Genomic DNA, 57671 nt, shown 5'->3' with positions numbered 1-57671 from the left:
GCGACCCGCGCGATCGAACTCCGCCGCGGTCTCACTCCGGCGCCCGCGAGCCAGGCGGCCATCGCGGCCCTGCGTGCGGCGGGCGTGGACGGACCCGGGCCGGATCGTTTCCTCGCCCCGGACCTGGCAGCCGCCGAGGCGTTCGTCCGGGACGGGCGGCTGATCGGGGCCGTGGAGTCGGTGACCGGTCCACTGGCCTAGGCGATCTGTCCCGGGAGGCTGTGGACGGGTGAGCCAGGTCTCGGCCGGGGGATCCTGAACGGGTGAGGGCCTTCTGGTTCGGTGTGGACCGCGACATCTGCACCGACCATCGGAAGGCCCTCAAGCCCCACCGCAATCCGCGCCCCTGACCGAGACCGGACGACTGCGCCTGGCCCGCTGCGTGGTCGAGGACGGCAGGCCACTGCGGCGGGCCGCCGAGCGTTTCCAGGTCTCGCCGACCAGGGCCCAGCCGTGGGCCGACCGCTATCGCGTTCACGGGGAGGCCGACCTTGCCGACCGCTCCTCCCGTCCGCGCCGGACCCCGACCCGCCGTGGCGGGTCAGACCAGCCGGCCGCCGCTCCTGCGTGCGGCATAGCTCACGAACCCGGCACCGACCCCGAGGAAGAGCGTGCCCCCGACGAGATACGGCGTCGTGTCCACGCTTCCGGTGTCCGCCAGCGACAGCCCCTGCGCGCCGCCCTGCGGGTCCTCGGCGCCCGCCGTGACACCGTCCGAGGCCCCGGCGCCCCCGGCGCCGACCGTGCCCGGCGTCGGGGCCGTGTCCCGGCTGCCGTAGGCGACGGCAGAAGCGGAATCCCCGGACCGGCCCCGGTCCGGGGACCCCTGCTCACCGTCCGCCGTGGCGTTCGCCGAGGGCACGAACCACAGCGCGCAGAGCAGGGAACCGGCCGCGGCGGCGGTCAGCAGCGGACGACGAGCGACGGGCACGGGAAACGATCCCCCTTGTGACAGCGGCGAATTGACCGCGTGAGGTGATGCTCCAGCGATGCTAATGAAAGCAGCGGGTCGCAGGAAAGTCGGGAGGCCCCGCGCTCTAGTCTCCGTCGTATGACCTCTTCTGAGACATCACGCTATGTGCGGCTACACGTCGAATTGGTGCTGGAGGTGGCCGAACCGGAAGAGCTCGCCGGGGCGGCCCTCGACCGCATCGAGGCGGACGAACTCATGCCGGACGAGGAGCGTGCGCACGCCTCCTCGTCCGTGAGCGAGGACTCCGCGGAGGCCCTCGCGTACCTCGTCGACCCGTTCGACCTGATCGGCGACGTTCCCGGCGTCGAACTCGCCCAGGCGTCGTGGAGCTGTGAGCAGATCGACTACGACCCCGACGCCGACGGCTGGGATATCGACGAGGAAGATGGGGAGACGGACGGGGACGGGCAGGACGACGGGGCGGACCGCGCGGGGCGCCCGTGACATGACGGGAGCCGGACGGACCGACCGGGCCCCGGGCGCCGCGGGCGGCGAACCGGGGCCCGTCCCCGCCGTGCGGGTCCACAGGAAAGTCGTGAAGGATCGCCGGAACCCGAAACAGGAGGGCGCGCAACCGCAACCGGCGCGCCCTCGGGTGCGTCGATAAGTGGTGTTGCCCACAAAATCCGCCAGGACTGGAACCGGGCGCGGCGTTTTGGGTCTTCTTGATAGAGATCGCAGGTAAATCGGTGACGATGGAGAAGCGTGTGATGACGGACAGCAAGCGGCGCGGACGTCTGGCCGTGTCCGCCCTGCTCGGCGGCGTACTGGTACTCACGGGCTGCAGCAGCGCCGATGCCGACGGCCCCGGTGCCGAGAGCTCGAAGAAGTCGCAGGAGCAGGTGGACGAGGCGGCCGCCAAGGACGCCTCGGACGCCCGAATAGTCATCTCGCCCAAGAACGGCGCGACCAACGCGAGCATCAACAACGACGCCAAGGTCACCGTCAGCGAGGGCACGCTCACCGAGGTCACCATGACCACGGGCGAGGGCAAGGCCGTCGAGGGCACGCTCAGCAGCGACCGCAAGAGCTGGAAGCCCAACGGGCAGCTGGAGCGCGCCACCGTCTACAAGATCACGGCGTCCGCCAAGGACGGGAAGGGCCGCGAGGCGCACGAGAACTCCTCGTTCACCACGGTCTCGCCCGACAACAGCTTCATCGGCAACTTCACGCCCGAGGACGGCTCCACCGTAGGCGTCGGCATGCCGGTCTCGATCAACTTCAACAAGGCGATCACGGACCGCAAGGCCGTGCAGTCCGGCATCACCGTCTCCTCCAGCAGTGGCCAGGAGGTCGTCGGCCACTGGTTCAACTCCCAGCGGCTGGACTTCCGCCCGGACGACTACTGGCAGGAGGGTTCCACCGTCACGCTGAAGCTGAACCTGGACGGCGTGGAGGGCGCCGACGGCGTCTTCGGCGTCCAGCAGAAGACAGTGACTTTCACCATCGGGCGCAACCAGGTCTCCACCGTGGACGCTTCCGCCAAGACCATGACGGTCACCCAGGACGGCAAGACCATCAAGACCATCCCGATCTCCGCCGGCTCGCCCGAGAACCCGACCTACAACGGCCAGATGGTCATCTCGGAGAAGTTCAAGGAGACCCGGATGAACGGGGCCACGGTCGGCTTCACGGACGACGACGGCAAGGGCGAGTACGACATCAAGGACGTTCCGCACGCCATGCGACTGTCCACCTCCGGCACGTTCATCCACGGCAACTACTGGGGCGCCGACTCGATCTTCGGCAGCGCCAACACCAGCCACGGCTGCGTGGGCCTGAACGACGTCAAGGGTGCCGGCGACCCGAAGCAGCCCGCGGCCTGGTTCTACGACAACTCGATCGTCGGTGACGTCGTGGTCGTCAAGAACTCCAAGGACAAGACGATCCAGCCCGACAACGGCCTCAACGGCTGGAACATGAGCTGGGCGGACTGGAAGGCCGGCTCGGCGGTCTGATCCCGCGACGGGCCCGTCGGCCCGCCCGGGCGGACCAGCCGCTCGTCCACCGAACCTGCCGCACGAAGGCGGTGGCACCCGGATCGCACCGGGGCCACCGCCTTCGTCGTACTCGTGCTCGTGCTCGTACGCGTCGGGCAGTACCTGCCGGTCGTACGTGTCACGACGTCGGACGCCGCACCGCTCCTACGCGTATCCGTGTGTTCCGGCCGGCGCGTCCGACCGCGCCACGCCCCCCGCGGGCGGCCGTACCGCAGCCGTGCCGGCCCGGCGGGTTCGACGGCCGTGCGAGGGCCGTGCGAGGGCCGTTCCGCGGACGGGCGCCACGGCCGGAACCAACGGCCTGAACCACGGCTGCTCAGCGGCCGCCGTACGTCCCGCGCTCGGCGGTCGCCGGAGAAGCCTTTCGAGGCCCTCGCAGGCACCCTCGACCTGATCGTCAACACCGTCTCCGCGCCGCTGCCCCTGGACGGGTTCCTGGGCATGCTGAAGACGGACGGCGCGATGGTGAACGTGGGTGCCCCCGAGGAGCCCGTGTCGCTGAAGCTCTTCTCCCTGATCGGCGGCCGCAGGGCCCTCGCCGGTTCCGCGATCGGCGCCATCCCGGAGACCCAGGAGATGCTCGACTTCTGCGCCGAGCACGGCCTCGGCGCCGAGACCGAGCTGATCCGCGCGGACCAGATCAACGAGGCGTACGAGCGGGTGCTGCGCAGCGACGTGCGCTACCGGTTCGTGATCGACGCCGCCACGATCTGAGGCACGAACCCGGGGGGTCCCCGTGCGTGGGGCGTACGGCTCGGCGCCGCGTGGGCTCGTGGGCGGCGGCGCGCCCCGGGAAGGCGCCAGCCCGCCCCCGGGGGCCGGTGCGTCCCCTCGGCCACTTGCCGTGAAGCCGGTCGCCCCCGTATGACCCCGCAGCCGCCCCCGGTCACATGACCCCGGAGGTAATCGACCGGGCCGCCGGTCCGGGGCACGATCGGGACATGAGCGCCTACGCGATCGGCAACCTCTTCCCCGCAGCCCGTCTCGACGACGAGGTCCTGACCTACATGGAGCGCATCCAGTCCACCCTCGACCCCTTCGACGGCCGCTTCCTCGTACACGGCGCCCCGGAACGCGACGTCCTCGAAGGCGAGTGGCCCGGAGCGCTCGTCATCATCGCCTTCCCCACCCTGCAGGCCGCTCGGGAGTGGTACGCCTCCCCGGACTACCGGGCCCTGCTCCCGCTGCGCACCCGCCACGTCCCCGGCGACGTCCTGCTCGTCGAAGGCGTACCGGACGGATACGAGGCGGCGGCCACCGCGGCGGAGCTGCGCCAAGCGCAGGAGGCTGCGGGACAGCGCCGTCCGGTGTGACGGAACTGCTCAGCCGGGCGTCGGCACGGGCGGCCCGCCCCGAGTTCCCGTCGCGGGCACGGGAGGCCGCCCTCGTCAGCGGGCCGGGGCCGGAGAACGGCGGCCTGCCACCGGCCCCGGACGGGGCTGTCCCACCCCGCTCACCCGCGCGGCTCACCGCCCGCCATGGTACGAATCGGACAGTGGTCCCACGGGGCATGGCGAGCGGAGCACGCGTGATCCGGGTAATGGTGGTCGACGACGAAGCCCTGATCCGCACGGGCTTCCAGCACATCCTCGACGCGGCCGACGACATCGAGGTCGTGGCCGCGGTCCCCGGCGCCGAAGCGGTCCGGACCGCCGAGGAGTCCCGCCCCGACGTCGTACTGCTGGACATCCGGATGCCGGACGTGGACGGACTCACCGTCCTCGGCGGCCTCCGCCGCCTGCCGCACCCTCCGGTCGTCGCCATGCTCACGACGTTCGACATGGACGAGTACGTGGCGACGGCACTGCGGGCGGGTGCCGCCGGCTTCCTGCTCAAGGACACCGACCCCGAGGGACTGCCGTTCCTGGTGCGGACCCTCGCCGACGGCGGAACCGTCCTGTCGTCCAAGGTCACCAGGACCGTCGTGGAGGGCTATCTCGACGCGGGCCCCGAGGAGGCGGCCGTACGCGGCATCGGCCGGCTGAGCGACCGGGAGCGCGCCGTACTCGTGCTGATCGCCGAGGGGCTCTCCAACGCCGACATCGCCGCCCGGATGCACCTGGGCACCGGCACGGTGAAGGACCACGTCAGCGCCATCCTCACCAAACTCGAAGTGGCCGGCCGGGTCCAGGCCGCCCTTCTCGCGGAGCGGGCCGGTCTGCTCAGGCCGCCCCGGGACCAGGAAGCGCCATGACCTCCCGCCGCGTGCCTCCTCCCGTGATGGACGCCGTGCTGGTCGGGGTGGCACTGCTCGACGTCTGGGTCAACGTCACCGCCGCCGAGCCGCTGCGCCTGGGCTTCGCCCTGGTCGCCGCTCTCGCCCTCGCGCTGCGGCGCCGGGTGCCGCTGCTCGTCTTCCTGATCACGCTGCCCGCCGTCGCCCTGAACGACGCGATCTTCGCCGGGCTGGCCGCCCTCTACACCCTCGCCTCGCTGTCCCGCCGACGGATCCTGCTCGTCGGCTGCGCGCTGGCCTTCACGGTCAGCGACATGACCTCGCTGCCGTCACCGGATCTCGACCTAACGAAGACCGCCACCCTGATCACCCTCGGCTACACCGCCGCCACGGCTGCCGCGCCCGTCTTCCTGGGCCAGCTCGTCCAGACCCGGCGCGATCTCTCGCTGCGGCTGGCGGAGATCTCCGAGGCGCGGGACCACGAGCGGCTGCTGACCACCCAGACCGTCCTGGCCAAGGAGCGCGCCCAGCTCGCCCGCGAGATGCACGACGTGGTCTCCCACCAGGTCAGCCTGATCGCCGTACGGGCCGGAGCGCTCCAGGTCGGCACCCGCGACCCCGAGGTCAGGGACGCGGCGGCGACGATCAGGCGACTGAGCGTGCAGACCCTGGACGAACTGCGCCACATGGTCGGCGTCCTGCGGGCCTCCGGCGGGCGACCCGCCGAACTCACCCCCCAGCCGTCCATGGCGGACCTCCAGCGGCTCGTGGACGGCAGCGGCATCCAGGCCGAACTGCACACCGGCCCTCGGGCAGCCGAGAGCGGACCCGACGGGCTGCCGCCGACCGTCCAGCGCGCCGTCTACCGCACCGTCCAGGAGGCCCTGACCAACGTCCGCAAGCACGCGCCCGGCGCCTCGGCCACGGTCTGCGTGCGGCGCGACGGCGGCGCGGTCCGCGTCACGGTCACCAACACGGCCCCGACCCGACCCGCCCTGCCCCTCCCAAGCGCCCACTACGGCCTCGTCAGCCTGCGCCAGCGCGCCGAGCTGCTGGGCGGCACGGTCGATTCCGGCCCGACGGCGGACGGCGGCTACGAACTCCGCCTGGAGCTACCGGCGCAGGGCCACGTCTGACGGCGCCGGACCCGACTGCCGCCCAGCCCCGTGCACCTCGGCGACGCCGTGAGACGGCGCACCCGAGTCCGGCGGCCGTGACGAGGCGATCGTTTCCGGGACCGCGTCCACCAGGCGGTGGCGCTCCCGACTGCTCCAGAACCTCCGCCCGCTCACCGAGCCGGGAGACCGACAGCCGTGTGGGCGTCGTCCGGGAGCCGCCCGATCCCGGCGGCCGCCCGTCGCACCTGAGCCGCGTCGCCCGTCTCGGCCATGTCCTCCCACCGGCGGAGGTCTGCGGCGAGGCCGGGCCGGCGCCGGATGCGGACGTAGACGGCCCACTGGGTGATGAACCGCTGGAGCGGGGCCCTTCCTCGCCGTCGCCCGCGCCCGCGAGCACCGCGACCACCCCGTCCCCGACGGGCTGATCGCACTCACCTGCAACGAGATCCAGCGACTGTTCGCCACCCCACAGCGCCGCCCGACAACCAACGCGAACATCGTCTGCACGGGTCCCTATGGCGCCGTCGGCACGAAGCCGGGCCCGCACATGCCACTACCGCGCCGCACGGCCACACCATGAAAGATCCACAACTATGGCTGGGTACTAGCTGATCCAGGTCTCCCAGCGCGTTTGGGGAGCCGGGCACTGCCCGTCGGCAACCGCGTCGTCGTAGGAGTAGTCCGGCCCACCGAAGTACACGCAGTCCGTGTGGACAGGCTGTGCGGCGTACCAGCCGACGGTTGTCAGGATCACGGCTGCCAGGGAGCAGATGAGGTGCCGTGCCGAGGGTGCCCCGGAGACTGGTCGGATCACGGCCGTGATCGTACGGCCGCCTTGGCTCGTTGCTCCTTGCTGGTCAGGTCATTCGTCAGCTGGAGGCGCCGAGGCGAGGCCAGTCGGGCATGACCGTCCCCGGTTCGCCTCGAAGGGGTCACCCAGCTCGACACCCGTCCCTCCGATACCGCAGTAGCCCGCCGGGTTCCTGTCGAGGTACTGCTGGTGGTATCCCTCGGCCGGGTAGAAGGCCCGGCCCTCCGCGGGCAGGATCTCCGTCGTGATCGTGCCGTGGCCCGCGCCCGTCAGCACCTTCTGGTACGCGACGCGGGATGCCTCCGCGGCCTCGGTCTGGGCCGGTGTGTGGGTGTGGATCGCCGAGCGGTACTGGGTGCCCACGTCGTTGCCCTGGCGGAAGCCCTGGGTCGGGTCGTGGGCCTCCCAGAAGATCTTCAGCAGCTGCTCGTAGGAGACGACCGACGGGTCGTACACGACGCGGACGGCCTCGGTGTGGCCGGTGAGGCCCGAACAGACCTCTTCGTACGTCGGGTTCGGGGTGTAGCCGCCCTGGTAGCCGACGAGTGTGGTCCACACGCCCCCGGTCCGCCAGAACGTGCGCTCGGCGCCCCAGAAGCAGCCCAGACCGAAGTCGGCGACCGCCAGGTCCTCGGGGTAGGGGCCGAGGAGCGGGTTGCCGAGGACGGTGTGGCGGGCGGGGACGTCGAACTCGGGGGTTTCGCGACCGCGCAGGGCCTGGGCCGGGTTGGGCAGCTCAGGGACGCGGCGGTTCAGGAACATGCGAATCTCCTCCGGGAGTGGTTGCACCCGTCAGAACGCACTCCGGGCCCGCGGGATTCCCCCGCGGGCCCGGAGTGGGCGGCCGTGTGGCAGCTCCGTGCCGTCAGTGCGGCAGCGTCGCGGGGCTGCCGCCGTTCGCCTCGTAGCCCGCGACCGCGAGTGCCCGGTAGACCGTGTACTCACCGGCCGGGTCGCTGCCGTGGGTCCAGGGCAGCGCGCCGACGTGGCCGTCGACGTGGACCAGCTGGTGCATGGCCTCGGCCCAGCGCTCGGACCTGACCAGGAAGAAGATCAGCAGATGGCGGACGTGCGGGAGGACCGGGTCGTTCGCCGGCGCGTGGTGCGCGGCGTGCAGAGCGCCTTCCACGGCCTTGGTGACGACCGCGCTCTGGTAGAAGCCGGAGACCAGGTTGACCTCGGGCAGGTGCTCGAACACGGCGAACAGCGGCAGGGCGGACAGCAGCGAGCCCTGGGGGGCGCGGGCGGCCGCGGTGGTCGCGAAGTGGTCGGCCTCCTCCCGTGAGCCGTGCCACTTCTCGCACCAGTAGTGCAGGGCGGCGAGGTGGGCACCCATGTGCGCGGGCGCGCGGTCGATCACCTTGGCCCACACCTGGTCGAACTGCTCGTGGGAGTAGCCGAGCCCTCGGGCCACGGCCAGCTCGGTGATGTACGGGACGGGGTCGCCCGGCGCGAGCAGGGCGGCCTCCCCGCACACCGAGCGGGCCTCCTCCAGGATGATCCGGAAGTCGTCGCTACCGGCTCCGCCGGAGGACCGCCAGGCCTGCTGCACCAGGAACTCCGCGTGAACGGCGGCGCCGCCCGCGTCCTTCGGCGACTCCGCGCGCCAGGCGCGCAGCCACGATCCGCCGGTCCCGGGCTGGTGCCGGAGCTCCAGCGAAGCGGCGCCCGCGAACGCCTGCACCCGCTGCCAGCGCCGCTCGCCCTCCTTCTCGGTGCCCGCGAGGAGCTGGGACGCGGCCCGCCAGTCCTGGGTGCGCTGCACCAGGTCGAGTACGTCGAGGAGATCCTGGTCGGGCCCGGGCAGCCGCAGGTCGAGTTCCTCCTGGCGCACGAATCCGTAGGCGGCGGGGTCGGCGGCGTCCGGTGAACCGGGGGCGACCTGTCGTACGGCGTGGCGGCGGCGCATCACGAACGGGCCGATCGCGGCGGCCAGCAGACCCAGCGCGATCAGGAACCAGAGAATCTCCATGGGGCCATTGTCCCGGACGGCCGAGCGATGGGAACCGGCCGGGGAGCCCTCGGGGACCCGACGGGGGACTACCCTCGGGTCGCATGAGCGACCACCACAGTTTCGAGACCCTCGCCATCCACGCGGGCAACACCGCCGACCCGCTGACCGGCGCGGTCGTCCCGCCGATCTACCAGGTGTCCACCTACAAGCAGGACGGTGTGGGCGGGCTGCGGGGCGGTTACGAGTACAGCCGCAGCGCCAACCCGACCCGTACCGCGCTGGAGGAGAACCTCGCGGCTCTGGAGGGCGGCAGCCGTGGCCTGGCGTTCGCCTCCGGGCTCGCCGCCGAGGACTGCCTGCTGCGCACGCTGCTGGTGCCCGGCGACCACGTGGTGATCCCGAACGACGCCTACGGCGGAACGTTCCGGCTGTTCGCCAAGGTGGTGCAGCGCTGGGGCGTGGAGTACTCGGTGGCGGACACCTCCGACCTCGCGTCGGTGCGGGCCGCCCTCACCGACCGTACGAAGGTGATCTGGGTCGAGACCCCGTCCAACCCGCTGCTCGGCATCACCGACATCGCCGCCGTCGCGGACATCGCCCGCACGGCCGGGGCGAAGCTCGTCGTGGACAACACCTTCGCCAGCCCGTACCTGCAGCAGCCCCTCGCGCTCGGTGCGGACGTGGTCGTGCACTCGCTCACCAAGTACATGGGCGGTCACTCGGACGTGGTCGGCGGGGCGCTGGTCACGGCCGACGCCGGTCTCGCCGAGGAACTGGCGTACCACCAGAACGCGATGGGCGCGGTGGCCGGGCCCTTCGACTCGTGGATCGTGCTGCGGGGCATCAAGACGCTCGCGGTGCGCATGGACCGCCACAGCGAGAACGCGGCGCGGGTCGCGGAGATGCTCAGCGGCCACCCGAGGGTGACGCGGGTGCTGTACCCGGGGCTGGAGGAGCACCCGGGGCACGAGGTCGCGGCGAAGCAGATGAAGAACTTCGGCGGGATGGTCTCGTTCCAGGTCCAGGGCGGCGAGGAGGCGGCCGTCGAGGTCTGCAACCGTGCCCGGCTGTTCACCCTGGGTGAGTCCCTGGGCGGTGTCGAGTCGCTGATCGAGCACCCGGGCAGGATGACGCACGCCAGCGTCGCCGGCTCCGCGCTGGAGGTCCCGGCGGACCTGGTGCGGTTGTCGGTGGGCATCGAGTCGGCGGACGATCTGCTGGCCGACCTCCAGCAGGCACTGGGCCGGTGACGGACGGGCCGCGGGTCCGGCCGGGGCGTCCTGGAGACATGTGCTCCCCGCGCTTCCGGGCACGCGGCTCGCCGCGCGGCCGGCGGTGAACGTCCCGACTCGTGCGCCCGGCAGGGCCCGTGTGCCCGGTCGGCCTTTCGTGTGCGTGATCCGGCCCGCGGCGCGAGCGATCTGACTGCGGGTCAGGCGCTGACCTTCTCGTCCTCGAGCATTCCGCGTATCTGCTCGCGGAGTTCGGGCGACTCGGTGTGACCGTGGACGGAGACGGCGTGATCGGTGGCGGCTCGCAGGACCTCGTCCTCCTCGCCCGAGATGGTGAGCGTGCATTCCGTCTCGCTCGGGAACTTGCGGCAGTCGGCAACTTTCCTGGTCATGGCGACCTCCTGGTGCTGAGGCGTTGCGCCGCTGGTTCCAGGATAGATCCGGACGGCGCGGTCCTCACCACCCGTCGATCTCCGGGGTCGTCGCCGAGGGCGGTACGCCCCACGGCTCGACGGCCACCGCCCACATCGTGAAGGCGATCGCCGCCACCAGCAGCAGCACGCACCCCACGTGGTGGAGCGTGCGGCGCCGGCGGCGCAGCCGGGCGCCGCGGCGTGCCGCGCGGACGTGCAGATCGGCCGGTACGCGCGGGTGCGGCGCGTCCAGCATCCGCCGTACCTCCTCCTCCTTGCGTCCCGGGCGGCTCATCGGGCGTCCGCCCGGTCGCCGGCCCAGCTCGGTGCGCGCAGCCGCGGCGGGCGGCTGCTGCGCAGCAGGGACACCGCGCGGGTGCCGATCGTCCTGACCCGCTCCACCGGCAGTCCCAGCAGCGCGGCCGTCTGTTCCTCGGGCACTCCCTCGTGCAGCCGCAGCACCACGACGAGTCGCTCCTGCGGACCGAGCCGGGCGAGCACCCCGCGCTCCGCGCCGGTGTCCCAGACGCGGGAGCGCCGGTGCAGGCGCCAGGCGCCGCGTGCGAAGCGGGTGACGAGTTCCTGGCGGGTGCGGTCGTACGGATCCTCGTCCCGCAGCCGGTCCCACTCCGCGTACATGTGGGCCAGAGCGCCGAGCAGCAGCCGCTGCGCCCGGGGGCACCGGCCGGAGGGCTCGGCGGTCAGCAGGGCCGCGACGTGCAGCAGCCGGCCACCGGCGCCCGCGACGAATGCCTCGAACTCGCGGGCGCGGCGGCCGGCGAGCGTGGACTCCCGGCTCTCGCGCACGTCCTCATATCAGGGCAGGCGGCGGTCCCGGTCAAGAGGTCGGGGACGCCTCCGTCGCCTCGGCGGGCAGCCCGGCCTGCCGGGCGGAGAGCGCCGAGTTGAAACGGGTGAGCAAGGTGCAGAACGATTCCCGCTCCTCCGGCGTCCAGCCGCCGGTCACCTGGGCCATGAGTTCGCGGCGCGAGGAGCGGACCTCCTCCAGGCGGGCCAGGCCGCGGGGAGACAGCTGCAGCACGACGGCGCGGCCGTCCTCCGGGTGGGACGTGCGCTTCACCAGGCCGGTGTCGACGAGCGGCGCGACCTGGCGGGTGACGGTCGAGGAGTCGATGCCCATGCCCGCCGCGAGGGCCTTGACGCCCATCGGGCCTTCCTGGTCGAGCCGGTTGAGCAGGAGATAGGCGGCGCGGTCCATCGAGTTGCGGACCTGGCCGACGCCGCCCAGTCGCGTCTGCTCGGCTCTGCGCGCGAAGACGGCCACCTGGTGCTGGAGGGCATCGAGGAGACCGGCGTCAAGATCAGTCGTCATGTCCTGAGATGTGGGCATGGCTACGGGGGGCTCTCTCGTGCGGTGGTCGGTTGGTGGGGGACAGAGTACGCGCAGCCGGGCGGGCGCGTACCGGCCCTGGGGAAACCTGTGGACGCCCGGCTTCCCGGGGCCGCCGTCACGCCGCTGAGCTGCGAGACTTGCTGTCATGAGCTTCCGTACCACTGGCCCCTTTCACCCGGTCATCCTCGACGACGTGCGGGGTGCCCAGAAGATGCTCTCCGGCGTCGCGCGGCTGACACCGATGGAAGGCAGTCGTCACCTGTCGGGCCTGGTCGGGGCCCCGGTACACCTGAAGTGCGAGAACCTCCAGCGGACGGGGTCGTTCAAACTGCGCGGCGCCTACGTGCGGATCTCGGGGCTGCGACCCGAGGAGCGGGCGGCAGGCGTCGTCGCGGCGTCGGCGGGCAACCACGCGCAGGGCGTCGCGCTCGCCTCCTCGCTGCTCGGTGTGCACTCCACGGTCTTCATGCCGAAGGGGGCTCCGCTGCCGAAGGTCGCCGCGACCCGTGACTACGGCGCCGATGTGAGGCTGCATGGCCATGTCGTCGACGAGACCCTGGCCGCGGCGCAGGAGTACGCGCACGAGACCGGTGCCGTCTTCATCCATCCCTTCGACCACCCGGACATCATCGCCGGGCAGGGCACGGTGGGGCTGGAGATCCTCGAGCAGTGCCCGGAGGTGCGGACGATCGTCGTCGGGGTCGGCGGTGGCGGTCTCGTCGCGGGCATCGCGGTGGCGGTGAAGGCGCTGCGGCCCGACGTGAAGCTGATCGGGGTCCAGGCGGAGGGGGCGGCGGCGTACCCGCCGTCGCTCGCCGCGGGGCGTCCGGTGTCGGTCGAGTCCCCGGTGACGATGGCGGACGGCATCAAGGTGGGGCGGCCGGGGGACGTCCCGTTCGCGCTCGTCGAGGAGCTGGTCGACGACGTGCGCACGGTCTCCGAGGACGCCCTCGCCTCGGCGCTCCTGCTGTGCCTGGAGCGGGCGAAGCTGGTGGTCGAGCCGGCGGGTGCGAGTCCCGTCGCGGCTCTGCTGACCGACCCGGAGGTGTTCGAGGGGCCGGTGGTGGCCGTGTTGTCGGGCGGCAACGTGGACCCGCTGCTGATGCAGCGCGTCCTGCGCCACGGAATGGCCGCCGCGGGCCGCTATCTGTCGCTGCGGCTGCCCCTGCCGGACCGGCCGGGGGCGCTGGCGACGCTGCTGGGGGTGTTGTCAGTGGCGGATGCGAACGTTCTGGACGTGGGACACGTGCGGACGGATCCCCGGCTCGGTCTGACGGAGGTCGAGGTGGAGCTCCATCTGGAGACGAAGGGGCCGGAGCACTGTGCGGAGGTCGCTGCGGCACTCCGGGAAGCGGGCTACCACGCGGCCGGCTGACCGACGGCCGTGTACGCGGCCCGCGCCGTCGCGCGCCCGCTCCGGCGGCTGTCCGGCAAGGCGCGGGCGGATGCCCGGCGTGACGGGTTCCCGCGGCCGGGTCGGGTGCCGCGAGGGTTGTGGGTCGCGATGTATCGCGTTATAGTCCGGTCCGGGCCGTAAATTCGCCTGCGCCGGCGGTTGGCGAAATCTAAGCTTGCGCAGCAATCGCCTGAAGTAAGCAAACGGTAAGCACCACCGCCACCACCTGACTTGGAGTACCCACATGCCAGGCGCCATTTACGCCGAGGGTCTGGTCAAGACCTTCGGCGAGGTAAGGGCTCTGGACGGAGTTGACCTCGATGTTCCCGAGGGCACCGTCCTCGGGCTCCTCGGCCCGAACGGCGCGGGCAAGACCACCGCCGTGCGCGTCCTCACCACTCTGCTCCGCCCCGACAGCGGCAGGGCCGTCGTGGCGGGTGTCGACGTCCTCCAGAACCCCAACGAGGTCCGGCGGTCGATCGGGCTCTCCGGCCAGTTCGCCGCGGTCGACGAGTACCTGACCGGCCGCGAGAACCTGCAGATGGTCGGCCGGCTCTACCAGATGAACGCCAGGGCCGCGAAGGCCAGGGCGGGAGAGCTGCTGGAGCGCTTCAACCTCGCCGACGCCGCCGACCGCCCCGCGAAGACCTACTCCGGCGGCATGCGCCGGCGCCTCGACCTCGCCGCCGCGCTCGTCGTCTCACCGCCCGTGATGTTCATGGACGAGCCCACGACCGGTCTCGACCCCCGCAACCGGCAGGCCCTGTGGGAGGTCATCAAGGAACTCGTCGGCGGCGGTACGACCCTGCTGCTGACCACGCAGTACCTGGAGGAGGCCGACCACCTGGCCGACGACATCTGCGTCGTGGACCACGGCAAGGTCATCGCCCGGGGCACCGCGGACCAGCTCAAGGCCCGTACCGGTGGCGAGCGCGTCGAGGTCGTCGTCCACCGGCCCGACGAGATCGCCCCGGCCCGCGGCATCCTCCGCCGCTTCGGTGCGGAAGGAGCGGCCGCAGGCGACATCGCGGTCGAGGAGCACACCCGCAGGCTCACGGTTCCGGTGACCGGCGGGGCCAAGCTGCTCGCCGAGGTGATCCGCGAACTGGACGCCGCCGGCATCGAGATCGACGACATCGGTCTGCGCCGCCCGACCCTCGACGACGTCTTCATCTCCCTGACCGGCCGCCACGCCGAGCAGGTCGCAGAGGACGGCGGCGAGGTGCCGGCCGCCCGGCAGGGCAAGGACCGCAAGGCCGGGAAGGAGGCCGTGAAGTGACCACCGTCCAGGAAGCGGCGGACCGCGTCGCGGCACCCCGCCCGCGCGGCGGCATCGTGCAGTCGGTGAACGACTCGCTCGTCGTCGCCAAGCGCAATCTCATCCGCATGACCCGGATCCCGGAGATGATCATCTTCGGAATGGTCCAGCCGATCATGTTCGTGGTGCTCTTCACGTACGTGTTCGGCGGTTCCATCCAGGTCGGTGCCTCCACCTCGACGCAGGCCTACCGCGAGTTCCTGATGGCGGGCATCTTCGCGCAGACCGTGACGTTCGCGACCGCGGGTGCCGGTGCGGGCATCGCCGACGACATGCACAAGGGCCTCATCGACCGCTTCCGCTCGCTGCCGATGGCCCGGGGCGCGGTCCTCACCGGTCGCACCCTCGCCGACCTGGTTCAGACGGCGCTGACGCTCGTCGTCCTCGCCGTCGTGGCGCTGCTCGTCGGCTGGCGGACCCACGAGAACCTCGGCAAGGTGCTGCTCGGCTTCCTGCTGCTGCTCCTGCTCGGTTACGCCTTCTCGTGGATCGGCGCGCTGATCGGCCTGTCGGTCCGCACGCCCGAGGCCGCCACTTCCGGCGGACTGATCTGGCTGTTCCCGCTGACGTTCATCTCGAACGCCTTCGTGGACGCCAACAACATGCCGGGCTTCCTGCGGACGATCGCCGAGTGGAACCCGTTCAGCGCGACGGTGCAGGCGTGCCGCGAACTGTTCGGCAATCTGCCGCCCGGCTTCGAAGCTCCGGACGCCTGGCCCATGCAGCACCCGGTGCTGGCGTCGGTGATCTGGTCGGTGCTGATCCTGGCGGTCTTCCGTACCCTCGCGGTGCGCAAGTACCGCTCGGCGGTCTGACCCCCACGACCCGGCCTCGTACCGCACGACCCCGCCTCGTGCCCGTCCCTGCGGACGGCGGAAGGCCCCGGCAGCGTCGGATCGCTGCCGGGGCCTTCTGGCGCGCGGGGGCCTGCTGACGCGGCGCGGCTCAGCCCTGGTACGGCTTGGCCTCGAGGATCCTCACCATGGCCGTCTTGCCGTTGGGAAGCTCGTACTCCGCGTCCTGGCCGACCTTCTTGCCGTTCACGCCCGAGCCGAGCGGGGACTGCGGCGAGTAGGTCGAGATGTCGCCCGAGGCGTACTCGCGGGAGGCGAGCAGGAAGGTCTCCGTGTCGCTCTCGTCGCCGTCGAAGGCGACCGTCACGACCATGCCGGGAGCCACCGTGCCGTTGTCGGCCGGGGCCTCGCCGACCTTGGCCTTCTCCAGGAGCTGGGTCAGCTGGCGCACACGGAGCTCCTGCTTGCCCTGCTCCTCCTTGGCCGCGTGGTACCCGCCGTTCTCCCGCAGGTCGCCCTCCTCGCGGGCCGCCTCGATCTTCTTCGCGATCTCGACGCGCGCGGGACCAGACAGGTGCTCCAGCTCGGCCTTGAGCTGGTTGTACGCCTCCTGGGTGAGCCAGGTGACGTCTTCGCTGGTCTGGGTCACAGGTGCTCCTCGTAGGTACTGGGGATACAAAGCGTCGCCCTACCCAGAAGGATGTACCTCCACGAGTGGGCGAAACCACGAGCCTAACAATTGGCGACGAAAAGGGGGAGGACCGAACGCCATCAAAAATGCGTCCGCGCAGGTCAGCGCAGAGGCGACCGGGAGAACGTCAGCCCTTCGGCCCGTCGTCCGCGGTGCAGCCCGCGAGCTCGGCACTCGTCGCCCGCGCCGTCGTACGCACGGTGACGACCCGGTCCACCCGCGTCTCGCGCATGTCGAAGCGGACGTCCCGACGGCCGACCTCTGAACCGTCCTCGGCCCGCGAGCGCAGGGTGCAGTAGCCCTGGGCGTCGCCGTCCTTGCGGACCTCCAGATGGACCTGGACCCGGTCCGCCGCGGTGACGTCGAACTTGATGACCTCGGCGCTGATCCGCTGGCCGCTCACGTAGTCGTAGCCGAACCAGGCGATCACGGCGAGGAAGCCGGCGCCGAGCACCGCGCCGATGATCTTGAGCTTGCGGTCGGCGCGCTCGTCGGCCGAGCGCCCGTAACGGCCCTCGGGAAGCCCTTCGCGCACCGCGCCCATGATCGTCCTCTCATTCCCGAAAGACGCCGGAATTTTCGCCCCCCGGTTTCCGTCACTATAGAAGCCGTCCGATGCGACACATCACCGAGGATCGAGTCTTGACTGAGCAGCTGCGACTGATGGCCGTCCACGCCCACCCCGACGACGAGTCGAGCAAGGGCGCTGCCACGATGGCCAAGTACGTGTCCGAGGGGGTGGACGTGCTGGTCGTGACCTGCACGGGAGGCGAGCGCGGCTCCATCCTCAACCCCAAGCTCCAGGGCAACCGGTACATCGAGGAGAACATCCACGAGGTACGGCGCAAGGAAATGGACGAGGCGCGCGGGATCCTTGGCGTGAAGCAGGAGTGGCTCGGCTTCGTCGACTCCGGCCTGCCGGAGGGCGACCCGCTGCCCCCGCTGCCCGAGGGCTGCTTCGCGCTGGAGGACGTCGACAAGGCGGCGGGCGAACTGGTGCGGAAGATCCGCTCCTTCCGTCCGCAGGTCATCACCACGTACGACGAGAACGGCGGTTACCCGCACCCCGACCACATCATGACCCACAAGATCACGATGGTGGCCTTCGAGGGCGCGGCCGACACCGAGAAGTACCCCGAGTCCGAGTACGGCCCGGCCTGGCAGGCGCGGAAGGTGTACTACAACCAGGGCTTCAACCGCCCGCGTACCGTCGCCCTCCACGAGGCCCTGCTCGAGCGCGGCCTGGAGTCCCCGTACGGCGAGTGGCTGGAGCGCTGGAAGACGTTCCAGCGCGCCGAGCGGACCCTCACCACGTTCGTGCCGTGCGCCGACTTCTTCGAGACCCGCGACCGGGCGCTGATCGCGCACGCCACCCAGATCGACCCCGACGGCGGCTGGTTCCACGTCCCGATGGAGATCCAGAAGGAGGTGTGGCCGACCGAGGAGTACGAGCTCGCCAAGTCCCTCGTCGACACCTCCCTGCCCGAGGACGACCTGTTCGCCGGAGTCCGCGAGCAGGCCTGACCCGGCCGTTCCCCCGGCCTCCACCACTCCCTCCCCCGGCCCCGGGTGGGCCGGGGGAGGACGTCACGGACGCCCGGGTATGGTCGGTACATCCACACAAGGAGCGACCGATGAGCAGCACAGGCCTGGCGATGACACACCTCGTCCCCCTCGCCAAGGAGCTCGACGAGAACAAGGTGACGCCCGGCGTCCTCGGATTCATCGTCTTCGCGGTGATGGCGGCCGGTGTCTGGCTGCTGATGAAGTCGATGAACCGCCATATGAACCGGGTGGACTTCGAGGAGGCCCCGGCGCCGGCCGCGACGGCGGGCACCGCGTCCCGGGCCGCCGCCGAACCGGCGAAGGGCGAGTAGGGCCTCTCGTCCGGGCCCGTCCCGGACCGTGCGGCCGGGGACATCGGCCGGGCATGGGTGCGCCCGGCCGTGCCGCGTCCACCGCCGCCCCGGCGCACCACGTCGTACCGCCGCGGCACGGCATACCGCCGCCCCCCGGGACGCGGCACGACGTGCCGCCGCGCCATCGGCGTCGACGGGCCGCCACCCGCCTTGCGGTCGGGCCGGACCGATGAGGTGCCCCCGCCGACGCGGCCACGCGTCCGCCCGCGGCCTTCCGGTGGGGCCGGACCGGTCGGCGTGAGTCCGCCGGCTCAGTCCACGGGCACCCCCATCACCTCCCGGGCGTGCCGGCCCGGCACCATGCCCAGCTGCCACGCCTGCCAGTCGTCCTCCAGCCGCACCCCGCGCTCCAGAACCAGGGCGAACGCCCCCATACAGTCCTCCAGTCGCCCGTCACGGGCCGGGTGGGACACCTCGCGGAGCGCGGCCAGCTCCTCCTGGGCGACGACCGTGCCCACCTCCACTCCGCCCGCCGAGGCGTACGGGAGCAGCGTGCAGCGCAGGAAACCGGCCCAGTCCGCGCCCCGGCGGTCGCCGTACGAGGCGAACAGGGCTGCCGCCTCGTCGCACAGCGCCAGCGCCTGGGCCGCGCGGCTGTTGCCGGCGTCGATCACGGCCAGTTCCAGACAGGTCCACGCCTCCCCGTGGGCCACCCGGATGCGCTGGAAGTCCGCTCGGGCGTCGACCAGGAGCTGACGGGCGAAACCGGAGTTGCGCAGAGTGCCCGTCTGCGCCGCGCGCTGGTCTCGGGTGGCGCGGCCCGAATGGTGGCGGGCGCAGGCCAGCCCGTACACGTCCCGCATCCGGGAGAACATCGTCCGGGCGCGCTCCAGTTCACGCACCGCCTGGTCGCGTTCGCCCCGCTCCTCCAGTGCCTGGCCCAGGTAGTAGAGGGTCCACGCCTCACCGCGCGCGTCCTCGTTCTCGCGGTGCCGGGCGAGGGCCTGGTTCAGCTGCTCGACCGCCGGTGACGGATCGCCGTCGACCAGCCGGGCACGGGCCAGCTGGGTCAGCGCCCACGCCGCACCCCGCTCGTCCTGGGTCCGCCCGTAGAGGTCGAGCGCCAGCCTCAGTGACGACTCCGCGTCCGGCACGTCGCCCAGACGCAGATGCACCTGGCCGAACTGGAAGTGGGACCAGGCCTCGCCGTGCAGCGACTCGCTCTCGCGGTGCAGCCGGACGGCCGTCGTGAGCAGCGCCCGGGCCTCGGCGAGGTTCGCCCGGTCCCGCTCCACCGCCGCCAGCGCGTGCAGGGTCCACGCCCGGTCCGCGTCCAGTTCCTCGGACGACTGCAGTTCGATCGCCTCGCGCAGCTTCGCCGACGCCTCGGTCAGATTGCCCTGGTGGTGGAGCGTGATGCCGAGCGAGCACAGCGCCCGGGCCGCACCCGCCTCGTGCTGCGCCTCGCGGTACAGGTTCACCACCGACGACAGGGTGGTGCGCGCCTTGTCCAGCTCACCGAGCTGCCGGGCGGCGATACCGGTGCGCCACTGCACCGAGCGGACCAGCAGGCCCTGGTCGACGGCCTGCGTCAGCTCGTTGATCTCCCCGAGCCGGTAGAGGTCGCCACGCAGCAGGCAGTAGTCGCACAGGGCGCCCAGGAGGTTCAGCACGGCCTGCTGGTCCACGCCCTCGGCGTGCCGGAGCGCCGCGGTGATGAAGCTCGACTCGTCGTCCAGCCAGCGCAGCGCCGCCTCCAGCGAGGAGAAGCCGTGACCGGCCGACGTCCGGGCGAACATGTCGGCACGGGTCGAGGTCTTCCCGTCGACGAGCCGGATCACCGTGTCGGCGAGTTCCGCGTACCCGATGACCAACCGCTCCTGCGCGGCCGTGCGCTCCGCCTGCTCCTCCTCGTCCAGCAGCCGCTCCTGGGCGAAGGCCCGCACGGCGTCGTGCAGCCGGTAGCGCTCTCCCCCCGCACCCCCGGCGCCCTGCGGGCGCGGCGGTACCCCCGGTGGTGCGGAAGGGCCGCCGCGCACACGGTCCAGCAGCCCCGTGCGTGCCAGCTCCGACAGCAGCCGCTGCGCCTCGTTCTCGTCGGTGCCCAGCAGCGCCGACGCCGCGGCCGCCCCCAAGGACGCCCGGCCCACGAGAGCCAGCCTGCGCAGCAGCCTGCGGCCCTGGTCCGCCAGATCCGTGTAGCGCAGCCACAGGGCCCGCTCGACCGGCCCCACCGGCCCGTACGCGCCGAGGTCGGCGGCCAGCGCGTGCGGGGTGCGGGCGCCGAGGGACGAGCCCGCGATCCGCAGCGCCAGGGGCAGTCCGCCGGACAGGTCACGGATCGTTTCCATCGCGCGGGAGTCGTAAGGGCCTTCCAGCGGCTCCTCGGCGGACGCCGCGAGCAGTTCCTCGGCTCCCGCCGCGTCCAGCGCCTCGACCGGCAGCCGGTGCACCCACGCCGGGACGTCCTCCGGGAGCTCCAGTGGCTCCCGCGCGGTCACCAGCACCAGGCTGTCCGAGCGCTCCGGGACGAGCGTCCGCACCTGCTCGGGGTCGCTCGCATCGTCCAGGACGACGGTGACGGGCAGACCGGTCAGGTACTGGTGGTAGAGCTCGCCGAGGCGGCGCACCTGCTGCTCCGCCGACGACCGCTCCCGGAACAGCAGCTGCTCGCGCGGGGCACCGAGCCGGTTCAGCAGGTGCAGCAGCGCGTCCCGCGTCGACAGCGGCTGCCCGCCCGCGGACCCGCCGCGCAGGTCCACCAGGCACGCGCCCCGGAACTGGTCCTTCAGCCGGCGGGCCGCCCGCACCGCGAGCGTGGTGCGGCCCGACCCCGGCTCGCCGTACAGCACCACGACCGTCGGCTTCGTGTCCGTCGACGCGCGCGCCGCGTGCACCCACTGCGCGATCTGCGCCATCGCCTCCCGGCGTCCGGCGAACGGCCCGCCCGGCTCGGGGAGATGGGCGAAGGACTGCTCCAGCACGTTGCGCCGCCGGGCCGCCTGGCTGCGGTCCACCCCGCGCAGCGGCGGGCCCGCCGTCTTCTTCACCGGGCGGGCGGTGGCGGCCGTCAGCAAGCGCTGCTGGTCCAGGAACGGGCGGATGCCCCGGACCTCCAGCGCGGTCAGCCACTGCAGCCGCAACTGCTCGGGCCCGCCCGGCTGTCCGAGCGCACCGGCTCTGCGGTGTGCCGCGGGCCAGTGGGAGACGGTCACCTTGGCGACGGTGGCCGCCGCCCCGGCCACCATGACGACGGCACCGGCGCCCAGCGCCGTGCCCGTCGCCGTGCCGAGGGCCATGTCCGCCCCGATCGCTGCGGCCGCGGCAACCGCCGTGACCATTACGGGAGTCGACATGTCCTGCCGACTGAACCGCTCGGCCAGGGACGAGTGCCCCGCCTCGGCCTCCTCCACGGCGCGGAGGTACGCGGCGTACTCCTCGTCCGCGCTCGCCGCCATGGTCTCCAGTGCCTCGCGGCCGCGTGAGAGCAGCGCCGCGGAGTCCGTTCTGCCGCCGGAGCGGCGCACCTCCTCCTCGACGGCCCGTACCAACAGCCGCTCGGCTTCCGCCCGATGGCTGTCCCGCATGTGGGTCCCCCTCCGAGAGCTTCCGCTTTCGTTCCGGTGCCAAGTGTCCTGCGGGACGCTGGCCGACGCGAGGGAGTCCGGCGATCAAGCCCCCTCCCCGGGGTTCCACCGCACGCTCCGGTGACGTCTGCCGCAGTCGATTCACGCGATTGGAGGGCGTTTGTTCCTGAATGTCCAGGGCAGTCGGACGGTATCGGATCCAGCGGCCACCAAGGGAGGTCCCCCTGACAGACACCCAAGTCCCCCGTCCCTGCTGCGAGAAGGAGGACACCACGAGGAGAAAGACCGCCAGATGAGTGGCGGCCCCGGGTGGTCATCACGAAGTCTCGCTGCGCTGCTTCCTGCCGACCGCCACCCGGGAGCCGCCACCGGCCGCCGGACGGCAGCCGATCCTCCGGCGCGCCGGGCCGGCACCCGGCCCGGCGGGAGCGGGGAGAGATGCGGGTCTCTCCCCGCTCCGCCGTGAAGTGAGAGGCGACCGGTCAGGGCGGCTGGCCCATGACGGTGTTCCTCACGCCCGGGGCGCAGCCCTTCTACTTCGGCAGTTACTTCCCGCCCGCCCCGCGGCACGGCATGCCGTCGATCCGCCAGGTCCTGGAAGCGTCACCGCAGCCTGGACGGACCGCCGCGGCGACGTCGACCAGGCGGCCGGGAGGATCGTCCGCGATCTGGCGGGACGGAGCCTGGCGTACGGGGGACGGGGATCTCCGGGGGAGGAGGAGCTCGCCCAGGCGCTGCGCGGCCTCGCCCGGGAGTACGACCCGGCGCACGGCGGTTTCGGCGGGGCGCCGAAGTTTCCCGCCGTCGATGGTCCTGGAGTTCCTGCTGCGGCACTACGCGTGCACGGGCGCCGAGGGCGTCGCTGCAGATGGCCGCCGACACCTGCGGGGCGATGGCCCGGGGCGGGATCTGCGACCAGCTCGGCGGCGGCTTCGCCCGGTACTCGGTGGACCGCGAGTGGGTTGTGCCCCACTTCGAGGAAGTATCTGCCTAATGGCTGCCCCGGCGGCAGACGACGGACTTGGCCTTGCCGGGTACGGACTTCTGGGTCATCGACGGTGCGCAAGCCCTCTTCCATCACTTCACCGGAGACGGTCAGTTGGATGAGGACGGGCGGGAGTGCACCGGCGATTCTGGGAGGGTGAGTCTGTGCACCTCCGCCTTGGAGGCGGTGTGGCAGCGAGCCATCCCGCATGGGGAGTACGAGCCGCGCTGACCGGTCACCACTATGGCTGTCCCTCCCTCTTCGAGTGCCCAGCAAGCCCGGCAGGCTCTGGCGCACCGACTCGCTGAGATCTGCCGGGATGCCGGGATGCCGCCCCGTCCGGGCACGGCCCCTCCGCTGTCGCGTACTGGCACAGCGGGTGCGCCCCCAAGGGAGCCGCGTAGTGGTCGGTGCCGAGGACAACGGCAAGCTGGTCAAGAACGCCGCCGGACGGGTCGGCATCCTGCGTGAGGTGATCCCCGACCGGGAGGACCCGGCCAAGCTCCCCAGCGAGCGCCGGAAGACCCCCACGACATTCGTGAGCCCCGAACGCGGTGGCCATGAGGGAGGACCTCCCCTTCGGCTCTGCGTCCCGCATGAGTCCGTTACGAACCAGGTCCCGTACCGGCCGAGCGAGCACCGAGCCGGCACCCCTCCGTCCCACTCGTGCACTGCCCCCGTGGCGCATGGGCGGGGGCGCGGCCGGGTGCGCAAGGATGGGGGTATGCCCAACCGACTCGCGCAGGCCACGTCCCCGTACCTCCTCCAGCACGCGGACAACCCCGTCGACTGGTGGCCCTGGGCGGCCGAGGCGTTCGAGGAGGCCAGGCGGCGCGATGTCCCCGTGTTCTTGAGCGTCGGCTACAGCGCCTGCCACTGGTGTCACGTCATGGCGCACGAGTCCTTCGAGGACGACGACACCGCCGCGTACATGAACGAGCACTTCGTGTCCGTCAAGGTGGACCGTGAGGAGCGTCCCGACGTGGACGCGGTCTACATGGAGGCCGTGCAGGCCGCCACCGGGCAGGGCGGCTGGCCCATGTCCGTGTTCATGACCCCCGACGGGGAGCCGTTCTACTTCGGCACTTACTTCCCACCCGAGGCTCGCCATGGCATGGCGTCCTTCCGCCAGGTACTCGAAGGCGTGCACAACGCCTGGACGAGTCGGCGGGACGAGGTGGGAGAAGTTGCGGGGAAGATCACTCGGGACCTTGCCCAGCGGGAGCTGAGCACCGGGGATGACGGGGTGCCCACCGAGGAAACCCAAGCCCTGGCCCTCCTCCAACTGACCCGGGACATCGACCCCGCGAGCGGCTGGTTCAAGGGGGACACCAAGTTTCCGCCGTCGATGGTGATCGAGTTCCTGTTGCGCCACCACGCGCGGGCCGGCTCCGTGGCCGCGCTGGAGATGGCGGAAGGGCTGTGCGGCGCGATGGCTCGTTCGAGCCTGTACGACCAGGTGGGAGGCGGGTTCCACCGGTACGTGCTCACACCGAGGGCTGATGGACCTTTGGTACCGCACTTCGAGAAGATGCTCTACGACAACGCCCTGCTCTGCCGGGTGTACGCCCATCTGTGGCGGGTCACCGGCAGTGATCTGGCCCGCCGGGTCGCCCTGGAGACCGCCGACTTCATGGTGCGGGAACTGAGGACGCCGGAGGGCGGCTTCGCCTCCGCCCTCGACGCCGACAGCGCTCTTCCCGACGGTTCCGGGAAGCACGCCGAGGGCGCCTACTACGTCTGGACGCCCGGCGGACTGAGGGACGTGCTGGGGGAGGACGACGCGGAGTTCGCCATGCGGCACTTCGGCGTGACCGAGGAGGGCAGCTTCGAGCACGGCTCCTCGGTGCTCCGGCTTCCGCAGGACGCGGGCGTCGCCGACGCCGGGAGGGTCGCGTCCGTGCGGGAGCGGCTGCTGGCGGCGCGTGAGCAGCGGCCGCGGCCGGGCCGCGACGACAAGATCGTCGCCGCGTGGAACGGTCTCGCGATCGCCGCACTGGCTGAAGCGGGCGGCTACTTCGACCGGCCGGACCTCGTCGAACGTGCCACGGAGGCCGCCGATCTGCTCGTCCGGCTCCACATGGACGACGGCGCGCGGCTGGCCCGTACCTCCAGGGACGGCCGTGCGGGCGCCAACGCCGGGGTGCTGGAGGACTACGCCGATGTCGCCGAGGGCTTCCTGGCTCTTGCCTCCGTCAGCGGCGAGGGCGCGTGGCTGGAGTTCGCGGGCTTCCTGCTGGACGGCGTCCTGGAGCGGTTCACGGGCCCCAGGGGGCAGTTGTACGACACGGCCCGCGACGCCGAGCGGCTGATCCGGCGGCCCCAGGACCCCACGGACAACGCCGCTCCCTCCGGCTGGACGGCCGCGGCCGGAGCGCTGCTCTCCTATGCCGCGCACACCGGCTCGGAGGCCCACCGCGCCGAGGCGGAGAGGGCGTTGGGCGTGGTGAAGGCGCTCGGACCGCGGGTCCCCCGGTTCATCGGGTGGGGGCTCGCCGTCGCGGAGGCGCTGCTCGACGGTCCGCGGGAGGTGGCGGTCGTCGGAGCACCCGGTGACGCCGGGATGCGGAATCTGCACAGGGTCGCGCTGCTGGGGACGGCCCCGGGCGCCGTGGTCGCCGCCGGTGGGCCGGGCGGTGATGAGTTCCCACTGCTCGCGGACCGCCCGCTGGTCGACGGGAAGCCGGCGGCCTATGTCTGCCGGCATTTCGTCTGTGCCGCGCCGGTCACCGAAGTGGAGGCGCTGCGGCGGGAGTTGGCGCCTCGAGGGTGACCGCAGGCGGACGATTTCGGTGACCTGCCCGAAACGCGCCATTCATCGAAACGGGCGTACGACGGTCACACATTCCTCCTATTCTCTTCACCGCTGACACGGCAGCTGCGTGTGCGGCGGATCCGCGCTGCGGTCCCGCAGCGCCCGCGCAGGGGGGTTCAGGGGCGGGAGCGCGGCGGGCGAGGGGGCCTGCCGTGGCGGTCGCCCCTGTCGTTGGGGGGCCAATTGCTCACGTCCTTGTTCATCGGCGCCATCTCCTTGGCGCTCTTCTGGATGGCGGCGTTCACGCTCTGGTGGCAGATGCACGCCTGGCGCACACCGGAGACGCTCGCGTCGACACGCTTCGAGAGCCCGGCGGGCGCGGAGGGACTGTCGTTCTCCCTGCTGCTGCCCGCCCGGCACGAACAACTGGTGCTGGAACACACCGTTGGCAGGCTGCTGGAGTCCAGCCACCGCGACTTCGAGATCATCGTCATCGTCGGGCACGACGACCCGGAGACCACGGAGGTCGCCGCACGGGCCGCGTCCCGCGATCCCGACCGGGTACGCGTCGTCGTCGACACCCACGAGACCAAGAACAAACCGAAGGCCCTCAACACGGCCCTCCCGCACTGCCGCGGGGACGTCGTCGGGGTCTTCGACGCCGAGGACCAGGTCCACCCGGAACTCCTCGCCCATGTCGACCACGCCTTCACCGCCACCGGTGCCGACGTCGTCCAGGGCGGCGTGCAGCTGATCAACTTCCACTCCTCGTGGTACGCGCTGCGCAACTGCCTGGAGTACTTCTTCTGGTTCCGTTCCCGTCTCCACCTCCACGCCGCCAAGGGCTTCATCCCGCTTGGCGGCAACACCGTCTTCGTCCGCACCGACGTGCTGCGCGAGGCCGGCGGCTGGGACCAGAACTGCCTGGCCGAGGACTGCGACCTCGGGGTGCGCCTGTCCAGCCGCGGCAAGAAGGTCGTCGTCGCCTACGACGCCGACATGGTCACCCGTGAGGAGACCCCCGGCACGCTGATGGCGCTGCTGAAGCAGCGCACCCGCTGGAACCAGGGCTTCCTGCAGGTGTACCGGAAGAAGGACTGGAGGCAACTGCCCGCGCTCGGGCAGCGCATGCTGGCCCGCTACACGCTGATGACACCGTTCATGCAGGCGTTCACGGGCGTGATCATCCCCGTCAACGCCGCCGCCGCACTTCTCCTCGACGTACCGGTCGGCGTCGCCTTCCTCACCTTCCTGCCGTTGGTCACGGCGATGGTGACCTTCGTCTTCGAGATCGTCGGACTGCACGACTTCGGAACGCAGTACGGGCTGCGGGTCCGCTTCCCGCACTACCTCAAGCTCATCGCCGGCGGCCCCTTCTACCAGGTGCTCCTCGCGGGCGCGGCCGTGCGGGCCGTGTGGCGTGAGCAGCGCGGCCGCAACGAGTGGGAGCTGACCAGCCATGTCGGCGCGCACCTCACCCGAGAGGACGTCCCCGCGTGACCTCCATCCTCACGGCGGCGCCACCGGTGGCGGCCGCCCGCTCCGCCGATCCCGCGGGACGGCTCACCGTCCGGCCGGTCGTCCGCTTCCGGTCCTCCCGGCCGGACCTGCTGCTGTGCGGTGCGCTGCTGACCGCGATCCTCCTGGTGCAGGGCTGGAACATCCAGCACTTCCCGACCCTCAGTGACGACGAGGGCACCTACCTCGCCCAGGCGTGGGCGGTCCAGCAGGGCGAGGGCCTGGCCCACTACACGTACTGGTACGACCATCCGCCGCTCGGCTGGATCCAGCTCGCCGGGCTGACCTGGATCCCCTCGCTCATCGCGCCGGACGCGATGACGGTGGCCACGATGCGCGGGGCGATGCTGCTGATCAGCGCGGCGAGCGCGGTCCTGCTCTACGCCCTGGCGCGCCGGCTCTGGCTGCCGCGCTGGGCGGCCGGGCTCGCGATGGCCATGTTCGGACTGTCGCCGCTGTCCGTGGTCCTGCAGCGGGAGATCTTCCTCGACAACCTCGCCGTGATGTGGATGCTGCTGGCGTTCTGCCTCGCGGCCTCGCCCAGCCGGCATCTGTGGCACCACTTCGGCGCCGGGCTCGCCGCCGCCACGGGGGTGCTCACCAAGGAGACGATGCTGGTCGTCCTGCCCGCGCTGCTGGTGACGATGTGGCGCTTCAGCCACCGCGACACCCGTAAGTTCGCGGTCACGGGCGCCGTCACCGCCTGCGCCCTGATCGGCTTCTCCTACCCGCTGTTCGCGCTCCTCAAGGGCGAACTGCTCCCGGGCGAGGGCCATGTGTCGCTGTGGGAGGGCATCACCTACCAGATGAGCCGGCCCGGCTCGGGGTTCGTCCTCAGCGAGGGGACCGGCTCGAACGGCGTGCTCCGGTCCTGGCTCTACTACGACCGGGTGCTGCCGGTGGGCGGGCTCGCCGGCGCCGCGCTGCTGCTCCTCACAACGCGCTGGTCGGTGACCGCGCGGGCGCTCGCCGGTCCCGCGCTCGCCGTGGCGACCCTGGCCGCCGTCGCCATGCGCCCGTCGGGCTATCTGCCCGCGATGTACGTCATCCAGGCGCTGCCGTTCCTGGCGCTGGTGCTGGCCGGCGGGGCCGCGAGCGTCGGGCGCGCGGTGCTGAGCCGGTGGCGGCGTCCCGGAGAGGGGCGGACGCTCACCCTCGCCCGCCGGTCGGCGGCCGCCGCACTCGCCCTCGCCGCGGCCGTGTACGTCGTGCCGCGCTGGTACGACGGCGACCGCACCGCGATGACGGCGGACGCCAACGCCCCGTACCGGGCCGCCGCGCTGTGGCTGAGCACCGAGGTGGCCGAGCCGGCGCGCACCCGTGTGCTCGTCGACGACGCCCTCTGGCTCGACCTGGTGCACGCCGGGTACCAGCCGGGGCTCGGGGCCATCTGGTTCTACAAGGCCGACCTCGACCCGGCGGTGACGAAGACCATGCCGCGCGGCTGGCGCGACCTGGACTACGTGGTCGCCTCGCCGACGGTCCGTCGAGACGCCCGCGATCTGCCCAATGTGCGGGCCGCGCTGGAGCACTCCACGCCCGTCGCCGTCTTCGGCGAGGGCGAGGACCGTATCGAGATCCGCGAAATCGGGGGAGCTGACCACACGTGACGAGCCATCACACGCCTCCGGCCGACGGACTGGGATGCAGTCCGGGAGCGCTCGAGCGCACGCTCGGCGAGACCGCGGGGGTCGCCGAGCCGGCGGCCGTCACCGTGGTGATCCCGACCTTCAACGAGTCGGCGAACGTCCGGGAGTTGCTGCACCGGCTCACCGACTCGGTGCCGGCGCGGCTCCCCTGCGAGGTCGTGTTCGTCGACGACTCCTCCGACGACACCCCGGCCGTGATCGCCGAGGCCGCGCAGGACTGCCCCTTCCCCGTCACGGTCATCCACCGGGACTCGCCCGACGGCGGACTCGGCGGCGCGGTCGTCGAGGGGATGAAGGCCGCCGGGTCGGACTGGATCGTGGTCATGGACGCCGACCTCCAGCATCCGCCGTCCCTGGTCCCCGATCTCGTCACCACCGGCGAGAAGGACTCCGCCGACCTCGTCGTCGCCAGCCGCTATCTGCCCGGAGGCAGCCGCGCGGGGCTCGCGGGCGGCTACCGGGTGGCCGTCTCCCGCGGCGCGACCTGGCTCGCCAAGGGGCTTTTCCCGCGCACCCTGCGCGGCATCAGCGACCCCATGAGCGGCTTCTTCGCCATCCGCCGGTCCGCGGTGACCGCCGAGGTGCTGAAGCCGCTCGGCTACAAGATCCTGCTGGAGCTGGCCGTGCGCTGCCGGCCGGGCGGGGTCGCCGAGGTGCCGTTCGTCTTCCGGGACCGGTTCGCCGGCGAGTCCAAGTCGACGGCCAGGGAGGGCCTGCGCTTCCTGCGGCACCTGGTCGGGCTGCGCACCGCCTCCCCGCTCGCCCGGATGGCCGCCTTCGGGCTCATCGGGCTCACCGGCTTCGTCCCCAACCTGCTGGCGCTGTCCGCGCTGGTGACCGCCGGTCTGCACTACCTGCCCGCCGAGATCCTCGCCAACCAGTTCGGCGTGCTGTGGAACTTCCTCCTCATCGAGGTGCTGTTGTTCCGCGACCGGCGTCACCACCGCCACTGGGCCGACCGCGTGGGCCGGTTCGCGCTGCTCGCCAACGCGGACCTGGTGCTGAGGATCCCGCTGATCGCCCTGCTCGTAGGGCAGTTCCGCCTGGCCGTGCTGCCCGCCACCACGCTCGCGCTGCTCACGACGTTCGTCCTGCGCTTCGCCGGGACCGAGGCGCTCGTCTACCTGCCGCGCGGAGGCCGCTCCGCGAGGAGCCGTACCGGTACAGCAAGGAGCACCAGTTGAAACCATCCGGACGTGCCCGCAGGCCCACCGGACGTGCCCGCGGAGCGACCGCGCTGCTCGCCGTCGCCGCCATGACCGCCGGCCTGCTGCTCGCCGCGCAGCAGCCGGCCACCGCGGGGCCCAACCTCGTCAAGAACCCGGGGTTCGAGACCCCCGGCAGCGGCGACATGCCCTTCTGCTGGGCCAAGTCCGGCTGGGGGGACAACGACTTCACCTTCACCACCACGGCCGAGGCGCACAGCGGCTCCGCCGCGATGAAGGTCGAACTGACCCGCCGGCTGGACGGTGACCGCAAGGCCCTCATCACGGAGTCCGCCGACTGCGCCCCGCACGTCGTCCCGGAACGGCAGTACGACCTGTCCTTCTGGTACAGGTCGACGACCCCGGACACGGCCCTCACCCTCTTCCGCCACGACACCACCGCGGGCTGGCAGTACTGGACCGATCTGCGCACCCTCCCCATGGAGGGGGACTGGACCCGCAGCGAGGTCCGCACCCCGGCCATCCCGCCGGGCACGGACCGGATCACCTGGGGCGTCTCCGTCTTCGGCACCGGCAGCGTCACCACGGACGACTACGCGATGGAGGAGGTCGAGCCGCCGACGCCCGACCCGGTGTGCACGGCCACGGCCGAGGAGTGCGCCAAGGGCCGGTGGGACGTCATGCCGACGCAGAACCCGGTGCGCTCCGTGCACTCGGTGGTGCTCCACAACGGGAAGGTGCTCCTCATCGCCGGCTCCGGTAACGACCCGGGGATGTTCGAGGCGGGCACCTTCACCTCCGCGGTGTACGACCCGGTGGCCGGGACGTACGAGGACATCCCGACGCCCGCGGACATGTTCTGCGCCGGGCACGTCCAGCTCTCCGACGGCCGGGTGCTGGTGATGAGCGGCAACAAGGGCTACCCGTCGGCCGACGGCACGATCGGCTACCAGGGCCTGAAGGACTCGTACGTCTTCGACCCGGTGACCGAGACGTACACGCGGACCAACGACATGAACGGGGGCCACTGGTACCCGTCGGCGACGATCCTCGGCAACGGTGACGTCATCTCCTTCGGCGGGCTGAAGGAGGACTCGACGGGCAATGTGACGGCGGAGAAGTTCTCGGCCGCCGAGAACAAGTGGCTGCCGCTCCACCAGGTCAACCAGACCTGGTCGTTCTGGGGCCTGTACCCGTCGATGATCCTGATGCAGGACGGCCGGCTCTTCTACTCCGGCAGCCATGTCTTCGGCAACGGCACCCCGGGCACGGGCGCCTCGATCTACGACTACGACGCCAACACCATCACCGACGTGCCGGGTCTGCGGAACAAGGACCAGCGCGACGAGAGCGCGAGCGTGCTGCTGCCCCCGGCGCAGGACCAGCGGGTCCTCACCATCGGTGGCGGCAACAACGAGACCAACCCTGCCGCCAACCGGCTCACCGACATCATCGACCTCAAGCAGTCGAACCCGCAGTACACGGCCGGTCCGCCGCTGCCGCAGGGCCTCGTCGACCAGGGCCAGGGCAAGCGTCCGCAGACCGGTGACGAGGGCAAGATGTTCGTCTCGGCGGTGCTGCTGCCCGACGGCAAGGTGCTGGAGACCGGCGGCGGACTGCACGACCGGGCGGACCCGGTGTACGAGGCGTCCTTCTTCGACCCGGTGACCGACACCTACCAGGAGGGCCTCGCGGCCGACCCGATCCCGCGCACGTACCACTCGTCGGCGTTCCTGCTGCCCGACGGCCGGGTCATGGCCGTCGGCGACAACCCCGGCAACGGCACCTACAACCACAACGTGTCGATCTACACCCCGCCGTACCTGCTGAAGGGCCCCCGTCCGCGCATCACTTCGGTGGTCGACGGCGAGTGGCAGTACGGCGACACCCAGCGGATCACCGTGGACCGGCCGATCGCCAAGGCGGAACTGATCCGCCCGGCCGCGGTCACCCACTCCTCGGACCCGAACCAGCGGTTCGTGGACCTGCCGATGAGCGTGGTGGACGACCGTACGATCGACCTGAACGTCACCGGCAACCCCAACCTGGCCCCGCCCGGCTGGTACATGCTCTTCGGCGTCGACGCGGGCGGGATCCCGTCGGTGGCCGAGTGGGTGCACCTGGGCGCCCCGCCCGCGGCGGCGCGGGCCGCGGAGGACGCCCCGTCCGCGCACGTCCACGACTTCGCCGGGGATCTCGCCGAGTCCCCGAAGAAGAACGGCAGGAAGCGGGCCTCGGCCCCGGTCGGCCCGACGGTCGCGGGCTGCGACCGGCACTACGGCTCGGCCGACGTCTGTGTGCCGCTCACCTTTCCGGCACCGGTGAACGCGACGACCAGGTCCCGCTGCGACTGGCTCACGGCGCACGGCTACGCCCGGCTGAAGGTCAACGGCAAGGACGACCCGCTCCGGCTCGACCCGGACCGGGACGGCCGCACCTGCGGGAAGGGGGACCTGAGGAGGTAACCGGCCCTCCCGGGCTCAGAGGGACAGCCCGTCCCCGAGCGTGACGAGGGCACGGTCCAGGAGCGCGGCCAGGTCGTCCCGCCGGCTGCGCTCCGCCCAGTCGCCTCGTAGCCCTGCTCGGCGATCAGCCGGTACATGGCGCGCCGGGCCCCGCACGGGTCCTGAGCTTCTTGCGCTCGCGCAGACCCGTCGGGGCCGGTGGGCGGTCGGTGCGCGGAGGGGGCCATGGCCGTCATTGTCGGCCACCGGCCGGAGCCGCGACCACGGCCGTGAACCGTTCACGTGCTTCCGGGGCCGCTCAGGCGTGCTGGTAGGCGACCAGGGAGATCCCCACGTAGTGGACGACGAAGGCGGCCAGGGTGAAGGAGTGGAAGACCTCGTGGAAGCCGAACCAGCGCGGTGACGGATTCGGCCGCTTCATCCCGTAGATGACGCCGCCGGCGCTGTACAGCAGCCCGCCGACGATCACGAGCACGAGGACGGCGATGCCGCCCTTGCGCATGAAGTCGGGCAGGAAGAAGACCGCGGCCCAGCCCATCGCGATGTAGCAGGGCGTGTAGAGCCACCGAGGCGCGCCGACCCAGAACACCCGGAAGGCGATTCCGGCAACCGCTGCCGCCCAGACCGCCCACAACAGCACCCGCCCGGTGGAGTCCGGCAGGAGCAGCAGCGTCAGCGGGGTATACGTACCGGCGATGATCAGGAAGATGTTCGCGTGGTCGAGCCGGCGGAGGACGGCCGTCGCGCGGGGGCCCCAGGTGCCCCGGTGGTAGAGCGCGCTCACACCGAAGAGGAGACAGGCGGTGAGTACGTAGATGCCGCAGGCGATCCTGCCGCGGGTCGAGTCCGCGAGCGCCGTCAGCACGATGCCCGCGATCAGCACGGCGGGAAACATCCCCGCGTGCAGCCAGCCCCGCAGCCGCGGCTTCACCGGCGGCGGATCGATCTCGTGCACGTCGGGCGGGGCTGCAGTCATGGCGGCATGCTACCTACGGGGCCGTAGGTGACGGACTCCGAGTGGCAATGCTCACGTGAGAGGTCCTCTGGACATATGGGCACCGGGCGCGGATGATCAGATGAGTGCGGTCGGCACCGGATGAGCAGCTACGAAGCATCCGGGTCGCAGCCCCCACGGGGCAACAACATCAAACCCCTCTTTTAGGAGCAATCGTGGCGCGCGATATCGCGGCTCCCAGCAACGCACCCACCAAACACCAGGAACTGATCGCCTGGGTCGACGAGATCGCAGCTCTGACGCAGCCGGACAGGGTGGTCTGGTGCGACGGTTCCGAGGCCGAGTACGACCGCCTGGCCGAGGAACTGGTCGCCAAGGGCACGTTCCGCAGGCTGGACCCGATCAAGCGCCCGAACTCCTACTACGCCGCCTCCGACCCCACGGACGTGGCGCGCGTCGAGGACCGGACGTTCATCTGCTCCGAGAAGGAGGAGGACGCCGGCCCGACCAACCACTGGAAGGCCCCCGCCGAGATGCGGGACGTCTTCACCGGTGAGAAGGGCATCTTCCGCGGCTCGATGAAGGGCCGGACGATGTACGTCGTCCCCTTCTGCATGGGCCCCCTCGGTTCGCCGCTCTCCGCGCTGGGCGTCGAGATCACCGACTCCGCCTATGTCGCCGTCGCCATGCGCACCATGACCCGGATGGGCCAGGCCGTCCTGGACGAGCTGGGCACCGACGGCTTCTTCGTGAAGGCCGTCCACACCCTCGGCGCGCCGCTGGAGCCCGGCCAGGAGGACGTGCCGTGGCCGTGCAACTCCACGAAGTACATCTCGCACTTCCCCGAGACCCGTGAGATCTGGTCCTACGGCTCCGGCTACGGCGGCAACGCGCTCCTCGGCAAGAAGTGCTACGCCCTGCGCATCGCGTCCGTCATGGCCCGCGACGAGGGCTGGCTCGCCGAGCACATGCTCATCCTCAAGCTGACCCCGCCGCAGGGCGAGTCGAAGTACGTGGCCGCCGCCTTCCCGTCGGCCTGCGGCAAGACCAACCTGGCCATGCTGGAGCCCACGATCTCCGGCTGGACCGTGGAGACCATCGGCGACGACATCGCCTGGATGCGGTTCGGCGAGGACGGCCGGCTCTACGCGATCAACCCCGAGGCCGGTTTCTTCGGCGTCGCGCCCGGCACCGGCGAGCACACCAACGCCAACGCGATGAAGACCCTGTGGGGCAACGCGGTCTTCACCAACGTCGCGCTCACCGACGACAACGACATCTGGTGGGAGGGCATGACGGAGGACACTCCGGCCCACCTGACCGACTGGAAGGGCAACGACTGGACGCCGGAGTCCGGCGTCCCGGCCGCGCACCCGAACGCCCGCTTCACCGTCCCGGCCGCGCAGTGCCCGATCATCGCGCCGGAGTGGGAGGACCCGAAGGGCGTGCCGATCTCGGCGATCCTCTTCGGCGGCCGCCGCGCCTCCGCCGTCCCGCTGGTGACGGAGTCCTTCGACTGGCAGCACGGTGTCTTCCTGGGCGCGAACGTCGCCTCCGAGAAGACCGCCGCCGCCGAGGGCAAGGTCGGCGAGCTGCGCCGCGACCCGTTCGCGATGCTGCCCTTCTGCGGGTACAACATGGGCGACTACATGGCCCATTGGATCAAGGTCGGGCAGGCCGCCTCGGCACGGGGTGACCAGGCCAAGCTCCCGAAGATCTACTACGTGAACTGGTTCCGCAAGAACGACGCCGGCAAGTTCGTGTGGCCGGGCTTCGGCGAGAACAGTCGCGTTCTGAAGTGGATCGTGGAGCGCCTGGAGGGCAAGGCCGAGGGCGTCGAGACCGCGATCGGCATCCTCCCCACCCGGGAGTCCCTGGACACCGACGGCCTGGAACTGGCCGACGAGGACCTGGACTTCCTGCTCAAGGTCGACGCGGACGTCTGGCGCGAGGAGGCCGCGCTGGTCCCCGAGCACCTCAACACCTTCGGTGACCACACCCCGAAGGAGCTGTGGGACGAGTACCGCGCCCTGGTGGCCCGACTGGGCTGAACCCCCACTCGGAGCTGAGACCGGGGCCCGCACCGTACAACGGCGTACGGAGCGGGCCCCGGCCTTTTCTCCGTCTCCGCCGCGCCCTGCGGCGCGGCCCGCAGACGCACATGTGCCGTGCCCGGGAGGTCCCGGGCACGGCACGGTGCTTCACTGGAGGGTCATGGTCGGCCTTCGGACGGCGGACCGGCGCGAAGAGCGCTTACTTCTTGGTGTTCTTCGGGGCGCTCGGTGCCCTGTCGAGGGCCTTCTCCGCCTGGAAGTTCAGGATCGCCCCCGGCTGGTCGTCGATCAGGTCCCAGTCGTCGTCCCACACGAAGGGGGCGAGTCCAGCACCGGAGTTGATCTCGCCCTGGATCTCCCACACCTGGCCCTCGAGGGTGAGGACCTTCGCGTAGGCGGTGTTGCCCTGTGCCGTGAAGGACACGGCACACGGGATCTCGGCCGCCGGGTAGCCGTCGTTGTCGGTCAGATCCTCCCAGGAGTAGTCCCCGACGGGCTCGAAGATCAAGCCGTCACCGTCGAGGTCGACGCCACCGTCGTGCGGCCGCTGCCCGACCCACGTCGTCCCGTCAGGCAGGAGCGCGACGCTGAACTCCTTGGCGTTGCTGGTCGCGTACGAGTCGATGTCGACGCACGCGCCGGCCCCCGTGTCTCCGGTGGCTCCGGTGTCCCCGGTGGCTCCCGTGTCCCCGGTGGCTCCCGTGTCCCCGGTGGCTCCGGTGTCTCCGGTGGCTCCGGTGTCTCCGGTGGCTCCGGTGTCCCCCGTGTCCCCCGTGGGCCCGGTCGGCCCGGTCGGCCCGGTCGGCCCGACCTTCTTCTTGTCCCTGTCCCTGTCCCTGTCGCAGTCGTCGGCCAGCGTGGTGACGCTGGTACCGCTGGGGCCGCTGTGGACGTCGTAGCAGGTGTCTGCCGCCGCCGGGCCCGCCGGGCCCGCGGGTGTCTGGCCGACTGCCGCCGCAGGAACGGCGAAGCCCAGCATCAGGAGAGCCAGCGATGTCATCGCGCTGCGGGCGACCAATCCGCCCCGCTGCGGAAGCGGGCCAAGGCCGGAAGGGGTCCTGTGCTCAGGACTCATGAATTGCTCCTTGTGGAACCGATGGGGTGATTGCATCGGGAAGCCCAGATGACCTCCCCGACGCATACTTCGCTCAGCCCGGCCGTGACCTTGAGTGACACACGGCGAGATCAACACATTGGCCCAGCAAGAACAGCCCGATGGCACGATGCGCAGCCCCGCCCGCGGTGCTCCGTCCCGGGGCCGAGGGTTCACGAGCATCAACGCATGGATGATCTCTTTGCCGTCGGCGAGCCCGCAGGCGTTCCGCTGTGCGAAGGGTTCCCGGCACACAGGGGCTTGGCCCGGAGCAGAGCCCCCCGGAGCTTGCCGGCATCCTGAGGACCTCGGACAGCCTCAGTCCCGGTCGTGTCCCCTCATGCTGTGTTGCGGGATTCTGCCGGAAACTGCTGTTCACGGCCACAATCGGCCCGCACGCAGTCCCCCTTGAATGACGGACGGTCAGGCGGACAGGGCGACTGCCGCCAGCCCCGCACAGCTGACTGACCTCTGGCCACACCGGGACCAGGAGATCACCGAGTGGCTGTCGATACACCACTCCAGAGGACGTGACCCCACACTCCAGCGGACGTGACCAGCAGGCCCGGCAGGGATCCCCGGAGGCCTGACGGCAGAGAAGAGAAGTCGCAAAGCGGCAAGGTGTGAGTGCACATGGATGGGCTGTGATCGGCTGAAAGGTTCGTTTGATAAACGTCCTGCCCGGGACCGATCAGGCGAATGACGGCTTCGACCGTCCGTGGCGGACTCCGGGGCGATCACGGCGGAGCTAAGACTGTGCCGTGACGACTCTTACCCGTCCTCGCGAGCACGACGAAAAGGTCCGCCCCGAAGAAGCCGGGCGACGGCGGTTCAGGAGACCGGACGGCCTGTGGTTGTGGCCGGCGCTGGCCACCCTGGCCCTCGCGATGCACTCGATCGACTTCCCACAGTTGGGTACCGACGAACTGGTCACCCGGAACGTGGGCCAGCGCAGCCTGGAGCAGCTCCTGGGTCTGCTGCACCACGTCGACGCGGTGCACTCCACGTACTACCTCCTGATGCACGGGTGGATGGCCGTCTTCGGGGACTCGCACACCGCCCTGCGCATGCCCTCGGCGCTGGCCATGAGCGCGGCGGCGGCCTTCGTGGCCCTGATCGGGAACCGGCTCTTCAGCCGGCGTGCCGGGCTGTGCGGCGGACTGCTGTTCGCGCTGATCCCCGTCGTGAGTCGGTTCGGCCAGGAGGCCCGCAGTTACGCGCTGGTGGTCATGGTCGCAACGCTGGCCACGTACCTGCTGATCCGGGCGATGGACGAGCCGCGGAGCCGGGGACGCTGGGTCGCGTACGCCCTTTGCGTGGCCCTTACCGGCTTGTTGCACCTGGTCGCGCTGAGCGGCCTGACGGCGCACCTGATCGTGGTCGCCCGCCGCGCCCGCCGCGAAGGCTGCCGTGTCTTCTGGTCCTTCTGCGCTGCGGCTATGGCCGGCACCGCCTGTGTCGCCCCGCTGTTCGTACTGGGCAGCTCGCAGGCGCAACGGCAGCTCTTCTGGGTCGCCGAGCCAGGCGTATGGGGTCTCGTCGAGATCTGGCCCCAGCTGTTCGCCTCCGCCCTGTGCGCCGGAGTGGTGATCGCACTCGCCGCCATGGCGTGGAAGGAACGCGGGGAAGGCCTGCTGCTGTGCGCCTCGATGGCCGTGCTGCCCACACTCGTGCTGTGGATGGCCTCGCACGGGGAGACCTCCTACTTCCGTTACCAGTACGCCATGTTCACCGTGTCGGCCTGGGCAGTGCTCGCCGGCGCCGGAATCGCGGCGGCGACGCGCTCCTGGCTGCCGGTCACCGTGGGCCTGGGCGTGCTCGCCCTGCTCGTGCTGCCCGACCAGCGCAGGATGAGAGAGGCGTACCAGCACGACGTCCCGCACAGCGCCGACTACGCGGGAGCCGCCCGGACCATCGAGAAGCATCACCGGCCCGGGGACGCGATGATCCTGGTCAAGGGCGGACCATGGATGCTCGACGAGGGGGTCCGCTACTACCTTCCGCGCGATCTGAAGCTGCGCGAGGTCTTCGTCGAGAGGACGGCGGCCGAGAACCATGAGCTCTATCCGAAGTCCTGTGCGAGGCCGTCCGCATGCCTCAGGGGCGAGAAGCGGATCTGGGTGGTGGTCGCCGGAAAACCGGAGGACCCGCTGGCTTCGGTCCCCGTGATCCAGGCCGTGCCCCTGCGCATGCACTACGCCATCGAGGATTCCGTGTACCTCAGTGGACTGACCGTGACACTTCTCGAGCGCAGGCCCACGGCCAAGACCTGATCTCCCTCCCCTCCCACGGGCCGCCGCGACATCCGCACCCCGCGCGGGAATTCCCCTGTTCGGTCGTCTACATCGCTGAGGTGAATGGGACCAGTGAAGCAAACGGTCTGCCTGAACATGATCGTCAAGAACGAGGCCCACGTCATCGAACGCTGCCTCGAATCCGTGCGCCCTTTGATCGACACATGGGTCATCCTGGACACCGGCTCGACCGACGGGACCCAGGACGTCATCCGCGAGGTCTACCGCGACCTGCCCGGCGAACTGCACGAAAGTCCCTGGAAGGGATACGACGGGAGTCGCACCGAGGCGATCGAACTGGCCCGTGACAAGGCCGACTACCTGTTGTTCATCGACGCCGACGACGTGATGGAGATCCGGCCCGGCTTCCGGATGCCACAGCTGACCCATGACGCCTACCGGATCGCCCTGCACACCGTGAGCATGAAGCACTACCGTCAGGCCATGGTCTCGACCCGGCTGCCCTGGCGGTACGTCGGCGTTCTCCACGAGTACATCGAGTGCGGCAGACGGCACAGCATCGGGATGATGGACGGCTTCAACATCCTCTCGCTCGGCGGTGGTGCCCGCATGAAGGGAGAGGGGCAGCGCAACAAATACCTGCGTGATGCCGAGACCCTTCAGCAGGGTCTCCTCAAGGAACCCGACAACACCCGCTACGTCTTCTACCTGGCCCAGAGCTGGCGTGACGCCGGAGAACCGGAGAAGTCGCTCGAGGCCTACGACCGCCGCGCGGCCATGGGCGGCTGGCCCGAAGAGGTGTTCTGCTCCCACCTCTACGCCGCACGGCTCGCGGCACGGCTCGGGCGGCCGCAGGCCGAGCTGATCGACCGGCTCCTCCGTGCGCACGAATGCCGGCCCACCCGGGCCGAGGCCCTGGGCGAGCTCGCGCGCCTGTGCCGCCAGAACGGCCCGCGTTGGCCGCTGGCCCACCTGTTCGCGCGGCAGGCGGCGCGGATCCCGTACTCGAAGGACATCCTCTTCGTCGAGCACGCCTGGTACGAGTGGCGGGCACTTGACGAACTCGCTGTCTCCGCATACTGGATGGGGGAGTACGAGGAGTCGAGGAACTGCTGCGAGCGGCTCCTCGACGGGGGCAAGCTGCCCTCCGAACATCGTGACCGCGTGATGCGCAACCTCGAGTTCGCCCAGCGCAAGCTGGGCTCGAAGGAGCTCGTCGACGCCTGATGCGCCTGGCCGACGGCAGCGGGCGAGCGTCGGGACTCCGTATGGCGCCCGGTCCGCGCGTCTCGTGGCACGCGGACCGGGGCCGTCAGGGGGCGCCGACCAACCGCGTGTCGCGCAGGGCGGCGGTGTGCGCGTCCATCCGCTCGGCGGCGAGGATCGCGGCGGCGGTGTCGGCGCGCGAGGCGGCGACCACCAGGGCGCGCCCGGCGAGGGCCAGGGCGCGGCGGTGCAGGTCGGACGGGTCGGCGCCGGTGCGTCCGGCATGGCGCACGGGCGGCGTCCCGCGCAGCCGGGCGATCTGCTCGGCGATGCGCTCGGCCTCGGCGCCGAGGCCGAGTTCGTCCGTGACGGCGAGGAGCGCGGCGAGATGCCCGGCGAGCTGGATGTCCAGCTCCTCCTCACGGGTGCGGTGGGGAAAGTCGGACTCGCCGGCCGTCGATTGCACCGTCTTCGAGCGGATCGGTTCGTACATGGGACGGCCTCCTGCGGTAGCTCTGGAGCCATCCTAGCTTAGATCGCGTCTAAAGTTGAGTGGGGTCCGGAAGGTGGGGGTCCCGCTCCGCTCACGCTCCGGAGGCCCTCCGCGTCAGGGCTGGCTGTAGCCGTCCAGGAAGTTCCCGATCCGGGTGACCGCGTCCGCCAGGTCCGTCGCGTTCGGCAGGGTGACGATCCGGAAGTGGTCCGGCTCGTGCCAGTTGAAGCCCGTTCCGTGGACGACCATGATTTTCTCCGCCCGCAGCAGGTCCAGCACCATCTGCCGGTCGTCCTTGATCTTGTAAACGTGCGGATCGAGCCGCGGGAACAGGTAGAGCGCCCCCTTGGGCTTCACGCACGTCACGCCCGGGATCTGCGTCAGCAGGTCGTACGCCGCGTCGCGCTGCTCCAGCAGCCGCCCACCAGGCAGGACGAGGTCCTCGATGGACTGCCGGCCCTGGAGCGCGGCGGCCACCGCGTGCTGGGCGGGCATGTTGGCGCACAGCCGCATGTTGGCCAGGATCGTCAGGCCCTCGATGTACGAGGCGGCGTGCGCCTTGGGGCCGCAGACCGCGAGCCAGCCGCTGCGGTAGCCCGCGACCCGGTAGTTCTTCGACATGCCGTTGAAGGTGAGGACCAGCAGGTCCGGCGCGATCGCGGCCGTCGGGGTGTGCGTGGCGCCGTCGTAGAGGATCTTGTCGTAGATCTCGTCCGAGCACACCACCAGCCGGTGCCGGCGGGCGATGTCCGCGAGCTGCCGCAGCATCTCGTCGTCGTACACGGCGCCGGTGGGGTTGTTCGGATTGATGATCACGATCGCCTTGGTGCGGTCGGTGATCTTCCGCTCGATGTCCGCGAGGTCCGGCATCCAGTCGGACTGCTCGTCGCACCTGTAGTGCACGGCCGTCCCGCCGGAGAGCGACACGGCAGCCGTCCAGAGCGGGTAGTCCGGAGCCGGTACCAGGACCTCGTCGCCGTCGTCGAGCAGTGCCTGCATCGACATCTGGATCAGCTCGGAGACGCCGTTGCCGAGGTAGATGTCCTCGACGGAGAGCGGGACGCCCTTGGTCTCGTAGTGGCTCATGATCGCGCGGCGTGCGCTCAGCAGGCCCTTCGCGTCGCCGTAGCCGTGGGCGTCCCCCACGTTGCGCAACACGTCCTCGAGGATCGCCGGCGGGCACTCGAACCCGAAGGCGGCCGGGTTGCCGGTGTTCAACTTGAGGATGCGGTGTCCTGCGGCCTCCAGTCGCATCGCCTCCTCGAGCACCGGTCCGCGGATCTCGTAACAGACGTTGGCGAGCTTGGTCGACTGGATCACCTGCATGACGCGAGCTTACGGGCCCGCCGCGGGACGCGCTCCGTGTTTTGGGACACCCTCGGGGTGCGGGCGGGTCGCGAGTCGGGACGTCCCGGGTGACCCGAGGAGAGACGGGGCGCGGGGGCCTTCGCCCGGTGAGTTGGCCGAATTCCTGCGACGGCGGGGCCTTCTATAGGGCCTTCCGTGGGGAAAAGCCTCATTTGTGAGGAGGCTGTCGCGGCCGACATCGCGGTGTTTACAATGCGCGGCTGTGACTCGCCAGCGGAACGCAGTGTTCGTCGACACCTCCGGGCGCCGACGTCGGCTCATGACGTTCGTATCGGTCGCCTTGGGCGCCCTGTGTGTCTGTTTCCTCGCCGTCGTGGCGATCGGTGGCTTCGGCGCCGGCCCGGCCGGAGGACCGCTCCCGTGGAGCCAGAGCCGCCAGGACCGGGACCCTGCGGCAGGTGAGCCGTCCCCGTCGCGGGAGGAGGCCGGGGGGCCGGCCGAGGAGGAGTCCGCCGGGGGCGGTGGGGCGGAGCGCGAGCCCGCCACGGAGCCGTCGTCCGGAACCTCCGGTCCGGCCGTCCCGACTCCTGTCCCCGCGGGCCCGGGCGACGGCACGTCGGGATCGCCGGCCGCCGCCTCGGAGACTTCCCGGGCGAGCACCGTGACGGGTGCGCCCGGCAACTCGGGCAATGCTCCCCGGCGCGGTCCGGACGCGGAAGGCAAGGGGCCGAAGTGACGCGGCACGCTGCGCGCCGTGACCCGCGCGCCCACTGGGTGCTGCTGACCCTCACCCTGGCGGTGCTGGCCACGGCTCTGGTCTTCAGCGGCTACGGACGGCACGAGATAGCCCCGACCGCCGCCCCGTCGGGCCCGTGCGCGGCCACGGCGGACACCGCGTTCTCGGGCGGGCCGGTGCTGAGGAAGGATCCGGCGTCCAGCGGTGTGGCCGCGGCCCGGATGCCCGCCGGCACCGTCGCACTCACCTACGACGGTGGTCCCGACCCCGCCTGGACTCCGGCCCTGCTCGACGTGCTCGCGCGGGCCGGCGCGAAGGCGACGTTCTTTCTCACCGGCACCCAGGCCGCCGCCCACCCCGACCTGGTGCGCAGGATCAAGGGCGACGGTCACGAGATCGGATCGCACACCTATACGGACGCCAATCTCGCCGGGCTGTCCGGGCCCCGCACCCGGCTCGAACTCGCCCTCACGCAGAACGTCCTCGCCGGGACCGCGGGCATCGGTACCCACCTCCTGCGGTTGCCGCACACCGCTGGGCCCGCCACGCTCTGCGGAGCCATGGGCGCGGCGGCGTACCGCGCCCTCGACGACGGCTATGTCGTGGTCACCGCTGATCCCCCGGGACGGACCTCCGGCCAGGGGGCGGTACGCAGGCTCACGGGCTCGCCGGCGGCCGTCGGGGAGACCGAGCGGCTGCTGGCCGCCGGTGGCGGCGAGGTCCGGTTCACCACCGTCGGCCGCGGGCTCGGGCTGACGGGCACCACGTACGGCGTGTCCACCGCGGCGGAGTGGAGGGGGGCCGCGGTCGTCCGTGCCCAGCAGGGGTCCCGGGCCTTCGCCGACGCCATGACCTGGTTCCTGGTCGTCGCCGGTGTGATCACCGCCGTTCGCCTCGTGATGCTCTTCACCGTGGCGAGGGTCCATGTGAAGCGCCGCGTCCGCGCCGGGCGTCCGCGCCGGTCCCGCCGTCGCGGCGGGCCCCTGGTGCCCCCCGTCACCGATCCGGTCTCGGTGATCGTCCCGGCGTACAACGAGGAGGCGGGTATCGAGGCGACCGTGCGTTCGCTGCTCGCGTCCTCCCACGGTGCCGTCCAGGTCATCGTCGTCGACGACGGCTCGACCGACCGGACCTTCCGGATCGCCGACTCCATCGAGGACCGCCGTGTGATGGTGATCCGCCAGCCGAACGCGGGCAAGGCCGCCGCGCTCAACGCGGGTCTGGCCTGGGCCCACTTCGACATCATCGTGATGATCGACGGCGACACCGTCTTCGAGCCCGACGCGATCGGCAACCTGATCCAGCCGCTCGCGGACCCGCGAGTGGGCGCGGTGAGCGGCAACACCAAGGTCGGCAACCGGCAGGGTGTCCTCGGCCGCTGGCAGCACCTCGAGTACGTCATCGGCTTCAATCTCGACCGCCGGATGTTCGACGTCCTGGAGTGCATGCCGACCGTCCCCGGGGCCATCGGTGCGTTCCGCCGTGAGGCGCTGCTGGGCGTGGGGGGCGTCAGCGACGACACCCTCGCGGAGGACACCGACCTCACCATGGCCCTGTGCCGGGCGGGCTGGCGGGTCGTCTACGAGGAGTCCGCCGTTGCCTGGACGGAGGCCCCGGCGACGGTGCGCCAGCTCTGGAAGCAGCGCTACCGCTGGTGCTACGGCACTCTCCAGGCCATGTGGAAGCACCGCGGTGCCGTGGTGGGGCGCGGAGCCGCCGGAAAGCTGGGGCGCCGCGGCCTCCTCTACCTCCTGCTCTTCCAGACGGTCCTGCCCCTGCTCGCCCCGCTCGTGGACGTGCTCGCGCTGTACGGTCTGCTGTTCCAGGGAGCCGGGCAGGCGGCGGCGATCTGGCTCGCGTTCACCGCGGTTCAGGTGCTCGGCGCGATGTACGCGCTGAGGTTGGACCGCGAGCGGTTCGAGCCCCTGTGGAGCCTGCCGCTCCAGATCTTCGTCTACCGCCAGCTGATGTACCTGGTGGTCGTCCAGTCGGTGGTCACGGCCCTCATGGGCAACCGGCTCCGGTGGCAGCGGATGGACCGGACCGGCTCGGCAGCGGACGAGCTGTCGGACCGTCGCACCGCGGCGGTCTGAACCCGCAGGCGCGCACGCGCGCGGTGATCCGGACCCGGAGGCATGCGCACGCTGCACGTCCGCCTGAGCGCCCTGATGCGCGGCCGCGCTCCGTGGCTCGCCACCCGAGCGAGCAAATAGCTCACTTGTTCGGTTTCCCGGGTACTCTGGAGCCATGCCGTCAGTCCACCTCCAGGGTTCGCTCTTCGACCAGACCGACGAGATCCGCCTCGGCCCGCTGACGGACGTCCGCCGCACGGTGCTCGGCCAGGGCGCCTGGCTCGACGTCCTGCCCGGCTGGCTGAGCGGTGCCGACGCGCTGTTCCGGGAACTGGCGGACGGCGTCCCCTGGCGCGCGGAGCGGCGGCGGATGTACGAGCGCGAGGTCGACGTCCCCCGGCTGCTCGCGTACTACCGCGAGGGCGAGGCGCTGCCCCACCCCGCCCTGGCCGAGGCCCGCGACGCGCTCGGCGCGCACTACGCGACCGAACTCGGCGAGCCCTTCGTGACGGCCGGGCTCTGCTACTACCGCGACGGCCACGACAGCGTCGCCTGGCACGGCGACCGCATCGGCCGGGGCTCCCGCGAGGACACGATGGTCGCCATCCTCTCCGTCGGCACCCCGCGCGACCTCGCGCTCCGGCCCAGGACCGGCCACGGCCCCACGGTCCGCAAGGCCCTCGGCCACGGCGACCTCGTCGTCATGGGCGGCTCCTGCCAGCGGACGTGGGAACACGCCGTACCCAAGACCGGCCGGGCGGTGGGCGCCAGGATCAGCGTCCAGTTCCGGCCGCGCGGGGTGAACTGAGGGCCGAGCCGTCGTGGCCCCGCGCAGCCGGTCCGTCTCCCGTGTCCTGGCCGGCTCCGGTCGCATGGTGCCCGTGCCGCTGCGGCTCGCCGGGTGCGCGACGTACCAGGGGCCGGTCGCATCGAGCGACCGGCCCCTGCCGTGTCCTCTGCCGCCACCCGTCGTCCGGCTGAGCCGCTCCCGGGGCTCCGTCGGACGGGCGTGTCCGAAATCGAGGGAGCGGGACACCCGCCGGCCCGGCGGGCAGACCTCGGCCCGCCGGCGTCACCCGCCCCCGGTGGGCCGCAGCCGGCAGCGCGCCGGGCCCTTCGGGCGCAGGGTGATCGCCGCGTCGACCGGGACCCGCTCGTCCACCGCCTCCAGTTCGTACCCGCGCAGGATCATGGCGAGCGCGAGCACGGACTCCAGCATCGAGAAGTGCTGGCCGATGCAGGCCCGCGGCCCTCCGCCGAACGGGAACCAGGCGTAGCGCGGACGGTCCTTGTCCGCGCCCGGGGCGAACCGCTCCGGGTCGAAGCGGTCCGGGTCCTCCCAGTAGCGGGGGTGCCGGTGCGTCACCCACGGCGCCACGACCACGTCCGCACCGGCCGGGATCGTGTGCCCGCCGACGACCGCGTCCGCGACCGCGCGGCGGCCGATGACCGGAGCGGCCGGGTAGAGCCGCATCGCCTCCTTCAGCACCTGCGTGAGGTACGGCAGCGCGTCGAGGTCGTACGCCTCGGGCGTACGGTTCCCCAGGATGCGCACGGCCTCGGCACGGGCACGGGACTGCTGCTCCGGGTGTCGGGCGAGCAGATGGAGCGCGAACGCCAGCGAGGTGGCCGTCGTCTCGTGCCCGGCGAGCAGGAAGATCAGCACCTGGTCCCGGATCTCGGAGGCGTCCAGGGCCCCGTCCTCGGAGCTCTCCGCCCGGGCGAGCAGGGTCAGCAGGTCGTCGCCCTTCGCCGCGTCCCCCTCCGCGCGGCGCTCCTCGATGATCCGGTCGCACACCCCGTACAGCTCCTCCGTCGCGGACGCGGCCCGGCGGTTGTCCGGAGTGGGCCAGCTGCGCGGCGGGTTGACGGGGGAGTACCCGCGCCGGAGCGTGTAGTCGCCGATGACCGGGAAGCAGCGCTCGACGACGGGGACCGCCGCCTCGACGTCCGTGCCGAACAGGATGCGCGCCACCGCCCGCAGCGCCAGCCGCGTCATCTCGTCGACGACGTCGACCGTGCCGCCCGGGGCCGAGGCCCAGCGGTCGAGGAGCCCGGCGGTCTCCTCGGTGACGGCGGAGGCGTAGCCGTCCACGCGGCGGCGGGTGAACAGCGGCTGCATGAGCCGCCGCTGCCGCAGGTAGTCGTCGTCCTGGCTGGTCAGCAGCCCGTTGCCGAAGGACTCCCGGACCTCCTGGTAGAAGGCGTTGTCCTTGCGGAAGTTGGCCGAGTCGGTCGCCAGCACCTGCTGGGCGCCCTCCGCCGAGAACACCGCGTACAGCTCCATCCGCAGCCCCGGGGGCCCGGCGGTGAAGCGGACGACGTCGCCGTGCGCCCGGCGGGCGGCGAGGTACGTGCCGAGGGAGTCCCGCTTGAGGTCGAACATCGACCCTAATAAGGGCATACCGGCCGGGCCGGGCACACGCGCGCTCGTCGTCATGCGGAGACACCGCCGAGGAAGCGCGTCCACGCGGCACCGGCGACGGCGAAGCGCGGGCCGTCCTCGCCGAGCTTGGAGTCACGGACGTGGACGCTGTGGGGGCAGGCGGCCATCTCGACGCAGGCGCCGCCCTGGCTGTCGCTGTGACTGGACTTGCGCCAATCGAGGGCGACTTCGACGCAGGCGCCGCCCTCGCTGTCGCTGTAGCTGGATTTGAACCACGTGAGTGTGTCGCTCATAGTTCGTCGGCCACCTTTCTGATGAACTCGGCTGAGTCCTCGACACAGAGGGCGTGCCTGCGGATCATGTCATGGCGCTGGGACAGCTCACTGATCTTGGCGGGTTCGGCGTGGAGTGCACTGGTCGTCTGTACCTCGGAGTAGGCATAGTGCTCGTGCTCGGGAGTCTCCAGCAGGAGCAACGAGCCCGCCAGTGCCAGGCCGCTGCATCGGCCCATGGGCAGCGCCTGGACGGAGACGTTCCGCCGTTCGGCTGCTTCGAGCAGTCGTTGGAGCTGGCGTTTCATCGACTCACGGCCGCCCACCATGCTGCGCATGGCCGCCTCGTGCAGCACAAAACTGAACAGGGCGCTCGACCTGCGCGTCAGCGCCTCCTGCCGCCGCAACCTGGCCCCCACCCGCTCCTCCACGGTCTCCTCGTCCAGCGGCGGGCAGCTCTCGCTGATGAGAGCACGTGCGTACTCCTCGGTCTGGAGCAGCCCGGGGGTCAGCAGGGGCTCGTACCAGTGGAGCGCGATCGCCTCGGCCTCGATCGCCATGTACTCCTGAGATCGCGCCGGAAACGGCTCCGGCTTCAGGAACTCCAGCGCCGCCAGCAGCTTCCCCTGCGCCCCGCACATCTGGTCCGCGACCTGGAGCAGCCTGGCGCTCGGCTTGCGGCGGCCCTGCTCCATCGACTTGACCGTCTCGTACTCGTACTCGTAGTTGGCCTCCTTGCCGAGCTCCTCGCGGCTGACGCCCGCCTCCGTCCGCCACAGTTTGATCTGGTTGCCGCAGTACCGCCAGGTCTCCGTCATGGTTGGTCGCCCTCCCCGTCCCAGGTGTACGCGTCGGGTGCAACCACCGTGCGTACCCATGTCGTTACTTCATCAGGCCCTGGCGGCGCCAGCAGCGTATGAGCCATGAATCAGCACATCGAGTGGCGGCTGCCCCGCAGCCCGCGCAGCGCGGGCCGGGCCCGCGCGTTCCTGGCCGAGCAGTCGCGGGAGTGGAAGCTCCCCGACGACCTGACCGACACGGCCGTGCTGCTGCTCAGTGAGCTGGTGACCAACGCCTGCCGGCACGCCCGCGTCCCACCGGGACGTGAGGTGCGGGCCCGGTGCGTGCTGGGCGGCGACGGCGTGCTGCGGGTCGAGGTTTCGGACGCGAACGATGTGCTGCCGTGCCCGCGTGCCGCCGGGCCGGACGACGAGTCGGGGCGCGGACTCGCGCTGGTCGCCGCGCTCGCGGACGCCTGGGGTGCCCACCCGCGGGAGTGCGGCATCGGGAAGACGGTGTGGTTCGAGATCGGCGACGGCGTGCGGGCGCGTTCCGGGTGTGCTGATCTGGAGGGAGTGGACGACGCGCGTCACGACCCGGGCCTGCCTCTCGGCGGGCCCTGGCCCGCCGCCACGGTTCCCGCAGCCGTGGACGACGGGCCGTGACAAGGAGGAGCCATGTCCGACCCGGCGAAGCGTTCCCGGCACCTGAGCGGCATGCGCGACGAGCGCTACGGCGAGGTCGTACTGATCTCGCCGGACGGGAACGGCGGCCTCAAGGGCGCCGTCTACAACACCTACGGCCTCAACGACTGCCCCCTCGACAAGTGGAACGCGCTGGACGCCGGAGCCCTGGCGGCGCAGTTCGGCGTCCCGGCCGTCATCCTGAACGGCCCCCGGTTCTGGACGATCGACGAGGTCACCACGTACAACTGGGGCGACGTCGAGAAGTTCGACGGCCTTCAGGCCCGCTGGGCCGCCGATGTCCGTATCCCGCCGGAAGTCGACGTCTCCGCCGGTGCGGGCAAGAAGCACTACGTGACCACCACCGTGGACCGGGACACCGAGTACGTGCTCAAGGCCGGCAGGCCCGTGTACGCGCTCGAGGACTCCGACGGCCGGACGTTCGTGCTGCAGGCGTACTCCCACACCGTGGACCCGGGCCAGACGATGGACTCCCTTGCCTCCCTCGGCGAGCGGTTGCGGCTGCCGGACGGCTGGCGGTTCCGCACCCACACGCCGGACGAGGACATGCACGTGCGGACGGCGGACAAGAAGGCCACCGTCGTGCAGGACGAGCTGGAGAACACGTACATGCTCCACGCCCGCTGAGCGGCCGCGCGAACGGCACGTGAGCGGTCGGCCGAACCTGCGGAAGGGCGCTGTAGGCTCGGCAGTCCTTGCGACCCGGCTGCGTGACCCGGCTGCGACCCGGCGCCGGCCGGCAGACCTGGTGGGGACGGACCTGCTGCTCATGTGGATGCGGAGTGCGGTCGGCGCGCGCCGGCTGGGAACGGCCGGGGCGCTGGCCGTGGCGGCCGGGGGCACGGTCGCCGGAGCCCTTCCGGTGCGCGAGCCGTGGGGGCTGTGGGGTACGTACGGATCCGCGGTGACCACGGCGGGCGCCGTCCTCGCGTACGCCGGGCTGACGCTGCTGGTGCTGGCCTGGTGGGCGTACGGCAGGCTGCTCGACGGCGACGGCGACGGCGACAGGAACGGCAGCAGGGACGGCGACGGCGACAGGAACGGCGGCAAGGGGCCCGGTGTCCGGCACGCCCTCGTCACCCTCGGCTGGTGGGCCGCGCCGTTCGTCCTCGCGCCACCGCTCCACAGTGCCGACGTCTACAGCTACATCGCGCAGGGAGCGATGGTCCTCGAGGGCCACGACGTGTACGCGCACGGGCCGTCGGCGCTCGGCCCGGACTCGCTCGGCGCCGACGCGGCGGCGAGCGTCGGAGGTCACTGGACGGACACCCCGGCGCCGTACGGTCCGGTGTTCCTGCTGCTGGCGAAGGCCGTGGTGTGGGGCACGGGCGGCACCGTCGTGCCGGCCGTGCTCGGGATGCGGTTGGTCGCCGTCGCCGCGCTCCTCCTCATCGTGTGGGCGTTGCGCGGTCTGGCCGTCGAGTGCGGGGCGGACGAGCGCCGGGCGCTGTGGCTGGCCGTCCTCAACCCGCTCCTGCTGCTGCACGTCGTCGGCGGCGCGCACAACGACGGCCTGATGATCGGTCTCATGCTGACCGGGGTCCTGCTGGCGCTGCGCGGGAGGCCGCTGACGGGCAGTGCGGTCGTCGCCCTCGCCGTGATGATCAAGTCCCCGGCGGCGCTCGCACTGCTCTTCATCGGGCTGATCGTGGTGCGCCGGGGCGAAGGGCCTCTGGTGCGGCGCGTGGTGAAGGCCATGCCCGGCCCCGGGCTGGTGGCCGCCGCCGTCGTGGCCGCCGCCTCGCTGCTCGGCGGCACCGGCTTCGGCTGGCTGCGGACGCAGAGCGTCGCCGGGACCATACACACGCCCCTGTCGCTCACCAGTGACCTGGGCCAGGGCGCGGGCCTCGCCGCGCGGGCCCTCGCGGGTGCCGAACTCGGCGCCGTGAAGGGCGCGGTGCAGACGATCGGCCTCGCCGCCGCGCTCGCGGTGATCGCCTTCCTCGCCTTCCGGACGGTGCTCCCGTGGCGCGGCCGCCGGCCCCTCGATCCCGTGTACGGCCTGGGGCTGTCGCTGCTGGCGCTGGTGGCGCTCTCACCGATGGTGCAGCCGTGGTACCTGCTGTGGGGTACGGCGGCCGTCGCCGCGACGGTACCCGTTCGGGAGTCCCCGGTCGTCCGGGTGCTGATGGTGCTGTCCGCCGGGCTGGTGTACGAGACGGCCCCCTCGGGGCACACCCCGCCGTACGGTTTCGTGCTGGGGGCGCTGGCCTGCGCGGTGGCGCTCGTCGCCCTGCGCCGACGCCCCGCGAGTCCGGCGCTCACCGGCCCCGGCGGGGCGATCGTCCCGCCAGGGGGTCCGTCCGTTTCCCGTCCTCGATGAACCAAGGTGCCGTCGATCAGGGCGTGGACACGGGGGCGCCCTGCCGGTGATGCCGCTGTGGCGTGCGCCCGCCCGTCTTCACCCGACCTTGCGCAGGTCGCCGTCGTCGAAGACCGCCACCAGCATCAGGCTGCCTCCGAGCGCCTGGATGTAGCGCGCCATGATGTCGGTCCCCGACACCTGTCCGCTCTCGATCTGCGACACGCGTCCCTTGCTCACGCCCATGCGCTCGGCGACCTGCGCCTGGGTGTAGCCGCGCTCCTCCCGCATCTCGGTGAGCCGCCATGCGCGGGCCTCCGCCAGCAGCCGCTCGGCCCCTCGTGCGAAGGCGTCGTGGCCGCCCGCGAGCTCTTCGGCCCGCTCGCGGTGTCCACTCGCTGACCACTTGATCCGTCCGGTCACCGTTCCAGCTCCTCCGTGCGGGCGGTTACCTACTCCGCGTACAGGCGTTCTGCCAAGGGGATCGTCCTGGCGTACCAGGCGTTCCAGTCACCTGCCTTGTCGCCCGCGACCAGCAGGACCGACGAGCGCCAGGGATCGAACATGAACAGGATGCGGACTTCGCTGCGACCCGCCGAGCCGGGGCGCAGCTCCTTGAGATTGTGCAGAACGGATCCCTTGACCCGGTCCACCAGCGGCCGCCCTTCGGCGGGCCCGTTGCAAGCGACAATCCAGATGGCTTGGTTGACCTGCACGTACGACGTGGGATCCGACTTCTCCAGGTCGTTGAGCCATTGATCCACCTCGCTCGTCAGACAGACGTCCCAGTGCTCCGCCACGTATGTGCCCGCCTCTCGCCGAGTTTAGCGAAAGCTAAACCCGCCGAGGCGGTGCAGGGCGTCGAATCCGCGCGGCGTTCACCCGATCGGTGCCGTCCGGCCGCGGCACCACCGTCGGTCCCGGCGCACCGGTCCCGGCGACCGGCCGCCGGCAGGGCGTCCCCGGACCAGGTGGCCCCGCCGAGCGGCGCCCTGCCCCATCGGCGCCGGCGGCCACGCGTATCCTCGGGGCATCCGCGCGCTGCCCGCTTCTCGCTGACGCAGGGCCCTTGAGGCGATTGATCCCGCAATCCACCGCGTGGCGAGAGCTTCTTGAGGTTGCGGACCTGGTCAGCCCTCTCCGGGGTGGTGCGGCCGATGCCGGGTCTTCGCAGGTAGGCGTCCCGCGGGAGCCGTACGCCTTGTCAGCGCAGACCTACTTGCCTTCCTGTCCGGCGGCACCTACCGCGCCGCCCCGAACCAGGTCGTCTGCAGATGGTTCTGGTGACAGACTGGGCTCATGCCGAGAAAGCGAGCGCCCGACAAGAGTTTCGCCGAGGTGATGGCCTCCTTGGAACCCATGGAGGGGTCTGATCCGGACACCGGTCAGCTCTCCCCTGCGAGCGCGGGTGAACTCGTGGACCAGCAGGGCTGTCTGTGGAGGAAGAACAGGGGGCCGCTGGACACTCGAGTGATCAGGCGACTGGTGAGCGGCGCGGACGAGCTGATCGTTGGGGAGGGCGCCGGAGAGGTGCTGAGGCCCGTGCCAACCGACGGACGCGAGGAGGTATGGACCCTGATCAAGGACGAGCTGAACACATCCGAGTCGGGGAGGTACCAGGCGTTCGACTTTCGCTCCGAGGACGGCCGTGTCCTGCTGTACATCGAGGAATTCTGCTGACGCCGTGGTGACGGCATGAGTTGGGGCGGTCAGCAGATGCTGACCGCCCCGAGGTTCATGTCACCGCTCTCGCTTCATGGCCGCGGGCTTCACCAGCGGTAGTGATTGGTGCGAAAGATCCGTCCGAATCGGTTGATGAAGTCGACGTGCACGTGGTTACCGGAGCTGCACGGGCCTCGGTATCGGCAGCGGCCTCCGGTTCGCGCGACCTGCTTGGCGTGGCGGACCGCAGCGGCCTTGCTGCTGAACCGGGTGGGGTGCCACCAGTTCAGTACGTTGCGCTTCTTGGGGATGTACCGGGCGCAGTTGTGGACCAGCGCCGATCGCCCATCGGTGACCACGAAGTAGGTGTGGCTGCCTGCGACGGTCAGGTTGAGGACGGTGCGGACCGCCTGCGTACGGCTGGTGGCCGTGACCTCTGGCGCGATTCCGCTCGGGTTCGACAGGCGGGAGCCCGGGCTCAGCTGGAACGCGTCGACCCAGCCGCGGCCCTGGACGAAGAAGGGATGGTTGGCGGTCGCAGTGATCTTCTTCGACCTGCCGTCTCCATCCGCGTCCACGGACAGGGTGACGAGATCCTTGGTGCCGTGACCGGTGATCACGTCGGAGACCGGGGAGATCGTGGTCTCACCGGTGTTCTCGTCCACCGCCTGGACCAGGTCTCCGATCTCCACCTGGCTGATCGGCTTGGTGCTGCCGTCGGCCATGACGACCGGCGTCTCGGGCAGGAAGGAGTTCCGGCGGCAGCTGCGGGCGATGGTGCGTGCGGCTCGCAGGGCGCGGTAGCCGCGGTAGGCGCGGTAGCCCCATGCTGCGGCACCGAGGCCGGGGATGAAGCCGGCCGCGGTGAGGGCGATGTCCCACTTGTTGCGCCAGGCCCAGCGCTTGGCCTTCTTGAAGAACTTCTTGAAGCCCCACTTGCCGTCGAGGTCGAAGCAGTTGACCGGGTCGGCCGAGCAGTACTCGTAGGCGTTGGAGTTGCCGCCCTGGACCGGGTCGACGGACAGGAAGCGGCCGGTGGCGGGGTTGTACTGGCGTACTCCCATGAGGGTGTAGCCGGCCACCGTCTCACTGGAGCGCTGCTTGCCGCCGAGCCAGCCATAGCGGACTGCCTGCTGGCCGCTGCGCGGGTTGCCGTACTCGTCGGTGTCCAGGACGATCGGAGCCTCGCCTGCATCGAGCGGCAGTTGCAGGGCGATGTCGCCGTGGACGTCGGTGAACTGCAACACGGTGTCACCGGTGGCGCTGGTGATCGCGCCGAGGTTCCCGGACAGGGAGTCCACGTTGCGGGTCAGGGCACCGGTGGCGGTGTTCTCGATGATCCAGCGGGGGTTGTCGGTGTCGCCGTCGTAGTGGTTGAGCTTGTTCTCGGTCGGCGACCAGGTGCCGCCGTTGTTGGTCTCCACGGTCCAGGAGCGGAAGCGCAGATTGGCGTCGAGCTGCCAGGTCTGCCGCTTGGTGGCGGAGGTCTGCTGGTGGGCGAGGTCGTTGGCGTAGTAGCCGACGCTCACCCCGCCGGGCAGGGCGGTGGTGCGGCCGAACGCGTCGTAGCCGTAACCGGTGTCGGTGAGGCGGTCGGCGCTGTCGAAGGTGGAGTTCTTGGCGGTGCCTCCGGTGGTCGGGCAGTCCAGACCGGGTGCCGCGGCGGCGGTGGTCAGGGACGTGCGGTTGGTGTGCTTGTCGAACCCGTAGGTCCGGCGGGTGCAGACCGTCTCCACGGTGTCGTCGACCTGAGTGAGGCGGCCGACGGCGTCGTAGCGGTAGGTCTGGTCGGACCAGCCGGCGTGGCTGGTGGTCTGGCCCTGGATGGATTCGGTGACGGCGTCGGACATGACGATGGTGCCGTCGCTGTCCCGGGTGTAGGTGCGGTTGACCGGAGCGCCGGTGGTGTCCTCGGTCTGGGCGAGGGTGTAGCCGCCGGGCAGTCTCTCCGTGGCGACCGAGCCGTCCGCGTCGTAGGTGGCGTGGAAGGCACCGGCGATGGAGTCCGTGGTGGTGGTGGCCAGGCCGCGCGGCTCGGCGGTCGTGTCGTAGGTGTAGGTGACGGTGGACGGGACGGTGTCGCTGATCTTGACCGGGCGGTCGAGCAGGTCGTACTCGGTCGTGGTCTTGCCGCCGTCGGCGTCGGTGTACGAGCTCAGCCGGCCGAGTGCGTCGTATGCCCGGGTGATGCTGCCGCCGGTGGGCGAAGTGGTCTTGGTCTCCTTGCCGGTGCCAGGGTCGTACGCGGTGGTGGTGTCGGGGACCGCCTGGCCGGTGCCACCGGTCACCTTGACGGTCGTCGGACGGCCCGCCGCGTCGTACGTCGTGGTTGTGGTCCGGGTGACGCCGTTCGCGGTTTCGATTCCCTTGGCCGCATTGCCCCACCAGTCGTACTCGGTGGTGGTTGTGGGCAGGGCGGTCGGATTGCCGCCTCCGCCGGTGATGGCGCCACCGGGTCCGACGGAGCAGACGAGGTCGGCCCACTCCGGACGGCCGGCGCAGGTGCCGGTGCCGGTCGCGGACCAGTAGGTGGTCACCACGGTGCCGGCGTCGGAGCCCGTGCTGCCCGTGTTCAGGGTCTTGACCACGCGTCCCTGGGCGTCGTACTCGGTCGTGGTGGTGATGGCCAGCCCGTAGGGGTCCTGGATGGACTTCGTCGGCAGGCCCTTGGCCCAGTCGTAGACCGTTTCGACAACGCGTGTCTCACCATGGACGGTCGGGTGCTCGCGCACCTGGGCCCCAGTGGTGACCTTGGTGACCTGGTCCTTGACCTTGGCGCTGCCGTCGGACGGGCGACCTGTGTCGTACTCGTTGACCGTCCAGTTGCGAGCGGTCACCGAAGTGCCGGCCGGGACCAGAGTGGTGGAGCCGGACTTCAGGTCGGCGGTTACGTCGATCCGCCGCAGCGGGCCGAACTCCTCCAACTCCCGGGTTCCGGTCTCGTTGTAGATGGAGGCGGTGGCCAGCAGGTTCGCGCGCTCGGCACTCGACAGTTGGGCGATGCCGAGGTCGGCCTGGACGGCCCGGTCGTCGGCGCTGACACCGAGGGCGACGGCCCGGTTGGCGGCGGACAGCTCGCGCACCGTGTTGCCGAAGCGGTCGTACTCGGTGGTGGTGATGTGCCCGCCTGGGGTCACCGTGTTGACCGAGCGCCCGGAGACACCCATGTAGGTGACATCGGCGCGGTTGTAGGAGGCAGCGGTCAGCTCGTCTCCGGAATGCGAGGACGGCACGGCGTCCGCGGGGAAGACCGCGGCCGCGTCGGTCGGCCCGTCCGTCTGGCCCCATGCCTTCACATCCGCGGCCCCCATCGTGTAGGGCGCTTTGGTGCCGGTCAGGGGCACGTCGTAGACGACCGAGGTGGACGCGGTACCTTCCTCGACATCCGTGGTGCCCTGCTTCAGGCCGGAGCGGGATGCCTTGAGCAGCATGCCGTCACCGGCGGTGGCGGCGTTGCCCGCGTTTCCGTAGGTGAACGTCCAGGGAAGTTCGCCGGGCGGAGCGAGCTTGGTGACACGGCCTGCCGTGTCGTACCAGTAGTCGGTGAACAGCGACGGGGTGATCTGCGGGTTCCAGGTGCGACGCAGTCGGCCGCTGTCGTCGTACTGGTACATCTGCAACGACTTCGAGGTCGCCGACGCGGCACCCGGTTCGGTGGACCACAGGCGGATCTCCTTCACCTGGCCGGTGACATCACCGAAGGTGGAACCGGTGGCGGTGGTGGAGGCCGCGTAGACGAACTCCAGTGCCCGGCAGCCCTTCGTCGTCGGCGTCGCGGTGCAGGTGGCGGCACTGGCGGCGGAGGTGGGAGCGATGACCCGCCTGGGGCGGGCCAGCTTCTTGCCGTCCACGGTCACGGTCTCGGAGACCACGGTGGTGGTGGAGTTCGTGAGGCCGTCCATCAGGGTGCTGGTGACCTGCCAGGTCGCCACCGCCGGGTCGGGCTTGGTGAACTCGGTGACCGTGCCCTCGGCGTCGGTGAGGGTGAAGGAGCCGGTGACGCTGCCCGTGAGGGTCAGGTCCTCCGAGCCGGGCTCGGGGATCCAGCCGGTCTTGCCCGCGTTGGCGGTGAAGTGGATCGCGTCGCCCTCGACGGTCACCACGTCGACCGCGGTGTCGGAGACCTTCTGGATGTGGCTGTAGTCGGACTCGGTCGCCTCCGCGACGGTGCCCGAGTTCCACTCCTTGCCGAAGATCGCCGCCTGGCCCTCCTGGCCGGCGCCCTTCTGCGGGTCGCGCGAGGACGCGGTGCGGGAGACCGACAGGCCCAGGGCGGAGACGTCGGTGGACGAGAGGGTGTAGTCACCGGTCAGGAGGTTCACCGATCCAGGACCCACCTCGTCGGTGGCGGCGCCGGAGGCGTTGCGGTCGACGATGACGGTGAGCGGCTGGGTCGCGCCGGTGGCGGAGTTGGGTCCGGCGAAGTCGGCCTTGATCTGGACGGTGCCGTCCGGGTCCACGGTGTCGGTGGTGTTCCAGACCAGGGGGGCGTTCTTGCCGCCGGTCATCGGCACCGGCCACGAGGTCAGCGGGGTGCCGCCGGAGGTGACGTCACCCGCCGGGATCTGCACCCAGGGGTCGGCCTCGGAGCGGCGCCAGGAGAACGACACCTTGTCGTACTTGCTGCCGTCGGTTTCGGCGATCAGTGGCAGCCGGCGGGCGGTGCGCTCGCCCTCACTGGGCTGGATGAAGCCGCCGGGGCCGGCGTGGAAGGTGTAGTCGACGGCCTCGGACTTGTTGTCGGCCTTGTCGACCTGCCGCACCTGAAGGGTGTGGGTGCCGTCCTTTGGCGGGGTGATGCTGATGGCCTTGGCGGCAGTGGCGCCGCTGGTGACGACCTTGGTCCAGGCGACGCCGTCCAGCGACCACTCCAGCCAGTTGTGGTCCGTGCCGTTGGGTGTGACGGTGAACGTGCCCGCCTGGCCCGCGCCCTTGACCCATGCGGTGGACGGGTAGTCCGTCGACGTGATCGTGGTCGGGGCGGACGGCGCGGTGGTGTCGACGCGGAAGGTCTTCCAGGCCGACCAGCCGAGGTTGTAGTGCGCTCCGTCGTAGGGGGAGGTGCGGAACTTGTAGGTCTTGCCGTTGGTCAGCACACCGGCGGGTACGGTCACCGAGGCGACCTGGCCGGAGGGGACGTACGGGGAGACCAGGTAGTTGCCGACCTGGGTGTCGGTGG

General features: G+C 71.2%; 48 protein-coding genes and 4 pseudogenes (1 of these 52 running past the window's edge). 31 read left to right on the top strand and 21 right to left on the bottom strand.

Annotated elements, in window-relative coordinates:
* Both hutH and QMZ92_RS26220 read left to right on the top strand, forming a co-directional pair.
* Positions 1-201: the final stretch of a histidine ammonia-lyase gene (gene hutH, locus QMZ92_RS26225; RefSeq protein WP_283300024.1), read on the top strand. 1356 nt of this gene lie to the left of the window's left edge; only the last 201 of its 1557 coding nucleotides appear in the window; its start codon lies beyond the left edge, outside the window; the stop codon is at positions 199-201.
* A 97-nt stretch (positions 202-298) separates the two neighbouring features.
* Positions 299-532: pseudogene (locus QMZ92_RS26220) on the top strand (helix-turn-helix domain-containing protein); the annotation flags it as partial.
* Between the two features lie 9 nt (positions 533-541).
* Here the strand turns inward: QMZ92_RS26220 and QMZ92_RS26215 are convergent.
* The gene (locus QMZ92_RS26215; protein ID WP_283299961.1) at positions 542-931 is read right to left on the bottom strand and encodes a hypothetical protein; all 390 of its coding nucleotides are present in this window, start codon (positions 929-931) and stop codon (positions 542-544) included.
* 120 nt (positions 932-1051) lie between these two features.
* On the opposite strand from QMZ92_RS26215, the gene QMZ92_RS26210 reads away from it, so the two are divergent.
* From QMZ92_RS26210 to QMZ92_RS36520, 7 genes and pseudogenes are all read left to right on the top strand, one after another.
* Complete coding sequence (locus QMZ92_RS26210; RefSeq protein ID WP_283299960.1) at positions 1052-1417, top strand: hypothetical protein; 366 nt, start codon at positions 1052-1054, stop codon at positions 1415-1417.
* Between the two features lie 251 nt (positions 1418-1668).
* Positions 1669-2931: a L,D-transpeptidase gene (locus tag QMZ92_RS26205; protein ID WP_283299959.1), complete on the top strand. Its 1263-nt coding sequence runs from the start codon at positions 1669-1671 to the stop codon at positions 2929-2931.
* A gap of 405 nt (positions 2932-3336) precedes the next feature.
* Positions 3337-3687, top strand: a pseudogene (locus QMZ92_RS26200) (zinc-binding dehydrogenase); the annotation flags it as partial.
* A gap of 227 nt (positions 3688-3914) precedes the next feature.
* Positions 3915-4286, top strand: a complete 372-nt coding sequence (locus tag QMZ92_RS26195) for a DUF1330 domain-containing protein (RefSeq protein WP_283299958.1) — start codon at positions 3915-3917, stop codon at positions 4284-4286.
* Between the two features lie 215 nt (positions 4287-4501).
* A complete protein-coding gene (locus QMZ92_RS26190) occupies positions 4502-5167 on the top strand; it encodes a response regulator (protein ID WP_283299957.1) in 666 nt (221 codons plus the stop codon).
* The gene (locus QMZ92_RS26185) at positions 5164-6285 is read left to right on the top strand and encodes a sensor histidine kinase (protein WP_283299956.1); all 1122 of its coding nucleotides are present in this window, start codon (positions 5164-5166) and stop codon (positions 6283-6285) included. Before QMZ92_RS26190 ends, QMZ92_RS26185 begins: the two co-directional genes overlap by 4 nt.
* 340 nt (positions 6286-6625) lie before the next feature.
* Positions 6626-6847, top strand: a pseudogene (locus QMZ92_RS36520) (IS701 family transposase); the annotation flags it as partial.
* A gap of 24 nt (positions 6848-6871) precedes the next feature.
* Here QMZ92_RS36520 and QMZ92_RS26175 read toward each other — a convergent pair.
* The 3 genes from QMZ92_RS26175 to QMZ92_RS26165 all read right to left on the bottom strand — a co-directional run bounded on the left by QMZ92_RS26175 (position 6872) and on the right by QMZ92_RS26165 (position 9050).
* Entirely contained in the window at positions 6872-7081 is a 210-nt protein-coding gene (locus QMZ92_RS26175; protein WP_283299955.1) for a hypothetical protein, read from the bottom strand.
* A 48-nt stretch (positions 7082-7129) separates the two neighbouring features.
* Complete coding sequence (gene msrA / locus QMZ92_RS26170; RefSeq protein ID WP_283299954.1) at positions 7130-7840, bottom strand: peptide-methionine (S)-S-oxide reductase MsrA; 711 nt, start codon at positions 7838-7840, stop codon at positions 7130-7132.
* Positions 7841-7943: 103 nt separating this feature from the next.
* Complete coding sequence (locus QMZ92_RS26165; RefSeq protein WP_283299953.1) at positions 7944-9050, bottom strand: hypothetical protein; 1107 nt, start codon at positions 9048-9050, stop codon at positions 7944-7946.
* An 83-nt stretch (positions 9051-9133) separates the two neighbouring features.
* Between QMZ92_RS26165 and QMZ92_RS26160 the strand changes: the two genes are divergently transcribed.
* Positions 9134-10282, top strand: a complete 1149-nt coding sequence (locus QMZ92_RS26160; RefSeq protein WP_283299952.1) for a cystathionine gamma-synthase — start codon at positions 9134-9136, stop codon at positions 10280-10282.
* Between the two features lie 182 nt (positions 10283-10464).
* On the opposite strand, the gene QMZ92_RS26155 is transcribed toward QMZ92_RS26160, so the two are convergent.
* The 4 genes from QMZ92_RS26155 to QMZ92_RS26140 all read right to left on the bottom strand — a co-directional run bounded on the left by QMZ92_RS26155 (position 10465) and on the right by QMZ92_RS26140 (position 12028).
* Positions 10465-10656 (bottom strand): DUF1059 domain-containing protein, encoded by a 192-nt coding sequence (locus QMZ92_RS26155; protein ID WP_283299951.1) that lies wholly within the window; start codon positions 10654-10656, stop codon positions 10465-10467.
* 64 nt (positions 10657-10720) lie between these two features.
* A complete protein-coding gene (locus tag QMZ92_RS26150; RefSeq protein WP_283299950.1) occupies positions 10721-10972 on the bottom strand; it encodes a hypothetical protein in 252 nt (83 codons plus the stop codon).
* Positions 10969-11484: a sigma factor-like helix-turn-helix DNA-binding protein gene (locus QMZ92_RS26145; RefSeq protein ID WP_283299949.1), complete on the bottom strand. Its 516-nt coding sequence runs from the start codon at positions 11482-11484 to the stop codon at positions 10969-10971. The genes QMZ92_RS26150 and QMZ92_RS26145 overlap by 4 nt, the downstream gene beginning before the upstream one ends.
* Positions 11485-11515: 31 nt before the next feature.
* The gene (locus tag QMZ92_RS26140) at positions 11516-12028 is read right to left on the bottom strand and encodes a MarR family winged helix-turn-helix transcriptional regulator (RefSeq protein ID WP_283299948.1); all 513 of its coding nucleotides are present in this window, start codon (positions 12026-12028) and stop codon (positions 11516-11518) included.
* Between the two features lie 148 nt (positions 12029-12176).
* Between QMZ92_RS26140 and ilvA the strand changes: the two genes are divergently transcribed.
* From ilvA to QMZ92_RS26125, 3 genes are all read left to right on the top strand, one after another.
* Entirely contained in the window at positions 12177-13406 is a 1230-nt protein-coding gene (gene ilvA, locus QMZ92_RS26135) for a threonine ammonia-lyase (RefSeq protein ID WP_283299947.1), read from the top strand.
* A gap of 265 nt (positions 13407-13671) precedes the next feature.
* Positions 13672-14706 (top strand): ATP-binding cassette domain-containing protein, encoded by a 1035-nt coding sequence (locus tag QMZ92_RS26130; protein WP_283299945.1) that lies wholly within the window; start codon positions 13672-13674, stop codon positions 14704-14706.
* On the top strand, positions 14703-15560 hold the full coding sequence (locus QMZ92_RS26125; RefSeq protein ID WP_138053480.1) for an ABC transporter permease: 858 nt from the start codon (positions 14703-14705) through the stop codon (positions 15558-15560). The genes QMZ92_RS26130 and QMZ92_RS26125 overlap by 4 nt, the downstream gene beginning before the upstream one ends.
* Positions 15561-15690: 130 nt before the next feature.
* Here the strand turns inward: QMZ92_RS26125 and greA are convergent, their stop codons facing one another.
* Together greA and QMZ92_RS26115 are read right to left on the bottom strand one after the other, a co-directional pair.
* On the bottom strand, positions 15691-16188 hold the full coding sequence (greA, locus tag QMZ92_RS26120; protein ID WP_269728712.1) for a transcription elongation factor GreA: 498 nt from the start codon (positions 16186-16188) through the stop codon (positions 15691-15693).
* A gap of 169 nt (positions 16189-16357) precedes the next feature.
* Positions 16358-16774, bottom strand: coding sequence for a DUF4307 domain-containing protein (locus QMZ92_RS26115; RefSeq protein ID WP_283299943.1), 417 nt, complete (start codon positions 16772-16774; stop codon positions 16358-16360).
* A 98-nt stretch (positions 16775-16872) separates the two neighbouring features.
* Between QMZ92_RS26115 and mca the strand changes: the two genes are divergently transcribed.
* Positions 16873-17754: a mycothiol conjugate amidase Mca gene (gene mca, locus QMZ92_RS26110; protein WP_283299942.1), complete on the top strand. Its 882-nt coding sequence runs from the start codon at positions 16873-16875 to the stop codon at positions 17752-17754.
* Between the two features lie 110 nt (positions 17755-17864).
* Positions 17865-18107 (top strand): hypothetical protein, encoded by a 243-nt coding sequence (locus tag QMZ92_RS26105; RefSeq protein ID WP_283299941.1) that lies wholly within the window; start codon positions 17865-17867, stop codon positions 18105-18107.
* Between the two features lie 293 nt (positions 18108-18400).
* On the opposite strand, the gene QMZ92_RS26100 is transcribed toward QMZ92_RS26105, so the two are convergent.
* A complete protein-coding gene (locus QMZ92_RS26100; protein ID WP_283299940.1) occupies positions 18401-21676 on the bottom strand; it encodes a tetratricopeptide repeat protein in 3276 nt (1091 codons plus the stop codon).
* Positions 21677-22150: 474 nt separating this feature from the next.
* Between QMZ92_RS26100 and QMZ92_RS26095 the strand changes: the two are divergent.
* The 7 genes and pseudogenes from QMZ92_RS26095 to QMZ92_RS26070 all read left to right on the top strand — a co-directional run.
* A pseudogene (locus QMZ92_RS26095) lies at positions 22151-22661 on the top strand (DUF255 domain-containing protein); the annotation flags it as partial.
* A gap of 12 nt (positions 22662-22673) precedes the next feature.
* On the top strand, positions 22674-22892 hold the full coding sequence (locus QMZ92_RS36110; protein WP_349307767.1) for a DUF6879 family protein: 219 nt from the start codon (positions 22674-22676) through the stop codon (positions 22890-22892).
* Positions 22893-23385: 493 nt separating this feature from the next.
* A complete protein-coding gene (locus QMZ92_RS26090; RefSeq protein ID WP_283299939.1) occupies positions 23386-25434 on the top strand; it encodes a thioredoxin domain-containing protein in 2049 nt (682 codons plus the stop codon).
* 225 nt (positions 25435-25659) lie between these two features.
* Complete coding sequence (locus tag QMZ92_RS26085) at positions 25660-26916, top strand: glycosyltransferase (protein WP_283299938.1); 1257 nt, start codon at positions 25660-25662, stop codon at positions 26914-26916.
* Positions 26913-28544, top strand: coding sequence for an ArnT family glycosyltransferase (locus QMZ92_RS26080; RefSeq protein WP_283299937.1), 1632 nt, complete (start codon positions 26913-26915; stop codon positions 28542-28544). Before QMZ92_RS26085 ends, QMZ92_RS26080 begins: the two co-directional genes overlap by 4 nt.
* Positions 28545-28573: 29 nt before the next feature.
* Positions 28574-29767, top strand: coding sequence for a glycosyltransferase (locus QMZ92_RS26075; protein WP_283300023.1), 1194 nt, complete (start codon positions 28574-28576; stop codon positions 29765-29767).
* A 71-nt stretch (positions 29768-29838) separates the two neighbouring features.
* Positions 29839-32214, top strand: a complete 2376-nt coding sequence (locus tag QMZ92_RS26070) for a galactose oxidase family protein (RefSeq protein ID WP_283300022.1) — start codon at positions 29839-29841, stop codon at positions 32212-32214.
* Positions 32215-32512: 298 nt separating this feature from the next.
* On the opposite strand, the gene trhA is transcribed toward QMZ92_RS26070, so the two are convergent.
* Entirely contained in the window at positions 32513-33190 is a 678-nt protein-coding gene (trhA, locus tag QMZ92_RS26065) for a PAQR family membrane homeostasis protein TrhA (protein WP_283299936.1), read from the bottom strand.
* A 194-nt stretch (positions 33191-33384) separates the two neighbouring features.
* Between trhA and QMZ92_RS26060 the strand changes: the two genes are divergently transcribed.
* Positions 33385-35220, top strand: a complete 1836-nt coding sequence (locus QMZ92_RS26060; RefSeq protein WP_283299935.1) for a phosphoenolpyruvate carboxykinase (GTP) — start codon at positions 33385-33387, stop codon at positions 35218-35220.
* Positions 35221-35422: 202 nt separating this feature from the next.
* On the opposite strand, the gene QMZ92_RS26055 is transcribed toward QMZ92_RS26060, so the two are convergent.
* Positions 35423-36298: a hypothetical protein gene (locus QMZ92_RS26055; protein WP_283299933.1), complete on the bottom strand. Its 876-nt coding sequence runs from the start codon at positions 36296-36298 to the stop codon at positions 35423-35425.
* 779 nt (positions 36299-37077) lie between these two features.
* Between QMZ92_RS26055 and QMZ92_RS26050 the strand changes: the two genes are divergently transcribed.
* Both QMZ92_RS26050 and QMZ92_RS26045 read left to right on the top strand, forming a co-directional pair.
* Positions 37078-38589 (top strand): glycosyltransferase family 39 protein, encoded by a 1512-nt coding sequence (locus QMZ92_RS26050; RefSeq protein ID WP_283299930.1) that lies wholly within the window; start codon positions 37078-37080, stop codon positions 38587-38589.
* Positions 38590-38682: 93 nt separating this feature from the next.
* Entirely contained in the window at positions 38683-39798 is a 1116-nt protein-coding gene (locus QMZ92_RS26045) for a tetratricopeptide repeat-containing glycosyltransferase (protein ID WP_283299928.1), read from the top strand.
* Positions 39799-39883: 85 nt separating this feature from the next.
* Here the strand turns inward: QMZ92_RS26045 and QMZ92_RS26040 are convergent, their stop codons facing one another.
* Together QMZ92_RS26040 and QMZ92_RS26035 are read right to left on the bottom strand one after the other, a co-directional pair.
* Positions 39884-40270, bottom strand: a complete 387-nt coding sequence (locus QMZ92_RS26040; protein WP_283299926.1) for an SCO4983 family protein — start codon at positions 40268-40270, stop codon at positions 39884-39886.
* A gap of 114 nt (positions 40271-40384) precedes the next feature.
* The gene (locus tag QMZ92_RS26035; protein ID WP_283299925.1) at positions 40385-41596 is read right to left on the bottom strand and encodes a pyridoxal phosphate-dependent aminotransferase; all 1212 of its coding nucleotides are present in this window, start codon (positions 41594-41596) and stop codon (positions 40385-40387) included.
* Positions 41597-42310: 714 nt separating this feature from the next.
* On the opposite strand from QMZ92_RS26035, the gene QMZ92_RS26030 reads away from it, so the two are divergent.
* Both QMZ92_RS26030 and QMZ92_RS26025 read left to right on the top strand, forming a co-directional pair.
* Entirely contained in the window at positions 42311-44407 is a 2097-nt protein-coding gene (locus QMZ92_RS26030; protein WP_283299924.1) for a bifunctional polysaccharide deacetylase/glycosyltransferase family 2 protein, read from the top strand.
* A 154-nt stretch (positions 44408-44561) separates the two neighbouring features.
* Positions 44562-45194, top strand: a complete 633-nt coding sequence (locus tag QMZ92_RS26025) for an alpha-ketoglutarate-dependent dioxygenase AlkB (protein WP_283299923.1) — start codon at positions 44562-44564, stop codon at positions 45192-45194.
* 264 nt (positions 45195-45458) lie between these two features.
* On the opposite strand, the gene QMZ92_RS26020 is transcribed toward QMZ92_RS26025, so the two are convergent.
* The 3 genes from QMZ92_RS26020 to QMZ92_RS26010 are packed head-to-tail and all read right to left on the bottom strand — an operon-like array spanning position 45459 to position 47862.
* Positions 45459-46826: a cytochrome P450 gene (locus QMZ92_RS26020; protein ID WP_283299921.1), complete on the bottom strand. Its 1368-nt coding sequence runs from the start codon at positions 46824-46826 to the stop codon at positions 45459-45461.
* Positions 46823-47065, bottom strand: coding sequence for a DUF397 domain-containing protein (locus tag QMZ92_RS26015; protein ID WP_283299920.1), 243 nt, complete (start codon positions 47063-47065; stop codon positions 46823-46825). Before QMZ92_RS26015 ends, QMZ92_RS26020 begins: the two co-directional genes overlap by 4 nt.
* Positions 47062-47862: a helix-turn-helix domain-containing protein gene (locus QMZ92_RS26010; RefSeq protein ID WP_283299918.1), complete on the bottom strand. Its 801-nt coding sequence runs from the start codon at positions 47860-47862 to the stop codon at positions 47062-47064. Before QMZ92_RS26010 ends, QMZ92_RS26015 begins: the two co-directional genes overlap by 4 nt.
* A 105-nt stretch (positions 47863-47967) precedes the next feature.
* Here QMZ92_RS26010 and QMZ92_RS26005 point away from each other — a divergent pair, with 105 nt between their 5' ends.
* The 3 genes from QMZ92_RS26005 to mptB all read left to right on the top strand — a co-directional run bounded on the left by QMZ92_RS26005 (position 47968) and on the right by mptB (position 50851).
* Positions 47968-48489 carry an ATP-binding protein gene (locus QMZ92_RS26005; protein WP_283299917.1) on the top strand — a complete coding sequence of 174 codons (522 nt, stop codon included), beginning with the start codon at positions 47968-47970 and terminating at the stop codon, positions 48487-48489.
* A gap of 12 nt (positions 48490-48501) precedes the next feature.
* On the top strand, positions 48502-49155 hold the full coding sequence (locus QMZ92_RS26000; protein ID WP_283299916.1) for a hypothetical protein: 654 nt from the start codon (positions 48502-48504) through the stop codon (positions 49153-49155).
* Positions 49156-49297: 142 nt separating this feature from the next.
* A complete protein-coding gene (gene mptB, locus QMZ92_RS25995; protein ID WP_283300021.1) occupies positions 49298-50851 on the top strand; it encodes a polyprenol phosphomannose-dependent alpha 1,6 mannosyltransferase MptB in 1554 nt (517 codons plus the stop codon).
* 78 nt (positions 50852-50929) lie between these two features.
* Here the strand turns inward: mptB and QMZ92_RS25990 are convergent, their stop codons facing one another.
* Complete coding sequence (locus tag QMZ92_RS25990) at positions 50930-51253, bottom strand: helix-turn-helix domain-containing protein (protein ID WP_138053449.1); 324 nt, start codon at positions 51251-51253, stop codon at positions 50930-50932.
* Positions 51254-51282: 29 nt separating this feature from the next.
* Positions 51283-51630: a type II toxin-antitoxin system RelE/ParE family toxin gene (locus QMZ92_RS25985; RefSeq protein WP_283299915.1), complete on the bottom strand. Its 348-nt coding sequence runs from the start codon at positions 51628-51630 to the stop codon at positions 51283-51285.
* 499 nt (positions 51631-52129) lie between these two features.
* On the opposite strand from QMZ92_RS25985, the gene QMZ92_RS25980 reads away from it, so the two are divergent.
* Positions 52130-52510 (top strand): hypothetical protein, encoded by a 381-nt coding sequence (locus QMZ92_RS25980; RefSeq protein ID WP_283299914.1) that lies wholly within the window; start codon positions 52130-52132, stop codon positions 52508-52510.
* A gap of 89 nt (positions 52511-52599) precedes the next feature.
* Here QMZ92_RS25980 and QMZ92_RS25975 read toward each other — a convergent pair.
* Positions 52600-57671 (bottom strand): RHS repeat protein (locus QMZ92_RS25975; protein WP_283299913.1); only part of this gene is annotated, 5072 nt, incomplete at its 5' end.

Origin of the sequence: Streptomyces sp. HNM0645, assembly GCF_030056615.1 — a bacterium.
Taxonomy (GTDB): domain Bacteria; phylum Actinomycetota; class Actinomycetes; order Streptomycetales; family Streptomycetaceae; genus Streptomyces; species Streptomyces marianii.
Note: the sequence above shows the minus strand (reverse complement) of the source record. Positions and strands in the feature narration are given on the sequence as shown.

What these genes read in the sequence shown, in the direction of transcription:
- QMZ92_RS26155 (WP_283299951.1), bottom strand. Translation starts at nt 10,656, where the DNA reads ATGACCAGGAAAGTTGCCGACTGCCGCAAGTTCCCGAGCGAGACGGAA.
- QMZ92_RS26100 (WP_283299940.1), bottom strand. Translation starts at nt 21,676, where the DNA reads ATGCGGGACAGCCATCGGGCGGAAGCCGAGCGGCTGTTGGTACGGGCC.
- QMZ92_RS26205 (WP_283299959.1), top strand. Translation starts at nt 1,669, where the DNA reads ATGGAGAAGCGTGTGATGACGGACAGCAAGCGGCGCGGACGTCTGGCC.
- QMZ92_RS26010 (WP_283299918.1), bottom strand. Translation starts at nt 47,862, where the DNA reads ATGACGGAGACCTGGCGGTACTGCGGCAACCAGATCAAACTGTGGCGG.
- QMZ92_RS26025 (WP_283299923.1), top strand. Translation starts at nt 44,562, where the DNA reads ATGCCGTCAGTCCACCTCCAGGGTTCGCTCTTCGACCAGACCGACGAG.
- QMZ92_RS26195 (WP_283299958.1), top strand. Translation starts at nt 3,915, where the DNA reads ATGAGCGCCTACGCGATCGGCAACCTCTTCCCCGCAGCCCGTCTCGAC.
- QMZ92_RS26115 (WP_283299943.1), bottom strand. Translation starts at nt 16,774, where the DNA reads ATGGGCGCGGTGCGCGAAGGGCTTCCCGAGGGCCGTTACGGGCGCTCG.
- QMZ92_RS26150 (WP_283299950.1), bottom strand. Translation starts at nt 10,972, where the DNA reads ATGAGCCGCCCGGGACGCAAGGAGGAGGAGGTACGGCGGATGCTGGAC.
- QMZ92_RS26140 (WP_283299948.1), bottom strand. Translation starts at nt 12,028, where the DNA reads ATGCCCACATCTCAGGACATGACGACTGATCTTGACGCCGGTCTCCTC.
- QMZ92_RS26055 (WP_283299933.1), bottom strand. Translation starts at nt 36,298, where the DNA reads ATGAGTCCTGAGCACAGGACCCCTTCCGGCCTTGGCCCGCTTCCGCAG.
- QMZ92_RS26015 (WP_283299920.1), bottom strand. Translation starts at nt 47,065, where the DNA reads ATGAGCGACACACTCACGTGGTTCAAATCCAGCTACAGCGACAGCGAG.
- QMZ92_RS26210 (WP_283299960.1), top strand. Translation starts at nt 1,052, where the DNA reads ATGACCTCTTCTGAGACATCACGCTATGTGCGGCTACACGTCGAATTG.
- QMZ92_RS26165 (WP_283299953.1), bottom strand. Translation starts at nt 9,050, where the DNA reads ATGGAGATTCTCTGGTTCCTGATCGCGCTGGGTCTGCTGGCCGCCGCG.
- QMZ92_RS26005 (WP_283299917.1), top strand. Translation starts at nt 47,968, where the DNA reads ATGAATCAGCACATCGAGTGGCGGCTGCCCCGCAGCCCGCGCAGCGCG.
- QMZ92_RS26020 (WP_283299921.1), bottom strand. Translation starts at nt 46,826, where the DNA reads ATGACGACGAGCGCGCGTGTGCCCGGCCCGGCCGGTATGCCCTTATTA.
- QMZ92_RS26000 (WP_283299916.1), top strand. Translation starts at nt 48,502, where the DNA reads ATGTCCGACCCGGCGAAGCGTTCCCGGCACCTGAGCGGCATGCGCGAC.
- QMZ92_RS26090 (WP_283299939.1), top strand. Translation starts at nt 23,386, where the DNA reads ATGCCCAACCGACTCGCGCAGGCCACGTCCCCGTACCTCCTCCAGCAC.
- trhA (WP_283299936.1), bottom strand. Translation starts at nt 33,190, where the DNA reads ATGACTGCAGCCCCGCCCGACGTGCACGAGATCGATCCGCCGCCGGTG.
- QMZ92_RS26040 (WP_283299926.1), bottom strand. Translation starts at nt 40,270, where the DNA reads ATGTACGAACCGATCCGCTCGAAGACGGTGCAATCGACGGCCGGCGAG.
- msrA (WP_283299954.1), bottom strand. Translation starts at nt 7,840, where the DNA reads ATGTTCCTGAACCGCCGCGTCCCTGAGCTGCCCAACCCGGCCCAGGCC.
- mptB (WP_283300021.1), top strand. Translation starts at nt 49,298, where the DNA reads ATGTGGATGCGGAGTGCGGTCGGCGCGCGCCGGCTGGGAACGGCCGGG.
- QMZ92_RS26105 (WP_283299941.1), top strand. Translation starts at nt 17,865, where the DNA reads ATGAGCAGCACAGGCCTGGCGATGACACACCTCGTCCCCCTCGCCAAG.
- QMZ92_RS26070 (WP_283300022.1), top strand. Translation starts at nt 29,839, where the DNA reads ATGACCGCCGGCCTGCTGCTCGCCGCGCAGCAGCCGGCCACCGCGGGG.
- QMZ92_RS26130 (WP_283299945.1), top strand. Translation starts at nt 13,672, where the DNA reads ATGCCAGGCGCCATTTACGCCGAGGGTCTGGTCAAGACCTTCGGCGAG.
- QMZ92_RS26035 (WP_283299925.1), bottom strand. Translation starts at nt 41,596, where the DNA reads ATGCAGGTGATCCAGTCGACCAAGCTCGCCAACGTCTGTTACGAGATC.
- QMZ92_RS26185 (WP_283299956.1), top strand. Translation starts at nt 5,164, where the DNA reads ATGACCTCCCGCCGCGTGCCTCCTCCCGTGATGGACGCCGTGCTGGTC.
- QMZ92_RS25980 (WP_283299914.1), top strand. Translation starts at nt 52,130, where the DNA reads ATGCCGAGAAAGCGAGCGCCCGACAAGAGTTTCGCCGAGGTGATGGCC.
- ilvA (WP_283299947.1), top strand. Translation starts at nt 12,177, where the DNA reads ATGAGCTTCCGTACCACTGGCCCCTTTCACCCGGTCATCCTCGACGAC.
- QMZ92_RS26160 (WP_283299952.1), top strand. Translation starts at nt 9,134, where the DNA reads ATGAGCGACCACCACAGTTTCGAGACCCTCGCCATCCACGCGGGCAAC.